The following is a 42,748-nucleotide window of genomic DNA, read 5'->3' on the forward strand; positions in this document are numbered from 1 at the left end:
AGCTATTCAACGAAACCGCATAAACCACGAAGGAAACAGATATGAATAATGATCCTATTGTCATCACCGGCATTGCACGTACCGCCATGGGTGGATTTCAAGGTTCGCTGTCAGGCCTTACCGCTGCAGACTTGGGCGCAGCTGCCATTAAAGCGGCAGTGGAGCGTTCAGGGATTGCCGCGGATGATGTGCAGGAAGTCATTATGGGTTGCGTGCTACCGGCCGGACAAGGTCAGGCACCTGCCAGACAAGCCAGTCTGGGCGCAGACCTTCCGCTTACTGCGGGTTGTACCACGGTTAATAAGATGTGCGGCTCGGGCATGAAAGCCACCATGTTGGCGCATGATTTATTGTTGGCAGGCACGAATCAAGTCATGGTTGCAGGTGGTATGGAGAGTATGAGTAACGCGCCGTACTTACTGCCAAAAGTACGTGATGGTTTACGCATGGGCCACTCAAATGTTCAGGACCATATGTTTTTGGATGGTCTGGAAGATGCTTATGAGAAAGGCAAACTGATGGGCAGCTTTGCGGAGATGTGTGCAGACAAATATGCCTTCACTCGCGAATCACAAGATGAGTTTGCAATTACCTCTCTGCAGCGAGCGCAACAAGCCACCACGGAGGGGGCGTTCAACGCTGAGATCACTCCCGTGACAATTAAGACCCGCAAAGGTGAAACCGTCGTAGACTCTGACGAGCAGCCTTTCAACGCCAATATTGAAAAAATCCCAACGCTACGTCCAGCATTTCGCAAAGACGGCACCGTAACAGCAGCTAACGCCAGTTCTATTTCAGATGGAGCCGCTGCACTTACGCTAATGCGTCGTAGCGAAGCCAAAAAACGTGGTTTGAAGCCCATCGCAGTTATTCATGGTCATAGCACCTTTGCACAAGAGCCAGCCTGGTTTTCCACTGCACCGGTTGATGCGATGAAGGACTTGTTGGCAAAACTGGAGTGGTCTGCTGACGACGTTGATTTGTTTGAAATCAATGAAGCATTCGCCGTGGTCACCATGGCTGCTATGCACGAGCTGGAGCTAGCGCATGACAAAGTCAATGTGAATGGCGGAGCCTGTGCATTAGGTCACCCAATCGGAGCTTCCGGTGCGCGTATCTTAGTCACGCTGATTTCAGCCTTACAACATCGCGGCCTCAAAACAGGCATGGCGTCCTTATGCATTGGTGGCGGTGAAGCAACCGCAATGGCGGTCGAGCTGCTCTAAAACAGAGTCGTTAAGAAGGTGGCGCTACAGTTGTCGCTAAGAGAGAATTTGGAGAGAAAGAATGATTCTTAATAAAGAGCAAATCATGATCCGTGATATGGCTCGTGATTTTGCACAGGAAAGGCTCGCCCCCAAAGCTGCTGACTGGGATAAACATAAAACCTTCCCTGCTGAAGAGCTTAGAGAAATGGGCGGGCTAGGCCTGTTTGGAATGACCATGCCCGAGCAATGGGGCGGCGCTGAGGTTGACTACGTGTCGTTCGCATTAGCGATTGAAGAAATAGCTGCCGGTGATGGAGCTTGCTCAACCATATTAAGCGTAAACAACTCTGTTGTGTGTGGGCCATTACTAAAATATGGCAGCGACTTCCTGAAACAGACTTATCTGAAACCATTGGCATCAGGTGAGATGTTAGGTTGCTTCTGCCTCACAGAACCACAGGCTGGTTCTGATGCCTCTGCCCTGCGCACCCGTGCAGTAAAAGAAGGTGATAGCTATGTCTTAAATGGCGCTAAGCAATTCATTACCAGCGGTCAGAATGCTCAGGTCGCTATTGTGTTTGCAGTGACTGACCCCGAAGCTGGCAAGCGAGGCATTAGTGCATTTGTCGTTCCCACGGACAATCCCGGTTATCAGGTAGCTGGCGTCGAAGACAAAATGGGACAACAAGCCTCAGACACAGCCTCCATCGTTTTTGAAAACTGCAAAATTCCGGCAGATCACCTGATTGGTCAGGAAGGCGAAGGCTATAAAATCGCTTTGAGTAATCTGGAAAGTGGTCGTATTGGTATCGCCGCACAATGTGTCGGTATGGCGCGTGCGGCTTACGATGCAGCCTTGAGTTACGCCAGGGAACGTCAAAGCTTCGGCAAACCGATTGCTGAGCATCAGGCAGTGAGCTTTCGCTTGGCTGATATGGCAACACAGCTGGAGGCAGCCCGACTCATGGTGCTACATGCTGCTGAATTACAAGATGCCGGTCTCCCCTCGTTAAAAGAAGCTTGCATGGCCAAGCTGTTCGCCTCAGAAGCTGCTGAAAAAATTTGCTCTGAAGCGATACAGATTCACGGTGGCTATGGCTATTTAAAAGATTTCCCTGTTGAGCGGATTTTCCGTGATGTGCGTGTCGCACAAATTTATGAGGGAACCAGCGATATACAAAAACTGGTTATTGCACGGCAAATTAGTGCTGAGTAATGGCGAGTAAAGAAAGCAGCACAGGAGGTTGCAACACCGAATGAGTGTGATTAAAAGTAACGTTAACACCCGCTCAGAAGCATTTCTGACCAACCAAAAAGCCATGCAAGCAGTGGTGGCTGATCTTCGTGAGAAGGTCTCAGAAATATCGCTCGGTGGAACCGAACGTGCCAGAGAAAAGCATCTTAGCCGTGGTAAATTACTGGTGCGTGAGCGCATTCGTTTGCTGTTAGATGAGGCCACACCTTTTCTCGAGATATCGCAGTTTGCCGGTTATGAAATGTATGGTGATGACAAAGTACCTGCCGGCGGTGTCGTCGCAGGTATTGGTCGCGTGAGTGGCCAGGAGTGCATGATTGTTGCCAATGATGCGACGGTTAAAGGTGGCACCTATTACCCGATCACAGTGAAGAAACATTTACGGGCACAAGCGATTGCACTGGAAAACAATCTACCTTGCATTTATTTGGTGGACTCGGGTGGTGCGCACCTACCCAGTCAATACGATGTCTTTCCTGACCGCGAACACTTCGGGCGTATTTTTTATAATCAAGCGACGATGTCAGCCAAAGGCATCCCACAAATTGCAGTGGTAATGGGCTCTTGTACCGCGGGTGGCGCATACGTGCCTGCGATGTCTGATCAAAGCATTATCGTGAAGGAGCAAGGTACGATCTTCTTGGGTGGCCCACCGTTAGTGAAAGCTGCTACAGGGGAGGTAGTCACCGCCGAAGAGCTTGGTGGTGCCGATGTACACTCACGTATATCGGGGGTGACCGACCACTATGCCAATGATGATGCACATGCCTTAGGTATGGCGCGTGAAGTAGTTGGAACGTTGAACCGCCTGAAATCACCCAATATCGCGATGCAAAAGCCCATCGAGCCACGCTATCCGGCGGAAGACTTATATGGCATCGTACCGAATGATTTGCGCAAACCGTTTGATATTCGCGAAGTTATCGCCCGTGTCGTCGATGATAGTGAATTCAGTGAGTTTAAGAAGCTATACGGCACAACGTTGATTTGTGGCTTTGCCCATATTCACGGTTATCCGGTTGGCATAGTGGCGAACAATGGAATCTTATTCTCAGAAGCCGCTTTAAAAGGCGCACACTTTGTCGAGCTGTGTGCGCAACGCGGCATTCCACTGGTATTCCTACAAAACATCACCGGCTTTATGGTCGGTAAAAAGTATGAAGAAGGCGGTATCGCCAAAGATGGCGCAAAGATGGTAACAGCAGTAGCTTGCGCTAATGTGCCTAAATTCACCGTGGTGGTGGGCGGAAGCTTTGGTGCTGGCAACTACGCGATGTGTGGCCGTGCTTATGGAGGTCGATTCTTATGGATGTGGCCAAATGCCCGTATCTCCGTGATGGGTGGCGAGCAAGCTGCCAGTGTGTTGGCGCAGGTGAAACGCGACTCAATGGAAGGCCGCGGCCAGCAGTGGTCTGAAGATGAAGAAGCAGCCTTTATGGCGCCGGTGCGAAAGCAATACGAGGAAGAAGGTCACCCCTACTTTGCCAGCGCACGACTGTGGGATGACGGCATCATCGACCCGGCTGATACGCGAACAGTATTAGGCCTGGCAATCTCCGCCTCACTTAATAAACCGATTGAAAAGACCGAATTCGGCATATTCAGGATGTGATCATGAGCGATACGTTGATATTAGAAACAGACTCCCAAGGCATTGCCCGCCTGACCATTAACCGCCCTGATGTGCATAATGCATTTGATGATGTGTTGATCGCAGAACTAACACAGACGTTTAAGGAGATTGACCAGAATCCACAGATCCGTGTGTTGATTCTGCAATCCGAAGGGAAAAACTTTTCTGCCGGGGCTGACCTTCGCTGGATGCGTCGCATGGCAGGCTATTCCACCGAAGAGAATAAAGCAGACTCGTTGAAACTGGCAGCGCTAATGCACACCATGAACATTCTCAGCAAACCGACAATTGTGCGTATACAAGGTGCGGCATTTGGTGGTGGTGTTGGCTTGGTTTCATGCTGTGATATTGCAGTTGCCAGCGATAAATCATTGTTTAGTTTGTCAGAAGTGAGACTTGGCTTAATCCCGGCCGCGATCTCTCCTTATGTCGTAGCAGCCATTGGTGAGCGTGCGGCTCGCCGTTATTTCCTGAGTGCTGAACGCTTTAATGCCGCTGAAGCATTGAGACTGAATTTGGTGCATGAAGTTGTGCCTGAAGATGAGTTAGATGCAACCATTGATACTATCTGCGGGCACTTAATCTCAGGCGGCCCTTCTGCCATCAGTGCTGCTAAAGATCTGATATTTGCGGTTGCTAAGGCTCCGGTGACCGATGCATTGATCGACGATACCGCAGAGCGAATCACCAAAGCGCGTGCCTCAGATGAAGGCAAAGAAGGACTGAATGCATTCCTTGAAAAGCGCAAACCTAACTGGATAGGCACTCGTGATGTTTGACAAAATACTGATTGCCAACCGTGGTGAGATTGCTTGCAGAGTTGCTAAAACAGCACGGCGCATGGGCATTAAAACGGTTGCGGTTTACTCTGAAGCGGATGCCAATGCTGAGCACGTCAAAGCATGTGATGAGGCGTATTTAATCGGTCCGGCTGCCGCTACTGATAGCTATTTACGGGCCGATAAAATTCTTGAGGTTGCTCAACAATCTGGTGCGCAGGCGGTACACCCTGGCTATGGGTTTCTCTCTGAAAATGCCAACTTTGCTAAAGCCTGCAAAGAGAATGACATCGTGTTTGTTGGCCCGCCTGAGTCAGCCATTATTGCGATGGGGTCAAAAAGTGAAGCCAAGATAGTGATGACTGAGGCCGGTGTTCCACTCGTACCTGGTTATCACGGTGATGAGCAATCTGCTGAACATCTGAAACAAGAATCACTCAAGGTTGGCTTTCCACAGCTAATAAAAGCGACCGCTGGCGGCGGTGGTAAAGGCATGCGTGTGGTTGCGAACGCAGATGAGTTCGATGCTGCGCTAGTTTCTTGCCGACGTGAAGCCAAAGCCTCGTTTGGCGACGACAAAGTGCTAATCGAACGCTATCTCACCGCGCCACGGCACATTGAGCTACAAGTGTTTGCAGACACGCACGGCAATGCGGTACATCTGTTTGAACGCGACTGCTCGATACAGCGGCGCCATCAAAAAGTAATAGAGGAAGCCCCGGCACCGGGTATGACGGAGTCATTACGCGAAGCGATGGGTAAGGCAGCCATTGATTCTGCCAAGGCAATCAACTACGAAGGTGCCGGAACGGTTGAGTTCTTGCTGGACACCGACGGCAGTTTTTACTTTATGGAGATGAATACACGTCTTCAGGTTGAGCATCCGGTCAGTGAAATGGTTTCCGGCCAAGACTTGGTGGAGTGGCAGTTATTAGTCGCCTCGGGACAAGCGCTTCCGCTTAGGCAGGATGAGCTGCATATCAATGGTCATGCCTTTGAGGCACGTATTTATGCTGAAGCACCGGATCGTGATTTTTTACCCGCAACCGGTGCGCTGAGTTATTTAAAAACGCCCGAGCAGAATGCACATGTTCGTGTTGATACCGGTGTGACTCAAGGTGATGAAGTCAGTATGTATTACGACCCCATGATCGCTAAGCTGATCACTTGGGACAAAGACCGTGACAGTGCGCTTCGCCAAATGAAATCAGCCCTATGCGACTATGAGATTCTCGGTTTAAGTACCAATATTGAGTTTTTATCGCGCCTGTTCTCAGCGCCTGAATTCGCGAAAGGTGATTTTGATACCGGTTTTATTGAGAAAAATACTGCGCAGCTGTTTCCGGAAAAAGCGCAAGCCCCAAATGATTTGCTGGCACTTACCTGTCTGTATCAGTTGCTAGAAAACCGTCACAGTACGTTAACTAATACTGATGAGAATGACTCCTTCTCTCCTTGGGTAACCCAAGGCGGCTGGCTGATGAATCAACCTAGCTTTTCCAGGGTGCATTTATCAATTGATGGCCTCGATAAACAGCTTTGCGCACGCGATGAAGGCGATCACTATCAGTTGGATATTGAGGATCAGCACTATACCGTGTCTGGTGAAATGCTAGATGAAAACACGCTAAGCGCACAGATTAACAATCATCGACTCACAGCCTCCTTCCTACGGAAGGATCAGGAAATCAATGTGCTGTTTGCGGGTAAGCAGTGGCTATTTGAAGTGCATGACCCGCGACTGGAAAGCTCAGATGGAGATGCCGCAGGCGGTGGTCTGGTAGCTCCAATGCCCGGCGCAGTCGTGGCAGTATTGGTCAAGCCTGACGATGAAGTTAAAGCCGGAGACGCCTTGCTGGTAGTCGAGGCCATGAAAATGGAACATACCATTGTCGCGCCTAAGAACGGAACCGTTTCAGAGATCTTTTATGCTGTGGGTGATCAGGTTGAAGATGGCGATGAACTGCTGAGTTTAACTTAGCACATACGTCAAGTCATCGGCGGGAAACCCATATTGGATTACCCGCCGAGTAGCTGCAAGCCTCTCTCTTAATTACTCATGCGCACCTTTGTGCTTATGCGTGTGTGTATGAGGGTGAGAATGGCGGATAAATCTAGGCTCGCCTTTGTGTTTATGTCCTTTATGCTTCAGATGATGAACATGTTCATGACTATGCGTATGCTCATGGCCCGGTTGGCGACCCTTACCCTTCTTCTTGTGACCACGCTTTTTACCTTTATGCGTCTCTTCAATCTCATCACCCTCGGGGGTGACAAGTTGGCCTGACTCACAAACGGCATTCTCAGCACCACCATGACCATGCGGATGATTCCTGCCATTACGGCCATGATGATCACGTTTGTGGCCTCGATGCGTGCGATAGTTATGTGCTTCAAGGTCACCGTCAGTCATATTAGCTGAGCGATTTGCCAGTTCCTCGAAATAATTAATGGTCGCTGCATCCTGATACAAACTGTTGAGGTCATAGCAGGATTTGGTCTGAAACTCTGACAATCCCACATAACTTTTCCCAGCGATACCACCCCAGTCAAAGACTGCCGCATCCGGATCAGCTGATTGGCCAAAGTACAGATTATTATCGATACTCAGGTTAGATGCAGGCTGCGTTGCAATCAGCTTTAAATCACTGTTTGAGACGAAAATATTATTGTGAACAAACAGACCATCAACTTGCTGAATCGTTAGCTCTCCGCCCCAGCCACCTTTGGTGTAGTTATATTTGAACTCATTCAGCTCAACCGTCGTATCTGTGACCGTCGCTCCGGCATGGATTGTACCGACCACCAACCCTGCATCGACGTTTTCGTAAGCGATATTGCCTCTCAGAATATTGCCATCTGTCGTACCCGGCTGCTCACAGCCCACTGAAAAACCAACCGAATTGTGATGAGAGATATTCCCTTCCACTAACACATTGTGTGCACCATCCAGATAAATACCGGCTGAGTTTGCCACCGGTGAAATCGCATTACTCACTGTATTATTACGAATAATACCGTCACGGGCATGATTCACTTCAGCAGGAATCAACACCCCATTACTGTCTTTCACCCACTGATAATTACCTGCTGCGACGATACCAATATTTGCAACATCGTGGATGTGATTCTCCTCAACCAAAAAGTCAGTGACATTTCCCACGATTTTAATCGCTTCGCTGTAACCCGGTATAATATCGAACAACTCATTACCACGGATCACAACCGAATGTATTGGCTCCTCCGGATTATTACCAATCACCGCAATCGGGTTCAGATTATCAGACGGTGCTGGCGCTAAAGGATCTTCACCTGCTTCATCAACCCATGTCATCCCGTGCAATTTATTATCAATCAACTCAATATGATGCGAGTTTCCTTCCATGTAAATGCCCGATTTAGGGCCACTGAGATTTGTAAATGTTAAGCCTTTGATGCGCACATAAGCCGTTGAGCTAAACGAAACCATGGCGCTAAATGGTGTTTTTAACAAACCACCATCCACGATGACCTCTTCCCCATTGTATGCCTGTACCGTGAAATACTTACCTTCGGAACCTCCCCGTGAGGCATCAAAATACATTGCAGTATCAATCTGGTAACGACCTTCACGAATATTGATCGTCGCATTGTCTTCTGCAAATGGAATGCTAAACAAGGCCTTGTGAATTGTTTTCCAGGGTTGATCGGCGGTACCAATACCAGTGCTGTCATTACCATCCTGGCTGACGTAATACTGCTGGTTCTCAAAAATATCTGCATCGTTATCATGGACTGAATTGTCTGCAACCGTTGCTACTGCCGGAGCCAACACCAGTATTGGCTCGCCGTACCCTGTGATCAAATCATGTATCTCGTTGTTATTGATTGTTATATCCTGACTATCACCGACCACGGCAATACCGTTTAAACGATCAGACAAGCTGGGCGATGTCGCTGCTTGTGCATCGCTTGTCCACTGTGAGTGGTGTATCTCATTGTTGGTAATAGTAATTTTTTCTGAACCAGTGATATAAATGGCGGACTTGCCTGAGCCAGTAATATTACTGATTTCAAACCCAGATAAACTCACATGATTCGCGCCTGATATTGAAATCAGTGCACCATTGTCGGCCACATTGGTTCCGTCCAACTTCACCTCATCTCCCGGAAACGCCAGCAGATTAAATGGGCTATCAGCTTCAAGGCTGCCACCCCGCTCTTCACCGATGTAAAGCACTGATGGTGAGTACACACCGGCTCTCACAACGACGTTGGCGGTATCTTTGGCAAAGGGAATATTATTCATGGCCCATGTGATTGATTGCCAAGGTTGGTCGATCTGACCGCTTCGGTCATAATCATTCACACCGTTTTCAGCATCCACCCAATAGGTGTTTGCAAAAATACCTTCAGCGGTGTGAATGGAGCCGTTTAACTCACTCAGTGTATTGGCAATTACCTCATAATCAGCTTGCTGCTGCTCATTAACATCAGACACTAATGCCAGTGCAAAAGGAGCGTAAAGCATGGCGAATATAAGTAAAGACGCGCGAAGATAGGTCGCGATCGAAAATAGCGATATTATTGTTTTCATGTGTGATCAATCCTTTGGAAACGCACCTCTGATACTGTCGTTTCAGCAAGGTGTAGCACTTCCTTTGTGCATAAACAGTGATATCCAGATTAATATAATTAGATTATTGTTAACCACCGGTATCAACCCGTGAACCGATAAGGCTCACATCTCAGGAAATGTAGCGTTTCGTGATTGGTAGTCCCAGCAAATTACAGACGAACGCGCTGAAATTCAGAACCAATAACACAATTTCTTACATGCTTAAAATACCGCCGGTGACTGGCCTAAGCGGTTGCACTAGCTTATGATGGGCACTGTTTTTACAACCTTTTATCAGACAGAGTTTTTTATGGCCGCCGATACTCCAACCTATAAAAAATCAGAAGCCGGATACCGCGATAAAGCCCTTAAAATGTACCCATGGGTCTGCGGTCGCTGTGCCAGAGAATTTGTGTACTCAACCCTGCGTGAATTGACGGTGCATCACATTGATCATGATCACGACAATAACCCTGAAGACGGCAGTAACTGGGAGCTATTGTGTTTGTATTGTCATGACCATGAGCACCAAAAGTATGGTGAGTTTGTCAAGTATGGCTCAATGGCTGAAAAGAAAGTGGAGCCTGCAACACATAATCCGTTTGCGGACTTGAAGGCGATGATGAAGAAGTAATATTCAGGAGCCTCACAGAAGACATCTCAACCTATGTGATGCACCTCACGTATCAAGTGTTTTTCAGAACGGTTATTTTAAGCGTTACGACGCGTTCAACATCCCTTTACCCTTAATCAAATCCGCCGCCCGCTCTGCCAACATAATCGTCGGGCCATTCAAATTACCATTTGGAATGGTTGGGAAGATGGACGAATCCACCACACGTAATCCGTCAATGCCGTGCACTCGCGTTTCAGGGTCAACCACCGCCATTTCGTCCGTGCCCATTTTGCAGCTACACGATGGGTGGTATGCACTTTCCACTGCCTGACGCACAAAGGCATCAATCTCCTCATCAGACTGCACCGCCTCACCCGGTTGAATTTCGCCATCGCGGTATTCATCAAATGCCGGCTGTTCAATAATGTCACGAGTCAGCCGCACACACTGACGGAAAGCTTCAATATCCTCTGCTGCTTGCAGGTAGTTAAATTGGATATCCGGCTTGTCACTAAAGTCAGCTGATTTAGCACGCACCCAGCCCCGACTGAATGGTTTGTTATGTCCCACATGTACCTGAAATCCATGACCTGCAAACGCAGCATTCCCGTCATACCGCATCGCCGCTGGCAGGAAATGATACTGAATATCCGGAAAGCTCACTTTGTCGTTAGAGCGAATAAAGGCACAGGATTCAAAATGATTCGTCGCCCCAAGCCCTGTTTTAAATAAGATCCAGCGCATACCAATCAGCGCTTTACTAAACAGATTCAGCTTGCCATTGAGCGTAATCGGCTGCTTACACTTGTATTGGAAATAAAACTCCAGATGGTCTTGTAAGTTTTCACCCACGCCAGGTAGCTCGTGCTTCAACTCAATACCGGCATTTTTCAACACATCTGCTGGTCCAATACCAGACACCTGTAATAGCTGTGGCGATCCAATCGGCCCTGCACTGACAATGACATCACGCTTGGCCATCGCTTGCTTAACCGTGCTACCTTGCTGATATTCGATGCCGACCGCCTTTTTGCCTTCCAGTAAAATGCGGCGACTCAGTGCACCTGTTTCTACTGTCAGGTTAGGTCGCTTCATAGCGGGTCGCAGATAAGCATTAGCAGTTGACCAGCGCACGCCATTTTTTACCGTCATATGCATGGGACCGAAGCCTTCCTGACTCTCGCCATTATAATCCGCTGTTTTCATATAACCGGCCTGCTGACCTGCTTCTACAAATGTATCGTACAGAGGGTTCTCACGATTATTGCCGTTATTCACCGCTAACGGGCCACCGACGCTCCGAAACTCATCCGCACCAAATGCCCAGTCTTCCATTTTTTTGAAGTATGGCAGACAGTTTTTATAACCCCAATCTGTGGCGCCCTTCTCTTCCCACTCATCAAAATCACCCGCATTACCACGTACGAAAACCATGCCATTGATAGAAGAAGAACCACCGAGCACTTTACCGCGTGGGCAATGCATCTCACGATTATCCAAGTAGGGTTCGGGTTGAGACTCGTATTGCCAATTGTACTTTTTAGTATTCATCGGAATAGACAGAGCCGTCGGCATTTGGATAAATATACTGCGATCACTGCCGCCATACTCCAGCAACAAAACGGACACATCAGGATCTTCTGTCAGGCGGTTAGCCAATACACAACCTGCTGAACCAGCACCTACGATGATGTAATCAAACTCTTGGTTTTGCATAGTAATCTGGCCTCCGATGACCGCTCATTGCTAAGCACTGTCAGTTTTCCTGATAGCACTAATTGTTGGTGGGTAAAATTGTACCTTATTTATATTGAACAGGTAATTAAAATAAAACCCACAGTCATTAGGCTGAAGTGGGCTTCAGGTAAGCAGCTTCACAACGATTTATTACCGGGTATACTTCACTTAGTCTGCCAATCTATCCAAAAAGGCAAAGGGACAAGTGCCGTCATACCTATTAAACTGGGCTATACACCAACGTGTCTGAGGAGGATACAGTGAGCTTAAACCGCCGAGAATTTTTACAAATGCTGGCCGCGGCAAGTGCTGCAGGTTTTCAACTCAATAATGCTTATGCTGCTGACAGTACAGCAGTGACAAAAGCCCCTAGTAATCCTTATGAGCTTGCTCCTTTTGGCAATGTCTCCCTCATGCATTACACGGACTGCCACGCGCAGTTAAATCCCATCTATTTCCGTGAGCCTAGTATTAACCTTGGCATTGGTGACATGAAAAATGTTCCCCCACATAAAGTAGGCCAACACTACCTGGAGCACTACGGTATTGCACCGGGCACGATGGATGCTCATGCATTCACTTATCTGGACTTTGTTGAAGCGTCCAGAAAGTACGGCAAAGTTGGTGGATTTGCTCACCTAAAAACATTGGTCGACATGGTTCGCGCTCAACGCCCCGGTTCCTTGTTATTAGATGGCGGTGATACATGGCAAGGCTCCTGGACATCATTAAAAACAAATGCGCAAGACATGGTGGACGCTCAACTCGAACTGGGCGTGGATGTGATGACATCACACTGGGAAATGACCTTTGGTGCTGACCGTGCCACTGAAATCATCGAGAATGACTTCGACGGTAAGATCGACTTTGTAGCGCAAAATATTATTACCACAGACTTCGAGGATCTGGTCTTTGATCCTTATGTCATCAAAGAAATCAATGGTGTACCGGTTGCCATTATTGGTCAGGCTTTCCCCTATACGCCTATCGCCAACCCGCGCCACTTCACACCGGACTGGAGCTTTGGTATTCGCGATGACAGCATGCAGGAAGTGGTCGATGAGGCGCGAGACGAAGGTGCGCAGGCTGTTATTCTGCTCTCCCACAATGGCATGGATGTAGATCTTAAATTAGCCAGTCGTGTAACCGGAATTGATGCCATTATGGGCGGGCATACACATGACGGAGTTTACCAGCCGGTGATAGTGGAAAATGCTGGTGGAAAAACACTGGTGACGAATGCCGGCTCCAACGGTAAATTCCTTGGCGTGTTAGATCTGGAAGTGAAAGGCGGCAAAGTTACCGACTACCGTTACAAGTTATTGCCTGTATTCTCAAATTTGCTGGCTGCAGACAAAGGGATGACTGAGTTAATTCAGAAGGTGCGCGCACCTTACCAGAAAGAACTCGCAGAAGAGTTAGCGGTGTGTGATGAGGCTTTGTATCGCCGAGGTAACTTTAACGGTACCTTTGACCAGTTGATTTGTAATGCCTTAATGGAAGAACTGGATGCCCCCATCGCCTTCTCACCAGGTTTCCGCTGGGGAACAAGCGTATTACCGGGGCAACCAATTACCTTTGAACACGTGGCCGATCAGACCGCGATTACCTACGGAACCGTCACTCGTAATATGCTGACTGGTGAGAGTATTAAAGGCATATTGGAAGATGTTGCCGACAATCTGTTTAACCCTGATCCGTATTATCAACAAGGTGGCGACATGGTGCGCGTGGGCGGACTAGAGTTTAGTTTTGACCCGCTGGGCAAGATGGGTGGACGAATCTCTGACCTTGAACTCAATGGAAAGCCACTGGAAGCGGCTAAGGAATACCCCGTAGCTGGCTGGGCCAGCGTTCAGGAAAATGTGCCGGAGAATAAGGACATTTGGGATGTGGTAGCGAGTAACTTGCGGGACAAGAAGACGATTGGGAAGATCGAGTTGAATACGCCAAAGCTGAAGGGAGTGAAGGGGAATATGGGGATTGGGTCTTAGATTTCTAAGTACACCCAGAGCAATCGAGCAGTAAATCAGAGCAAAAAAATCACCCCTGATTTACTGCTGTTACAGCCTATTTTGTTGTGCTAAATCTGCGCACGATAATGGCAGTTAAAAGCAAAATCAATAAGTTCAAGAAGGGTATTGAACCACCTCCGGATTTATTAGAAGCAGCATCCACGCTTGGCTCCTCATCTATTTTCTGCAATGCAAAAGCCCCATCATTCACTGCATAAAACACATTATCCGTGCACCCAATTAGCAAGCGAGCTTGTGTACCCTCGAGACTGCCGACCGTGTAGTCAAACTCACCATCATTTGCCGTACCTGACGCTATCGTCGTTAAAGTATTCACATCACTATTACTCACTAGTGCAATATCCACCTGACTACAGTTGACCGGCGCATCATCTGTCCCGGCCACATCCCAGCGGATTGCTACTTGCTCGCCTTCCAACCATGTGCTGTCACCAGTCGGCTCAGTCACTCTAAACGGCCCGGCAGACGCTTCAACAGTAATAATGGTTTCATCAGTCGCCACACCACCCTCACCATCACGCACGGTCAAACGGAATGTCAAATCACGATCAGTTGTAGGATAGCTCTCACCAACCGTGGTATACCCCTCTTCGGTCAGCACATCCTCTAGTCTAGGAAAATAGCGCTCAGGCGTGTCAGTTAAGTCCCATGAACGGAATAATGGCCGATTACCGTTATCGACCATCTCAGCAAGACTACTTGCTGCCGCACCGGTATCATACTCATCCCACGAATAGCTGAGTGAATCGCCATTAGCGTCTTCCGCAGAGCCTACCAGACGGAACGGTGTATTCGCCGGAATCACATAATCGTCACCAGCATCCACGGTCGGGACTGTATTATCCAGTCCTGTCTTTACGCCGCAAGTTGCAGACTCGAGGTGGCTAAGCATTTCCTCAATCGAGCCAGAATGAAAGAAGTCATCACTATTATTCTGCAAGTCTTGTGGACCGCAAATTCCGGCATAACTCATGATTGTTGAACCACTGCCCGGCTCCCAGGCTGTTGCAGGGTTTCTGTTAAGACCGCCACAATTTTCACTAGTACCGTTAAATGTATGATTAGCCCCTAGCTGATGTCCGATTTCATGCGCAACATAATCGATGTAAAACGAATCTGTTACCGGATAAGAAGTCCCTGTAACACCATAGGCTTTATTTTCCTCACTACAAATACTAGCCAACACTGCGGCCCCACCTCCACCTGTGTTGACGACATGACCGATATCATAATTATTAACACCAATCACTCCGTTCAGTACCGCCGGATTCTCATTGATATCGTTGTCGGTATTACTAAAAGGATCTAAGAATCGGTTGGTGTAAATTACCTCATCATTATTAGCCACTAATACAAAACGCACAGCAAGGTCTCGCCGGAAGACTTCATTCAAACGACTCACTAAAGTCGCAATGGCTGCTAGACCATCACTTACCGTTCCTCCATGAAACGAAGTGTATTCAGCAGATGCACTAATGGCCAGACGGTATGTACGCAACGTATCACCCAATACCGGACGGCTGGAGAAGATGGAGCCAGACTCCTCGCCATCATGATCAGCCAGAGAATGATTTAGAACAGTATCAGCCGTGCGCCCGACAAGTGCCTCAGCGTCTTTTGAAAAGTAGGCAATGTAGCTTCCGGTGTCATTACGCATCTCCGGATCAATAAACACCCACTCACCATTATGCTTAAACATGCCATGAAAGCCGTGAGGGGTTAAATCAAAACTGCCCCTGTTTGCAGGATTATCAATATCCTTAGCGGTGAAGGTTTGAATTTGCGGGTATTTTGCTGCAAGTTCATCCGCCATTACCGACGAACGACTGAATTGATAGGTAGCCGTTGAACCATCCGGTAGCGGCAAGCTAACCAATAAATCGTCACCTACAGCAAACTCTGCGGCGAAGGATTCCAGATCTGCTGAAACGCGATACCCCTGTTTAGCGGACACGTTTCGGGAGTCTGCTGCATCTGATGACTGTCTGGCTGCATAGGCTGAAGTGGCAGCCTGCCATGGATTGATAACCCGATCAGCAGACCATGCAGCTTGCATAATAAAGGCGGAAAGGAGTACGAATGAAATCGTTGTTTTACGCATAGCTAAACCTGTCTGTGTGCGAGTTACTCTAATTATATCAATAAATTAAGTAATCTAATTTTATAATACGGTTCAGCTTAATAAGATTTAACTATTTTTCACACTCCCAACAGGCAATCTCCACATTTCCTACACAGTTGTGCGAAATTTCTTAAAGATCTTCATCGCCTTCATAGTAATCCGGCCAATGCCGTAAGATAACCGGACTCGTTGGCGCGTAGCTGTGACAAGAGTTCAACAGCGCCGGACGCTCTTTAGGCTTGATTCCCATTTCCGCCTTGCCCTCGACCTTGCGACCTTCATTGCGCCCGCTAAACACCGTTTGAAAAGCAGTAGTCGCCATTGGCCCCAGTAACTCAGTCAGGTGTGTGCAGCCCGCGGTACCACGAAACAGAGTACGCACTTGCTTATTCCACCCTAATCCCATGGATAAACCGATGAGCTTTTTATAATCCGGATTAATTTTCGGGCAATGATTGTAAGGTGAGAAATCAATACTCGCCTCGGCATCCTGCACAATCATCCGGTCATTAATCGTCAAACGAATCCACATACCATGCAGTGGTTCTTCCGCTTCGATATGTCCCCCACGGTCAATGTTTTCAAAGCGATACGGCTTAGTATCAACCATGTGCCCCTCAATATCCCACAGGTCATCCTCACGCAGATAACCCTTACAGGTCACGATACGAGTGTGCATTTCTTTGCGTGCAACGGGTGTTGAAAGTGGCATAACTCACCTATTTATTTGTTCTGAACAAGTAATATTAAGCTTATTTATGTTGCAGTGCAAACAAGTGATTTTATTCTCTTTTTCTTAGCCACTAACTGTCGGCATTGATACAGATAAAGGCTTTGGAAAATCAGAGTTGCCGGCAACTTTGGAACGCGCTGAAGGTGGATCACACCCTGTCAATATGATACGGTTCCCCGTCCTTAAAAATATAAATACTGCGACTAAATCGTAGCCACTTTCGATTTAACACAGGCTCTAAAATAAAAGGCTCTCCATGATCACTGGTTTTGACTACGGTACATCTAACTGCGCGATGGGTGCGGTGATGCAAACGTCTGACAATAATGCTTCGATTAATCTACTACCGCTTGATCACGGCAAAGCATTTATGCCTTCAACACTGTATGCACTAGAGCGCGAACTGATCACTGAGTATGTTGGCTTACACATTCATGACAAAGCTCAGCAGGAAGATTACGCCCGTTTACGCGCCTCAGCACTGGAGCAAGCACGACGCGTTCGTTTTGATGAAGGCATCGAACCACATGAGCAAGCACTGTTTTTTGGGCGCGATGCATTCGAGCAATACCTGTCGTTGCCTGAGGAAGGCTACTTCGTCAAATCCCCAAAATCATTTCTGGGCAGCAGTGGTTTCCGGCCAGAGTTTATTCAGTTTTTTGAAGACATCGTCACCGCAATGATGCAGAGCATCAAGCAGCGGGCAGAGTCATCGTTGCAGGATGATATTACGCACACCGTCATTGGTCGTCCGGTCAACTTTCAAGGCTCTTCAGATACTGAAAAAAGCAATCAACAAGCCATAGAAATTCTCACCACGGCAGCCACGCGCGCTGGCTTTAAAACCATTGAGTTTCTGTTTGAACCGATTGCCGCCGGAATGGACTTTGAAGAGCGACTGGATGAGAATAAAACCGTACTAGTTGTCGATGTGGGTGGTGGAACCACTGACTGTGCCATGGTGCGCATGGGGCCGGATTACCGACACAATGAGCAACGCGATCAGGATTTTTTAGCGCATAGTGGTGAGCGAATCGGTGGTAATGATTTAGATATCCAACTCGCTGGTAAGCATTTCATGCCGTTATTTGGTATGAAATCAACGCTGAGAAATGGCTTGGATATGCCCCGGCAGATTTTTCTGGATGCAGTGAAGACCAATGATGTGGGTGCGCAGGCAAAATTTAATAGCTTGCCGGTAAAACTTCAACTGCAGCAATTAGCTATTGAAACGAAACAACCGGAGCTATTAAAACGCTTTATTAAAATGCGCGAAAATGGTCAAAACCAGCAGTTAGTCCGAAGCGCGGAGCAATGCAAAATCGCCCTATCTGAAGCCACTACAAATAACGTTTTACTGGATTATATTGAGGCGGGTCTTCACTGCGATGTCACCCAGGCTCAATTCGCCGAGGCGATTGCACACCCTCTTTCGCGTATTGTGGCGCTGATGCAGGAAGCGATAGCGCAAGCGGGATGCCAACCGGATTTGATTTATGTGACGGGTGGTTCAGCCAAGTCTCCGGCAATTCGTCAGGCGATTGAGGCTACGCTGGGCAATATCGATGTGGTGGATGGAGACCACTTTGGTAGTGTGGCTGCCGGTCTGACAGTTTGGGCGAAGCGGATATTTGCTTGACCCCTACCTTACTCACGACGAGCACAACCTGAATCCAATCTATTCCAGAGACTTCAGAGCAGTGCGGCAAAACAACGAATATCGACTATAGCCGCTACCTTAGAACTTGTCCCGACGTTTACGCGCTTCACTTGGGCTCATGCCATAATAGTCTTTAAAACTATGACTAAAATGAGTAGCGCTGGCAAACCCACATGCCACCGATACATTCACCACTGACGCGTTGCTTTGCCGAAGTAGTTGATGGGCACGAGTTAATCGCAATTCCAGGTAGTAACGCGCGGGCGATGTGTCCATATATTTCATAAACAGTCGCTCCATCTGGCGGCGTGACAAGTTGACAACATCGGCCAATTGCACCGCGGATAACGGTTCATCGATATGCGTTTCCATTAAACTCAGTATCGTTTTGAGTGATTCCGGAAATGTTGGATTACTCGGCAACATCGTCATACTGCCGTCTGCAGATTCTCCCAATACACTGTCCACATTCAGAATCCCCTCAACACTTCGCATGAGATCTTCACCGGATAATTGCCCGATCAGGCTAAGCATTAAGCCCAGAGTACTAGTCGCACCTGCACTGCTGAAACGTTCACGATCTATTACGTAGGGCTTTTTACTGACTTTAACGTCGGGGAATACTTCGCTCATTAATGCGTAGTTTTCCGGGTGGATGGTGCATTCGTAGCCATGCATGATGCCAGCTTGGGCGAGGATATAACTGCCGTTCCAGACGCCGCCGATCCGGCATGGTAACCGGGCGGCCTGTTGTAGAATTGACTGCAATCTTGGCTGGACTTCTAGTTTGGTGCGTAGACCGCCGCAGACTAATAGCACATCTAGTTGTTTTGGGATGATTGATTTTAATGAGCCAGTTACTGCAACATCGATATTTAGATCGCTTTTGACAGACTCGCTGTTTTCGCCGTAGAAGGTGAAACTGAAATGCTCGGAATTGCTTAGGAGGTTGGCGGTGACGAGTGCGTCTACTGCACCGGTGAAGGCCATCATTGAGAAGTTTTCGAGGAGGATGAAGCCTACTCGCCATTTTTTTTCGGCTCTTTCCTGATTGCTAATTATAGGATGACTCACACTTCACACGCTTTTAATCGGTCCAGGATATTGAGCAACCTGCTCTAGCAAGCGGGACAGGTACGTTTTAGCTTCGTGGATGTTGATGGTTTGCATAATAAACACCATTTAAACTAAGTTTAGTCTGGCAATATCAAAAACACAAATCTCTGATTTCTGACTGAGAGCGTTTCAGGTCAACGCAATTACATCTTATGTGGGCGCCCAACATTGACATAGCAACACCTAAACACTATCTTAAAGTTAGAAATTCCAACTTTCCAACGAGGTATCTATAGTGTCTCATGTACAAGTCAAACAAAAATATCAGGTAACCATTCCTCTAGCGATACGAAAAAAAATATCACTGCATGAGGGTGACATGCTTGAAGCAGTAGAAAGAGATGGGCTGATTATTTTAATCCCAAAAAAGCTCACCCAAAAGCTACCTGCAGCTAATGCCAAGCCTTCCTTAATGTCCTTAGTCGGAGCGAATGAAGGCAGCGGCCTCTATGAGTCAAGCAAAGACATTGACCAAACTATTCAAGAGTTGCGAAACGAATGGCAATAGAAACTATCACCAAAAAAGTCTATTTCGATACCAATGTATTGATCTATTTAATTGAAAACCATCCGGATTATCACGACAAAATTGTCTCGCTGATCGCAGAATTGGATGAGTTGGATTGCACGGTCATTACATCCGAACTGACGCTTGCTGAGTGCTTGGTTAAACCTTTTGCTGAAGATGATGAACAGTCACAAGCGGTTTATAAAGATAGTATAAAAAACTCTGATTTTTTGAAGGTTAAGCCGGTCAGCAAAAAGGTATTAATTGAAGCGGCTCGTTTGCGGTCTGTTTTTAAAAACAAACTGCCCGACTCGATTCACCTTGCGACCGCATTAGAATCAGGCTGTGATGTTTTTGTGGGTAATGATAAAAAGATTAAGGCTGGTGATGCTATCGGACTGATTGTTCTGGACTCGTACACGGCCTAGTGACCACAAGGATTAGTATTTATTTGATGCTCCCTACATAGGCTTCAAATATCGCAAAATAAAAACAAAGCGTCGCAAAAAAACAATTCCAACACCTTCCCCAATGCTAACATATCCCCCAATATCATCGCGCAACTAGAGGAGCTCCGCCATGCAGCGATATTCCGGGTTCGGGCTGGTCAAACACGCCCTTAGCTATCATGAAAACTGGCAGCGCGTCTGGCGCAACCCTACCCCAAAAGCCAAATACGACGTGATTATCGTTGGCGGTGGCGGACACGGCTTAGCAACCGCCTACTACCTCGCTAAAGTCCATAACATCACCAATGTGGCAGTGGTTGAAAAAGGCTATCTCGGTGGTGGAAACACAGCTCGAAACACCACCATCGTTCGCTCCAACTATCTATGGGATGAAGCGGCACACCTCTACGAACACGCGATGAAACTTTGGGAAGGCTTATCCCAAGACTTAAACTACAACGTCATGTTTTCCCAACGCGGCGTACTCAACCTCGGCCACACACTACAAGACATGCGCGACATCAACCGCCGCGTGAACGCCAACCGCTTAAACGGCATTGATGGCGAAGTACTGGATGCGCAAGGCGTTAAAGAAATCGAGCCAATGATGGACTGCTCCGACCGTCCACGTTATCCGGTGATGGGCGCATCATGGCAACCTCGCGCCGGTGTTGCACGACACGATGCGGTAGCTTGGGGATATGCCCGTGCCGCAGATGCATTAGGTGTCGATCTGTTTCAGCAATGCGAAGTGACCGGCTTTTTAAAAGAAGACGGCGCAGCAGTAGGCGTTGTCACCAAACAACAAGGTGACATCAAAGCAGATCGCATTGGTTGCGTGGTGGCGGGTAACTCAGGTGTTGTCGCTAATATGGCAGGCTTCCGTTTGCCAGTGGAATCACACCCGCTACAAGCACTAGTCTCCGAACCAATCAAACCGATTTTGAACACTGTCACTATGTCCAATGCCGTGCATGGCTATGTGTCGCAATCCGACAAAGGTGATTTGGTGATCGGCGCGGGGATTGATGGTTATTTGGGTTACGGCCAGCGCGGTTCCTACAGCACTATCGAGCACAATATTCAGGCCATCGTCGAGCTATTCCCATGTTTTAGTCGTGTGCGCATGAATCGTCAATGGGGCGGTATTGTTGACACCACGGCGGATGCTTGCCCGATTATCTCTGCCACACCCATTGAGAATTTATTCTTCAATTGCGGCTGGGGAACTGGCGGATTTAAAGCCACGCCGGGCTCTGGCCACACCTTCGCTGAGACGCTTGCCAAAGGCGAAGCCAGCGACTTGGCGAAGCCATTCTCCATGTTCCGTTTCCACGACGGCGCACTCATTGACGAGCACGGCGCTGCCGGCGTTGCCCACTAAGGTCGAGGTTTATTATGTTTTATATTTATTGTCCTTACTGCGAAGAACACCGTGAGGAAGAAGAGTTTCACGCCGCTGGCGAAGCGCACATTCCACGCCCGTTAGATCCGGATGCCTGCACGGATGAAGAGTGGGGTGAATACTTGTTTTTCCGCACAAATCCACGCGGCCTGCACCATGAGTTGTGGGTACACGGTGTTGGTTGTCGCAAATACTTTAATATCACTCGCGACACGCAGACGTATGAGATTAAAGAAACCTACAAAATTGGTACCAAACCCCAGTTCACTCGTGCGGAGGAGAACGCCTGATGACACAGATAAATCGCCTCCCTTCCGGCGGTCGCATTGACCGTGCGCAAAGCATCAGCTTTAGTTACAACGGCAAAACCTACACCGGCATGCAGGGTGACACCGTTGCTTCTGCCCTACTCGCTAATGGCGTGGATATTGTTGGCCGCAGCTTTAAATACAGTCGCCCACGTGGAATTATGGCTGCGGGTGCTGAAGAGCCCAATGCCCTATTACAGCTAGGTGCAACCGAAGCCACCCAAACGCCAAATGTGCGTGCTACACAGCAAGATCTGTTTGAAGGCTTGGTCGCCAGTGCCACCAACGGCTGGCCAAATGCTGACAACGATATGATGAGCTTAGTCGGCAAATTGGGCGGTCGCGCAATGCCGCCGGGTTTTTACTACAAGACTTTTATGTATCCGCAATCGATGTGGGAAACCTACGAAAAATTCATTCGTAAAGCCGCTGGTTTTGGACGTAGCTCGCTAGAGTCCGACGTTGATATTTACGACAACATCAACCAACACGCCGATGTATTAATCGTTGGTGGTGGCCCTGCGGGTTTAAGCGCTGCATTGGCTGCTGCGCAAAGTGGCGCACGTGTGATACTGGCTGATGAGCAATCTGAATTTGGTGGCTCACTGCTTCACAGCTCGGCACAAATCAATATGCTTCCTGCTGCGGATTGGGTAAAAGATACCGTTGCCGAACTAAGCACTTACGACAACGTTATTTTGCTGCCTCGCTCAACCGTCAATGGTTATCACGACCACAACTTCCTAACGATTCATGAACGTTGTTCTGATCATTTAGGTGACCGCTCGCCACTCGGTAAAGTCCGCCAGCGGATGCATCGGATACGTGCGAAGTGGGTGGTTTTGGCTACCGGTGCGCATGAACGTCCTTTGGTATTTGCGAACAATGATTTACCAGGTGTGATGCTTGCTTCGGCGGTTTCAACCTATGTACGACGCTACGCAGTCGCACCCGGCTCGAAACTCGTGTTAATGACGACCAACGATTATGCCTACCAAAGCGCATTTGACTGGGCAGATGCAGGCCGTGAAGTGGTTGCGATTGTCGATACGCGTACCAATCCTGATAGCGAATGCGTATTTGTCGCAAAGTCGCGTGGCATTAAAGTCATTACTGGCACTGCTGTTATCGAAGCCAAAGGCAGCAAACGCGTCACCGGCGCAATGATTGCACCGCTCAATGAAACCGGTGATCAACTCACGGGCGATGCGCAGTTACTGGAGTGCGACTTAATCGCTAGTTCCGGCGGTTGGAGCCCTGCGATTCATTTGTCTTGCCACACTGGCAGCCGTCCGGTTTGGAGTGACGAGGCAGTTGGCTTCCTACCCGGCGACACCATTCAAAAACAACTCACCGCTGGCGCAGTCAATGGCAGCTACTCGCTGGATGCCTGTTTAAAAGAAGGCACTGAGCAAGGCTTAGCCGCTGCGCGTAATGCAGGTTTTGAGGTTGAAGACGTTGTCATGCCGGTCTCCGCGCCTGTCAGTGAAGGCAAGCCAATGGCTCTCTTCCACATCCCTCACAGCAAAGCCACCAGCCGGGCGCCAAAGCAATTTGTGGATTTCCAAAATGATGTGACAGCTGCAGCGATTGAACTGGCCACCCGCGAAGGTTTTGAATCCATTGAGCACGTCAAGCGATACACTGCGATGGGTTTTGGAACGGATCAGGGTAAAACCGGAAACATCAATGGCATGGCGATTGCCGCCAAGTCGATGGATAAAAGCATTCCGGAAACCGGCACCACCATCTTCCGCCCTAACTACACGCCTGTGACCTTCGGCGCGATTGTCGGACGTAATTGCGGTGATTTATTTGATCCGGAGCGTTACACCGCAATCCATCGCTGGCATATCGAGAACGGCGCAAAGTTTGAGGATGTCGGCCAATGGAAACGCCCGTGGTATTACCCAAAATCGGGCGAAAGTATGCAGGACACGTTAAACCGCGAATGCAAAGCGACTCGCGAAAGTGTTGGTCTTCTGGACGCTTCCACGCTGGGTAAAATTGATATTCAAGGTAAAGACGCGCGTGAATTTTTAGGACGTGTTTACACCAATGCCTGGGCGAAATTAGCCGTTGGTAAATGTCGCTACGGCTTGATGTGTGGCGAAGATGGCATGGTGTTTGATGACGGTGTCACCGCTTGTTTGGGTGAGAATCATTTCTTAATGACCACCACTACTGGTGGCGCGGCTCGTGTTTTGTCTTGGTTGGAAATTTACCATCAAACCGAATGGCCAGAGATGGAAGTGTATTTCAACTCTGTCACGGATCATTGGTCAACCGCCACGATCTCAGGACCAAATGCGCGCAAGGTCATGGAAAAACTCACCAGTGATATTGATCTGGATGGTGAAGCGTTTAAGTTTATGGACTGGCGCTCTGGCACAGTTGCAGGTGTTCCGGCGCGGGTGTTCCGCATTTCCTTTACCGGCGAATTGTCATACGAGGTCAACGTGCAAGCCAACTACGGCATGGCCGTTTGGGAAGCAATTATGGAAGCCGGTGCAGAGTTTAATATCACCCCTTACGGCACCGAAACCATGCACGTATTGCGCGCGGAGAAAGGCTTTATCATTGTAGGACAAGACACCGATGGCTCAGTGCACCCTTATGACTTGGATCACGGCTGGGCGGTCGCCAATCAGAAGCCATTTAGCTTTATCGGCAAACGCGGCATGGCACGAGCAGACTGTGTTCGCCCGAACCGCAAGCAACTGGTCGGCCTGAAACCTAAAGATCCAGAGGCAGTCATTCCGGAAGGAGCACAGGCGGTTAACGATCCTGAACAAGCCATTCCAATGGAAATGCTGGGGCATGTCACCTCCAGTTATTACAGTGCCAACCTCGGCCACTCGATTGCCATGGGTATGATTAAAAACGGTCTGAATCGCATGGGTGAGTCAGTGTTTTACCCGCTAGCCGATGGCCGTGTGATTGAAGCGGAAATCTGCAGCCCTGTATTCTACGATCCTAAAGGAGAACGCCAACGTGTCTAATACCACTACACAAACGGATGCGACGGATACCTCGCAAAACATCGTTCAGATGAATCAAATTCCGGCAGATGCTAGCGTCCGTGCGGAAAGCCCTCTGTATCACGCAGACCTGAAAACAGTTGCCGAGCAAGGTACTCAGGATGCTGGCATTGTATTGCAGGAGCTGGCCTTACTGGATCATTTAGTGCTGCGTGGCAGCGTGGATAATGCGGCGTTTACCACAGGTGTCGAGTCGGCACTGGGTATGGTATTACCTGCCAACCTGCAAAGTGCCGAGCATGAAGGCCGCGTAATTCGCTGGATCTCGCCGGATGAATGGCTGGTGACAACGGCTGGCGGCATGGGCTTTGAGCTGGAGCAGCAACTACGCGAGGCTATGGGTGAGACGCATTTTGCGATAGTGAATGTGTCTGGTGGTCAGACGGTGATTACTGTGGAAGGCGCGGATGCTGAGGAAATGCTGAAGAAGTGTACGCCTTATGATATTCATATCAGTCATATGCCGGTGGGTAAGGTGGTGACGTCGCTGTTTGGGAAATCTCAGGCGGTGATTCGCCGGACGGGTGAGCAGGGATTTGAGCTGGTGATTCGGCGGAGTTTTGCGGATTATTGCTGGCTTTGGTTGCAGGATGCTTCGGGGGAGTTTGGGTTTTCGGTTAAAGAGAGCTAAGCCAAGCCCCTCTTTATGAGTAGAAGCTGAAACTGAAATGCTATGGTTGAGTGCACAAAATCGCATTATTTCGCTCATCAGCTTCTACTACTATCCTGAACCCTCGAGATGTATAAAAATCTACTAACGTTGGTTTACAAGCAAGCCAAAAAGGAAGCTTGCTTTTGTCAATATATCTCAACACCTTAGAGGCAAAGCCGAGTTTTCTTCGACTTGCTTTGATACAGAAATAGCTGAAATTACCGTATCCATTTTCCTGGAGCAAGTCAGCCTGCTCCAAATGCTTATAAGATTGGAACTGATTAAAAATCAGATCACTAGAAATAACCGCACCACCAATTAACTCATAGTTTTCTACAACTATCATCAATTGAATACAATCCACTCTAGGGTGGCTCATAAAAGAGTCGCCATGGAAGTCCGAAAGAAAATCATTGTATACCCAGCTTTTAAGTAATATCTCAAAGTCTTTAGCATATCGACTTCTTATTCCAACTATCGAGACCCCACTTTTTGTCATTAATCAAACATGCCATTTAACAAGCTAAAACTGGTAACGCTAACCAACTTACCTTTCTCAAGAATCCCAGTGGCTTCAACCTCCAACCATTTATCATGAGCCTCAGTTGCTTTTCTATATTCCACACTTTCAAGATATATGGTGATTTTTCTATTTTTCCCTGAGATGGTTGTAGCCAGAGTAATGTCACCATCGCCAACTTTTGATTCTTTATGTAATTTAATAACATAGCCTATGATTGACACCTCTTCTGGCTCAATTCGACGAAACTGTTCGGCTGCTTCACGGATATACTGATAACTATTAGCGGAGAAGTAAACCCGCTCTGTTAAGTCACTTGAAATATCTATCTTAAAGGCAGGGGACCATGCGACAGAGAAATTAAGTGGTAGTTGTTCATGCTCTTTTTTGCCAATAATTGCCTCACATAAATCAGCATTTACCCCATCAATCACTCTCTCGAGAAAAGGGTCAAAATAAAACTTTCCCTTTTTTTCAATCTCAGCCACCACATCGTTTAGGGCAATCATTCCCCGGAATGTACTTTCAACGGCAAGACGCTCAAAGGGTGTTTTTTCAGGAATTGAGGGCAAAGTTAGATTCTTATCTTCAAGCTCCAGAGGAAGTGGTGAAATTACTTTTACAATATAGCTACCTCTCTCTGTCTGGCCCAACCTAACATTTTTTATAAACTCTTGAGCTCGAGCAGGCTTCCTTGAGCCAAAAAATGCCCTTGGCTTACTAGCGGTAGCAACAGAAGACCCCGCCAAAAGTATTTGCTTTGCTTTGTTAATTAAATCCACTCCAACATCAAATGAGACAGACGAACTATGCCTATCAAACGGGTCCTCAGATCCGACCCTGACTACATCACCGACAGAAAAAACGTCAAGTCTTCCAGAATATCTAACTGCGACCTTGCTTCATAACTGGATAAAGTTCGAATTAATTTTCCCATAGATAAAACATAATCTTCCTGAGTACCGCCTTCCAATGGAACCCACAAACGCACTTTTACTTTAGTTGGGCTATCGAAAATCACCACCCCGGCAGCTTCGGCAACCTTTACCCATTTATGTTTGATTAAATAAAAACAGATGTCTCTGGAGGATAAACGACCTAAAGCTGAAAAGTCTGTGATGTCGGCTAATATACTCATATCTATGCGTCTATAACCTGATTATCAAATGAAAGGAACTTCCCTTCCCCTAAAAGGTTCATTAACCTCGATAGTTGCATGCTATCAAATCTTTGTACCAAAGGAATTTTTAGTTCAACACTCCCTTTTTCCAGATCGGCGAGTCCTCTCAATGAATACCAATAACAGTTGTTTTTCAACTCTGTAGAACCAAGGTTGTACTTCACCCAGTCGGAGCTATCTCTAGGAACATTAGCGACTACTAGTATGTGGGGATTACGGTTATTTTTTATCTCATTAAAATTCTTTTTCTTAATTGTAAAAGGTAAATAATCACCTTTCGGCTGGTGGTAGTAAGTGCATTTAGCTTGTACTTTTAGGTCTTGTATTATCGGATAACCTTGCTGAGTTATCGTCAAATCAATACTTCTTCTATCAGGATTTAAGCAACTCATATTAGGCTCAACACCATACCCTGTAGCTGTTGCGATAGAACTAATATAGGAAATACTGAAGGGCTCTTGCCTATCACCCTTACATAGCAGGAATCCACTTTCATCAACAGCTTCTTTAACGGACATATGAGAATTTAAGTTAATATATTGAAGGGAACATCTAAACGAAAAACAGATACATCGAGAGTCTTAGCTTTTGACCAACAATTACACGCCCTAACCATATCAAGCCAACAGTATAAAATATAGGATAAATCCGGATAGCAACTATAAAAAACCTTTGCTTAACTGCCAACATCGTAAAACAGCAGAATTAATACGCCTTCGCAACTCTGAAACCACTATGAGCTATCAATTCATACCTCACAATCAAATATCTCTCGGTAAATCCTTATCACGCGCCATATCTAGCTCAACCTCACCAAGCGGTGATTCCTGAAGAAACGCAACCAAGTCCAACTTCTCCCAAACCACCCCAGCCAAATTCCGAGTCTGCTTAGAAAAAGTCAGCCCAACACAATAAACCTCACCCGCCCCTTGATATTTCTGCGCATACTGACGAGATTGTATTTGCGCCAGCGCCTTGTCACCGCTCGCTTCCTGAGTCGCTTTATCCGTTACCTTCACCTCAAACAGATAAACCTTCCCCTCAATCTTCAACGTAATATCAATGCGCCCACGATTCGTGCAATCTTCAGAAATGATTTCAAAGCCCAGGCTCGCAAGGTAAGCATAGATCACGCTAGTGTAATAACCTTCATAGTCCTGTAGTTTGTTATTCGTGAAGGTTTGATAAGGAATAGAGGCAAACAGTCGTGTAAATATTCCCTCAAGCGCATCAACATCACCCTTTACCAGCACCTCATAAAGTGACTTCTGGTAACTCAACACCTCACCGGTTTGAGTAGTCAGGTAGTTGATAAACAGGCGATTCAGAGACAAGCGGATTTCTCGGTTCGGCAAGGCTAAGTGATATACCGACCCAAAAGGCGTCTTTTCCTCATGATCAATCGTGAGATAGCCGGTTTGCCACAGCAAAGCCACTAAGTCGATATGATCGACATCAAAACTATCCAACACCACGCTGTCAGCCTGATAATGCGATAGTTCAGGTATGAAATAGGTCTTACTTTTCAGTAACTCCACCAAAAAACCGGGATTGCCCGTACTCCACCAGTAACTATTGAAACGATCCACGCCATTTGAAATAAACAGCAGAATATCAAAGGGGTTGTAAACTTTTTCTCCCAGATAATTGTAGCCGTTATACCAGTCCTTAACCTCTACCATATCCGCACCCTGCAAGTGCGCTTTAAACGTGGTTTGCAGATCGAGATGGGTGTAACCGCAGATGGTGGCGTAGTGAGGGTTTAGCGTAATATCTTCTAAATTATTAAGGCCGCTGAACAGGTTTACTTTGCTAAACTTGCTGACACCTGTAATGAAGACAAACTTGATAAAGGCATCGCTGTCTTTAATGACAGAGTAGAAGTTTTTCAACCGATCCCGCATGGCGCGAGCGGTTTCTTCATCGCTGATATTATCTAGAATCGGTTTGTCGTATTCATCAACCAGAATCACGACTTTTCCGTGTTTCTCGCAGGCAGCTTCGAGTAATTGAGCGAATTGATATTTAACATCACCCGTATCATGACAAGTTAAACCGAGGCGCTTTGCGTTACCCTTTAGTATCTGTTGAATAGTGGTATCTAGTGCATCAACGTTGTCATGTACGCCAGCCCCAAAACTGACTCGTATCACTGGTGACGTGACACTCCAATCCCATTGATCATGAATAGCAAGGCCTTCAAATAAGTTTTTCTTACCTTCGAATAGGTCTTTTAAAGTATCGAGGAACAGAGATTTACCAAAGCGACGCGGGCGCGAAAGAAAATAATAGTCCCCTTCACTGGCTAGCTTCAGAGCAACCTCAGTCTTATCAATATACGCATAATTACCTTCACGTATTTTCTCGAATGTCTGTATACCGATAGGGAGCTTCTTCATTTCGACCAACTCTATGACAGTTACCCTAAGTATAAAGCATTAAAACAAATAGTCCCTAAAGTTAGATGCTGGAATAAATCCCCACTCAAAGTACAATACGCACCTAAATAAAAACTCACTACTCCAATCTCAGGACAAACAACCTATGTACCCAATCATCCGCCTAATCAACGTCATGATTCAGGCTCGCAAAGCACCAAAAATTGCCTATACAAGCCCAAGCACAATACAGTTTCGCTGCCACCCTTGGGATCTGGATATGTTTAATGAAATGAACAACGGCAGAGTGTTAACGCTATACGACTTGGGTCGTTTCAACTTAGGGGTTCGCTGCAACCTACTGAAAGTATTAGGTGAAAACAAATGGGCTTTGGTCGTCGCGGGAAGCTCGGTTCGCTACCGTAAACGCATCAAAATGTTTGATAAAATCACCATGCATACACAGTGCGTCGGCATCGATGAGAAATGGTTTTACATCGAACAGTCCATGTGGGTAAAGGATAAGCCCTGTTCGTCGGTACTAATACGTGGCGGTATCAGCTCCAAAAATGGACTGATTAATCCCGCTGAAGTACTCAAGTTAATGGGCGATGAGCCGGGTAATTGCGAGTTATCCGAGTGGGTACAGGAGTGGATTGAGTCAGAGCAACACAGACCTTGGCCGCCAACACTGGAAGCGTCTTGAGCGCTCAGTAAATATAACAATATCAGCGGTGCTTTTAGGCTTGCTGAACCAGCACTTGCATGCCATATTCACCTTGTGAAATACGCTTCTCCATAAGCGATTCAGCCCACCCAACAAGGAGAGATCATGAGCGCCACGAGCAGTCTTACAGAGGTCGAACTATCCGATAAGTACGAGCAAACGGACGGGCGAATCTTCATTAGCGGCACTCAGGCTTTAGTACGTCTGGCACTGCTGCAACGTGAGCTGGACAAACAGCGAGGCTTGAATACACGAGGCTTTATCAGCGGTTATCGTGGCTCTCCTTTGGGCGGTTTAGACAGCACATTATGGCGTGAGAAAAAGCGCATTGAAAAAGCTGGTATCGTGTTTCAGCCGGGCGTTAATGAGGACCTTGCCGCCACTGCCATTTGGGGTACGCAGCAATTAGATTTTTTCCCCAAGCCAGAGGTCGATGGCGTCTATTCCATGTGGTACGGTAAAGCGCCGGGGGTTGATCGCTCCGCAGATCCAATGCGTCATGGGAACCAGTTTGGAACGCACAAAAACGGCGGGGTACTGGTTGTTGCTGGCGATGATCATCCCGGTAAATCCTCAACCGTAGTCAACCAAAGTGAACCATTATTGCGCGCACTGGATATCCCCGTTCTATACCCGTCGGATGTGCAGGAAATTATTGAGTTCGGTTTGTTAGGCTGGGAACTCTCCCGCTACTCCGGCTTGTGGGTCGGCTTGAAAACTACCAATGAAACCATAGAACAAACCCAAACTGTCACGCTGAATACCAAGGACTTTGTCGTCAATCGTCCGGAGCGCGATATTGATGACAGCGAAGTCAATATCAGGAATGCGGGCTTCAACCCTCAAGGTTTAGAAGTCACCGTCAAACGTATTCGTCTGCCACAGGTTCACAGCTTTGTGCGCGCCAATGGCATTGATAAAACACGCTTAGAAGGTCAAGGTGGCTTAGGTATTGTCACCTCCGGCAAGAGTTATTCTGACGTGGTGCAAGCGCTAAACTTGTTAGGGATTGATGCTGAAACTGCAATAGCTTTGGGTCTGTCTATTTACAAAGTTGGCTGTATCTGGCCGTTGGAGCCGGAGGGGTTAAAGTCGTTTGCTAAAGGTCGACCAGAGCTGTTGTTGGTCGAAGAAAAAAGCCCGATGATCGAGGCTCAGGCCGCGCAAGTTCTGATTAACCAAACCCAGCGAATTCGTTTGGTGGGTAAGCAGGACGAACACAGGCAAACGCTACTCCCCAGTGATGTGCAGCTGGAACCTTCCCTAATTGCTGATGTGATTATGGCAAGACTGGATTTCCTCAATACCGAACTCGCCGAGCACAAAACCCAACCAGCGATTCAAGCCAGACACAAAGCTTTACGTCAACAACTCGCGGCGAATCAACAGTTACGCAATGCCTCACCACTCAGCACACCACGCACGCCCTATTTCTGTGCCGGTTGTCCACACAACACCTCAACTAAATTACCCGACGGCAGTATGGCGATGGCGGGGATTGGTTGTCATACCATTGCTGTTTTCACACGAACAGATACATTACTGCCCGTACACATGGGTGGTGAGGGTATGAACTGGGCTGGCGTGTCACACTTTAGTGGTGCGGATCATATGTTTCAGAATTTAGGTGATGGCACTTATTTTCACTCCGGTCTGCTGGCGATACGTGGCGCGGTGTCCTCTGGCGTCAATATTACTTACAAGATTCTGTATAACGATGCGGTCGCTATGACCGGTGGCCAACCGATTGACGGGCCAATTTCCGTTTACGATATGGTGCGACAAGTCGCCGCTGAGGGTGTCAAACAGGTGGTTGTGGTATCGGATGATCCCGATAAATTTAAAGGAAAACTCCCACTGGATACCGGACTCTACCCACGCATTGAGCTGGATAAAGTTCAGAAGCAATTACGGGAAGTCACCGGTACAACCGTGCTGATATATGAGCAAACCTGTGCTACTGAAAAACGCCGTCGCCGCAAGCGTGGAACGTATCCGAACCCCGCTAAACGCTTGTTTATTAATGATGCGGTGTGTGAAGGTTGTGGCGATTGTTCCGTGCAGTCGACCTGTGTTTCCATCCAGCCCAAGGAAACCGCTTTTGGCACCAAACGTCAGATCGACCAATCCAGCTGCAATAAAGACTATAGCTGTATCAATGGATTTTGCCCGTCTTTTGTGACCGTACTGGGGGCTGAGCCGAAAAAGCCTGAGGGTATAGCGCTTAGCAAAGACCTCTTTGATGATCTACCTGCACCAGTTATTAGCGATTACTCCAACGATGGCAGTAATAGCAGCACTGGCAGCACTGGCAGCACTGGCAGCATCAATATTATGATCGCGGGTATCGGGGGAACAGGAGTGATTACCGTCGGCGCCATTATCGGCATGGCAGCACATATCGAGGGTAAAACCTGCTCGATTTATGATATGACCGGCCTTAGCCAAAAAAATGGTGCGGTTTATTCACATCTCCGTATCGCTGATGACGCCGACGCTTTAACCGCACAACGCATCGGTGCCGGTGAAGCTGACCTTATTCTGGCTTTTGATTTACTCGCCAGCCTTGCCGGTGACTCTGCTCAAACATTTAATAGAGGACGTACCCGTTTACTGGGCAACTCCATCATTCAACCCACCGCTGCTTTTCAGTTTAACCGCGATATGAAAGTAGATGAGCATCAAGTCGAATCCAGTATTGTAGCCAGAACCGGCAAGGAAATGGCTTGGTTTGTGGATGCCACAACGCTAGCACTAAAACTCTTAGGCGATACCATTGCCAGTAATATGTTTATGCTGGGTTACGCCATTCAGCAAGGGTTGTTGCCGGTATCACTGCCCGCATTGGAAAGAGCCATTACTCTGAACGGCATTTCGGTAGACACCAATCTCACCGCGCTATCACTCGGCAGATTGTTTTCACATTCACCTGAAACAGTTAAGGCATTACTGCCTGAAAATACTCAAGCCAGTGCACGCGAACAAACACTCGATGAGTTAATCGCACATCGCATTGAGCACCTTACAAACTACCAAAGTACGTCCTGGGCTAAACGCTATGCCAGAACTGTGCAAAAAGTCAGGGAAGCTGAGACTGCGCTAAACAATCAACCAGCAAAGCAAACGAGTAGCGACTCATCAGCTGATGCTAAGCTGGAAGCATTAACCCGCGCAGTTGCGCATAATCTTGCAAAACTAATGTCCTATAAAGATGAGTATGAAGTCGCACGATTATTCGCCGACCCTGAATTTAAAGAAAAACTGGATGCACAGTTCGAGCCGGGCTATACCTTAAAATTCAACCTTGCCCCGCCCCTACTCAGTCGTAAACACCCCTCAACGGGACTCCCCATGAAGCGGGAGTTTGGTAGTTGGATGATGACTGGCTTTGAAACACTCGCAAAATTTAAGAAGCTGCGTGGCACTCCTCTGGATATCTTTGGTTACAGTGCGGAGCGTCGTCATGAGCGTGCGTTGATCAAACGTTACAACCACATGCTGGATGAGCTGCTGAATCATTTATCCCATGACAATTACGACGACGCACTCAGGCAAGCTCGTTTACCGGAGGAAATCCGCGGCTATGGGCATGTAAAGGAGCAATCCATGCAGGCAATCAACTGGATGAATAAGCCAGCTGAACCATAAACAGCTGGCAAGCCCCTAAAGACCGAATCATTGGCAAAATACACGCCATCATAATAGTTTTACCTCCGTTGCAACTCTTAGGGTAAAATACCTGCAATCTAACTTAAGCAATAAACCACTATGATCTCACTGCTGATTATCTTCTTTTTGATCGCACTACTTTTTTCCTTCCTTTGTTCCTTATGGGAGGCGGTATTGCTCAGCATTACACCTTCGTATGCACAAATTAAACTGCAAGAAGGCACCAAGGTTGGACTGCAGCTACAACAGTTTAAAGAAAATATTGACCAGCCACTGGCGGCGATACTGACACTTAACACCATCGCTCATACGGTTGGTGCTTTAGGGGTTGGTAATCAGGCAGCACTGATCTGGGCGGACTCAAATCCAATCATTACCGGCTTTATCGTACCTGCAGGGATGACCATGGCGATTCTGGTCTTCTCAGAACTGATCCCAAAAACACTGGGCGCAAACTACTGGAAAAGTTTGTCTAACTTTACAGTCACGTCTCTGAACCTGTTAATCAAAGCCTTGTATCCACTGGTCTGGTTCAGCCAGCAACTCACAAAAGTGCTGAAAAAGGATAAAGGCGGCGCAGTATTTACCCGCTCTGATTTCGTAGCGATGACCGAATTAGGTACTCAGGAAGGTGTGTTTGAGAAAACAGAATCACACCTGATTAATAATCTGCTGCAGTTTAATACCGTGCAAACCAGTGATGTAATGACACCACGCACCGTGGTTGTTCGTGTGGCTGCTAATCAGACTATCTCTGAGTTTTATGAGGCGAATCCTAATCTACGCGTTTCCCGAATTCCGGTTTATGAAACGGATAATCCAGACCATATACAAGGCTTTATTCTGAAGAATGAAATGCTGCAAAAACTGCTGTCTAATGAAGGTGATCTGGCAGTTTCTGAAATCCAGCGCCCTGTGATGATGGTCAGAGAAAACTACCCTATTCCGGACCTGTTTAATGAGTTCCTTGAGAAGCGAGAACATATCGCGATTGTAGTGGATGAGTTTGGCGGCATGGCCGGTATTGTTTCTATGGAAGATGTGATCGAGACCATGTTAGGTCGTGAGATCATTGACGAACTGGATCACACGGATGATATGCGTGAACACGCTCGTAAGAAGTGGAAACAACGCGCCGATAAAATGGGTCTGACTGAGAATACGCCTAACCCGTAATTATACTCTGCTAGCAATTATGCTTTCAGGTGAGGAGGTCAGTGCTTTTGATCTCCTCACCTTAAGTGACACGCCGACTGCTCAATACTCAATACTCAATACTCAATACTCAATACTCAATACTCAATACTCAATACTCAATACTCAATACTCAATACTCAATACTCAATACTCAATACTCAATACTCAATACTCAATACTCAATACTGCGCTAAAAACCCGCGTATATCATTATAACTGCCACTCAAGCGACGCAGCGGTGCAGCCAAACTAGCAACAATTCTCACATGCTCGATGCCCGGATAAAAACGTGTAGTCACAGGGTTACCCGCATTTTGCAATCGCTCACTGAAACGCTGTGTATGAAACGGCAATACCCGCTTATCAGCCTGTCCGTGTAATAGCAATGTAGGCGGCATTCCGGCATACACATTCACCGTTGGCTTGGCTTGTTGCGCGTTAGCACCGGCAAAGATCGGCTTCACTTCCGCATCATTTAACGGCAGATCATAAGGCCCCGCCATACCAATCAACCCCACCGAACGCGCTCGCACACCACGTTGATAAAAATAGCTGCGGTCAGTCGCCAATAATGCTGCCGTGTGCGCACCCGCTGAGTGTCCCATCAAAATAAATGAATTCATTGGCTTGCCAAGCAGAGATGGCGCATTTAACTCGGTATAACGAATAGCATCAGCGACATCATTCACAAACGCAGGGAAACGCACGGCAGGATACAGGCGATAATTAGGAATAATCACGGTGTGTCCAAGCCCGGTAAGCGCATGCGCGACAAACTCAAAGTCTCGCTTATCACCCTGCTTCCACGCCCCACCATATACAAAAACAATCGGTGGTTTATTGCTAACTTGCTTGGGACGGTATACATCAAGGGTGCGTCGCTGACCGTTGCCATAGCTGTGTTGACTGAGATCGTAACTGCCCGATGGAATGACCGAATTAAGCACCGCAGCAGGCTTTAAACTGCTGCAGCCAACCGCAAACACCAGCATGATGATCGGCAGTAAAATCCATAGTAGTTTATTCATATCATTCCCCTGTCTGTATTGCTTTGTAAAAACACTTCAGTCGGGTTCTACCAGATAGAAGCTCGTATGACTCGTCCATACTTGTAGAGTTTACGCAGTCACCCACATTGTCAGATTCACTACCTGACTAAACCTTAATGTCTGGCTAAGACAAAGTCCGCAAAGTAACCCTGACTATCGGTTAGCGTGTCGGCAATAGTGAAGTCGGTATCTTTCAGAATCGATGCCAACACCTGATGATTGTACTTGCGGGATATTTCGACATGAATTTTCTCTCCCGCAGCAAATGAATACGTTTTATTCAAACTATCAATCGTCACCTGTTGGTCAACTTTGCTGATAATGGCGCTTTTTGCGATCCCCTCTTCTTCGGTGTATTCAGGGAAATGGTCGAATTGATCCACCACAAAATTCGCCCCTAACTCTCTGTTCATGCGGTGCAGCAGATTCATATTAAACGCCTTTGTCACACCCTGCGCGTCATTGTAGGCAGGCAATACAATATCAACAGGCTTGATCAAATCCGCTCCCAATAACAGCTTGTCACCCTCAGATAAATTCGCTCCCAGACTGTAAATAAACTGCGCGGCCTGCTCATCGCTCATATTGCCAATGTTTGATCCCAGAAACAGCACGACCTTTGAAGAATCGCGATCTTTAAGATCCTGCAGAATCTCGAAGTAATCACCCTGCTGGCCTCTTAACGACAAAGCAGGCAACTCAGTCAAAATGCTTTCGCTGAGTAGCTCCAACACATGACCGGAAATATCAATGGGCAGGTAATCGAACTGATAGCCCTGAGACAGCAACGCTTTCAGCAAATGCTTGGTTTTACTGCCATCCCCGGCACCTAATTCAATTAGCTCAAAGTGCTTATCTTTACTCACTCCCAAGGCTTCAATAAGTGCCTGCGTTTGCTGCGTAAAAATCTCATGTTCCGCACGTGTCAAATAGTACTCAGGCAAAGCCATAATCTGCCTAAACAGTTCATCGCCTTTTTGGTCATAAAAGTACTTAGACGGAAGTGATTTTGTCGGCTGACTTAGTCCTGCATCAACATCCATTGCAAATTGCGTATTCATTTAACTAAGCGAATCCCTGAAAATTGCCACCGCATTTGAGGGTGGAAAAAGTTGCGGTAAGTCGGACGACTGTGCCCGGCAGGCGTGACACTGGCACCCCCACGCAACACCATTTGATTAATCATGAATTTGCCGTTGTATTCGCCAACAGCTCCCTCACTAATGCAAAAGCCCGGGTAGGCTTGATAAGGTGAGCTGGTACATTCCCAACGCGTCCCCCAGTCCAGCGCACCAGAGGCAGCTTCCCACTCAAACTCAGTCGGCAAGCGACAGCCTTTCCACGCAGCATAAGCATTGGCTTCATAGTACGAAACATGACAAACAATGGATTCAGGATCGAGTTTCTTGAGTCCGGCTAAGGTGTAATAAAACCATTCGCCATCGATCTTATGCCAATACAAGGGCGCACGAATCTCATTGGCTTGCACCCATGACCAGCCCTCATCCAACCAATGATTAAACTGCTGGTAACCACCGGCTTCGATGAATTCAAGGTATTCGCCATTCGTGACTAATGACTTGGAAATTTCAAAGTCCTGTAAGTAGACCTTGTGAGGTGAGACTTCATTATCAAAACAGAATCCATCACCCTGATAGCCGATGGTATAGAGATCTTCGCCGAACGATAGCCAGCCTTGCTGCGTATTGTGATCAGCAACCAGGTTTTTATCGGCATCATAGACGGGGAATAATGGATTGAGTGAGAACACATATTTCAAATCCATCAGCAGCAATTCCTGGTGTTGCTGTTCATGGTTTAACCCCAGCGTGACCAGAGCAGACACTTCATCGGTCAACGGCTGAGACAAAAACGCTATCATGTGTTGGTCTACATAATGGCGATATTGGTAGACCTCATCCACCGTCGGGCGCGTCATCACGCCACGCTGAGCCCTGACCGCGCGCTCACCGGCACTTTGATAATAACTGTTAAACAGGAAGTTAAAGTCTTCATGAAAAACCTGATAGTCCGGCTGATACTTCTGCAAAATCATGGTTTCAAAAAACCACGTCACATGTGCCAGATGCCACCTCGGCGGGCTAGCAAACTCAACCGCCTGAGGGATATAGTCTTCTATATTGAGAGGGCTGCATAATGCTTCAGTGCGCTGTCGCACTGCCTCAAAAGATGCCGCAAGTGACTCTGCCATAAATTGCCTTTCTGCTCGTCTAGAGTGGAGTTGAAAGGCAATATGTTATCAGGCTGTCATTAAGATAATATTTCCATGGGCTTTTGTTGGGTTAATCGAAACTTTTAGAAAGTGCCTCGATATGCTCTGGTCCAATTCCGCAACAGCCTCCGATAAGATTAACACCCGACTGTTGCCACTGCTTCGCCCATCCCAAATAATCCTCAGGATTTAAATCATCTCTAATGCTACTGACATCCGAGTTAGCCGCCGCATCTTTTCGCTGTGGTTGGAAAGCATTAGCATATGCACCCAGTGGAAAATCTGGTTGTTCCAGCGCAGTAAGGGTTTCTCGGGCTGCGAGGAGTGCCTTTTCAATGACTTCCGGCTGGCAGCAATTGAACAAAACCGCATTAACACCAATCTCATGCATCTTTTTGATAGCTTCCACAACCGTTTCACCCGATCGCAATACCGGCTCATCAATCGCTAGTGAATCCTCCAAGGTGAAGGCAACCCAGTACGGCTTGGCCTCCTGGCTCAGACTATCAACGACGGCCTTTACCGCGACCGCTTCCCCAATCAGGCTTTGTGTTTCTGATAGCCATAAGTCTACATTGGGGCTAAGTGCTTCAATCAGCGGTGTCGCCAGAGCCTCTACCTTCTCTGCCTGAAATAAATCAGCACGGTATGACCCGAATAATGGCGGAAGTGAGCCTGCGACCTGAACCTCGTGATCACTCTCATCTGCCGCTTGTCTTGCCACTTCACCGGACAGTTTCGCTAACTCAAAGCCTCGCTCTTCAAACAGAGTGTCACCAATATGAAACGGCACCAGCGCATAGCTGTTTGTGGTGATGACCTTCGCGCCACTTTTTATATAATCATCATGGACTTCACGCACGATTTCCGGAGTTTCCATCATTGCCAGTGCCGACCACTCAGGCTGACGAAATGGCGCACCACGGCGCTTTAGTTCACGGCCCAGACCACCGTCTAAAATCATCACAGATGAGTTGTTCATATTGCTTACTCAGAGGTTTATCAGAAATGTCAATCAGCCATTATCGCTGATCAAAAACGGCTCGACAATAGAAAGTGAGTGCGCGGTGAATTCATCTTTCTCACCCACTGGCGCAACATACCATAAAGCCTCTTTTACTGGCTCGATTCCGGCTTTTTTGGCAATCGTCCATGCGGCTAAATATTGCGAAGACATACAGCCACCAGACGTGGCAAGATTGCCCCTGGCAACGAAAGGTTGATCCAATACATCAACACCCGCTTCAATCACCCACGGCTTGGTGGTCAAGTCAGTACAGGCTGGTAAATCTCCCAATAAGCCTAACTGCGCCATTAGCAAGGTACCAGAGCACTGCGCTCCGATCACTTGCCTGTTTGGATCTAACTCGAGACGATCTAATATTTGCGGGTCTTTCGCAATATCACGTGTATAGATGCCACTACCAAATAGCACGACATCCGCAGTATTGGCGTACTCCAAAGGCTGCTGAGCCTGAATAGTCACGCCATTCATTGATGTGACTTGTTCAGCCGGACACGTGATCTGAACATTCCAGCCCGCCCCTTTCATACGATTCAAAATGCCCAGAGCAATAAATGAATCGAGTTCATTAAATCCTTCGAAGGTCAGGATGGCTATATTCATAATTTCTTCCTTTTATTTTTTCAACAGACCCACCGGGACTATTTGCACGGGAGTTATCTCGGATACTCCGTCTCAAACTGCTCACGCGTCACATCCTCCGGCAGCCTGTCTTTCACATGCTGATCCAGCTCCAAACCCCACGTATTAATCATGCAACCCAAAGTCACATACATGCCGTGAATGGCGATGATATCCATGATCTGTGCCACACTAAAATGCTCACGCAATTGCGCATGTGTCTGAGGGCTTAAGCCATGCGATGTGATTAATTCATCGATGCCATTTAACAGTGCCCGCTCACCTTCACTCCAGCTAACGGCAGCACCACCCGTCTTTACCCGCTCGATTTCCTCACGACTCAGACCACAAGCCAAACCACGCTCAACATGTGACCCCCACTCGTACCAAGCCTTCATGTGTGTCGCCACCCGCAAAATCACCAACTCACCATAACGCTTACCGAGCGCACCTCCTTTTACGGAGTAATTACGGAAGTTCCACCATGCTTTTAACAACTCAGGATTGTGTGCCATCAAACTATGCACATTGATCGGACGGCCATTCATGTCTTGTTTGATGAAATCCAGCGAGTCATCCCACTCGTCTAATGGAAGTGGTGCTACCTCAGGGACATTAATCATTGAGCATTCCTTTTTCCAATCCTTTCACTACTGTGCTTAGTGTGGGAGCTGTTCTTTGGTACTAGTACTGATCTCATGGTGCTGGTCTCTTGTCACTGCTCTATTCAAGATAATCAACACATCCATACTAGCAACCGACCACAACTCACGCATGATGCAGTGGATCATTTAGTCTGCAATCACCGGAATCACATCGCGCAGCACTGACACGATGGTATCAATTTCCTGCTTCTCGATAATCAGTGGCGGCGACATACAAATTGCATCACCCACACCGCGCACCATAACGCCTTTTTCCCAAGCGGTCGTCAGTGCTTTTGGCCCGATGGTTCCTGCCTGACCTTTCGGTGCACGAATTTCCACCGCGCCCATCAACCCATAGTTACGCACATCAATCACCTGATCCAAATCCGCTAAGCTATGCAGACCTTCCTGCCAATAACTACCGATTTCACCAGTGGTCTTAGCGCGAGTCAACAAGCCTTCTTTCTCGTAAATATCCAAGGTCGCCATGCCTGCCGCACACGCTACTGGATGACAGGAATAAGTATAACCATGGAAAAACTCGACCGGTGCCTTGGCATGCTCCATGCACGTGTCATAAATTTTATTAGACACAAACACCGCAGACAGCGGCAAAGCAGCGTTAGTAATGCCCTTGGCAGAGGTAATAATATCAGGTGTTACCCCAAACTCAGTCGAGGCAAAGGCTTCTCCGGTACGTCCCCAGCCGGTAATCACCTCATCAAAAATCAACAGAATATCGTGCTTATCACAGATCTGACGCAGGCGTTGCAGATAACCTTCCGGTGGCAACACAACCCCACCAGCTCCCGCAATTGGCTCGACGATAACCGCTGCAATGGTGCTGGCATCGTGGAATGTGACCAACTCTTCCAGTTCGTCCGCCCACTCAACACCCTGCGTCGGCAAGCCTTTGCTGAATGCATTACGCTCAATATCCAGCGTATGGCGCATATGATCCACCATCAACCATTGACCGAAGGTTTTGAAATTCGGTGTCAGACCAGCCATGGCAACCCCACCAAAATTCACCCCGTGATAGCCTTTTTGTCGACTGATAAAACGCTTCTTCTGACCTTGCCCGCGCACATCCCAATACTGCATGGCAACTTTTAACGCAGTATCCACTGCTTCCGACCCAGAGTTACCAAAAAACACGTGGTCTATGCCGTCCGGTGTGTACTTGACCAAACGCTCGGAATACTCAAAACCCAACTCGTGACCGAAGTTAAAGATAGAAGTGAAGTCGAGTTTGCGCAGTTGAGCACTCACCGCATCCGCTATTTCCGTGCGACTATGTCCTGCATTCGAACACCATAATCCAGCCGTGGCATCTACCACCTGTCGGCCATCCGGCGTTGTCAAAAAGACGCCCTGAGCAGACTCCACCATGCGCGGTGATTCTTTAAATGCCCGGTTGGCAGTGAATGGCATCCAAAATGCATTTTGATCTTTAATCGACATAAGTGACTCTCTATGTTTGATTTATCAGTGTGGTTAACAGGGCTTGATTTGTTGATTATAAAGGGGATCACAGGAATAAAAATTAGGATTTATCGATACTAAATTTGATAATATCGACATTAGTATTTCGCAAAACCATAAACCTCTGTACACGACAAAAAACTAAACGACCGAATATAGTTCA

General features: G+C 47.6%; 35 protein-coding genes (1 of these 35 running past the window's edge). 18 read left to right on the plus strand and 17 right to left on the minus strand.

The window, feature by feature from the left end:
• The 6 genes from DKW60_RS05610 to DKW60_RS05635 form a co-directional block, all read left to right on the plus strand.
• Positions 1-23, plus strand: the 3' portion of a protein-coding gene (locus tag DKW60_RS05610) for an isovaleryl-CoA dehydrogenase (protein WP_109836685.1). The gene continues 1,141 nt to the left of window position 1, outside the view; 23 of the gene's 1,164 nt are visible here — the last part of the coding sequence; its start codon lies off the left edge, out of view; the stop codon is at positions 21-23.
• Positions 24-41: 18 nt separating this feature from the next.
• Positions 42-1,226 (plus strand): acetyl-CoA C-acyltransferase, encoded by a 1,185-nt coding sequence (locus tag DKW60_RS05615; protein WP_109836686.1) that lies wholly within the window; start codon positions 42-44, stop codon positions 1,224-1,226.
• Positions 1,227-1,287: 61 nt separating this feature from the next.
• Positions 1,288-2,424, plus strand: a complete 1,137-nt coding sequence (locus tag DKW60_RS05620) for an acyl-CoA dehydrogenase family protein (RefSeq protein WP_109836687.1) — start codon at positions 1,288-1,290, stop codon at positions 2,422-2,424.
• 40 nt (positions 2,425-2,464) lie between these two features.
• Positions 2,465-4,075: a carboxyl transferase domain-containing protein gene (locus DKW60_RS05625; RefSeq protein WP_109836688.1), complete on the plus strand. Its 1,611-nt coding sequence runs from the start codon at positions 2,465-2,467 to the stop codon at positions 4,073-4,075.
• Between the two features lie 2 nt (positions 4,076-4,077).
• On the plus strand, positions 4,078-4,875 hold the full coding sequence (locus DKW60_RS05630) for an enoyl-CoA hydratase/isomerase family protein (protein WP_109836689.1): 798 nt from the start codon (positions 4,078-4,080) through the stop codon (positions 4,873-4,875).
• Entirely contained in the window at positions 4,868-6,856 is a 1,989-nt protein-coding gene (locus tag DKW60_RS05635; protein WP_109836690.1) for an acetyl/propionyl/methylcrotonyl-CoA carboxylase subunit alpha, read from the plus strand. Before DKW60_RS05630 ends, DKW60_RS05635 begins: the two co-directional genes overlap by 8 nt.
• A gap of 72 nt (positions 6,857-6,928) precedes the next feature.
• On the opposite strand, the gene DKW60_RS05640 is transcribed toward DKW60_RS05635, so the two are convergent.
• Positions 6,929-9,451: a right-handed parallel beta-helix repeat-containing protein gene (locus DKW60_RS05640; protein ID WP_109836691.1), complete on the minus strand. Its 2,523-nt coding sequence runs from the start codon at positions 9,449-9,451 to the stop codon at positions 6,929-6,931.
• Positions 9,452-9,782: 331 nt separating this feature from the next.
• On the opposite strand from DKW60_RS05640, the gene DKW60_RS05645 reads away from it, so the two are divergent.
• Entirely contained in the window at positions 9,783-10,106 is a 324-nt protein-coding gene (locus tag DKW60_RS05645) for a YajD family HNH nuclease (protein ID WP_109836725.1), read from the plus strand.
• 84 nt (positions 10,107-10,190) lie between these two features.
• On the opposite strand, the gene betA is transcribed toward DKW60_RS05645, so the two are convergent.
• On the minus strand, positions 10,191-11,804 hold the full coding sequence (gene betA, locus DKW60_RS05650; protein WP_109836692.1) for a choline dehydrogenase: 1,614 nt from the start codon (positions 11,802-11,804) through the stop codon (positions 10,191-10,193).
• A 281-nt stretch (positions 11,805-12,085) separates the two neighbouring features.
• On the opposite strand from betA, the gene soxB reads away from it, so the two are divergent.
• The gene (soxB, locus tag DKW60_RS05655) at positions 12,086-13,819 is read left to right on the plus strand and encodes a thiosulfohydrolase SoxB (protein ID WP_109836693.1); all 1,734 of its coding nucleotides are present in this window, start codon (positions 12,086-12,088) and stop codon (positions 13,817-13,819) included.
• 76 nt (positions 13,820-13,895) lie between these two features.
• On the opposite strand, the gene DKW60_RS05660 is transcribed toward soxB, so the two are convergent.
• A complete protein-coding gene (locus DKW60_RS05660; RefSeq protein WP_109836694.1) occupies positions 13,896-15,962 on the minus strand; it encodes a reprolysin-like metallopeptidase in 2,067 nt (688 codons plus the stop codon).
• 151 nt (positions 15,963-16,113) lie between these two features.
• Entirely contained in the window at positions 16,114-16,695 is a 582-nt protein-coding gene (locus DKW60_RS05665) for a DUF2889 domain-containing protein (protein WP_109836695.1), read from the minus strand.
• Positions 16,696-16,972: 277 nt separating this feature from the next.
• Here DKW60_RS05665 and yegD point away from each other — a divergent pair, with 277 nt between their 5' ends.
• Positions 16,973-18,355, plus strand: a complete 1,383-nt coding sequence (yegD, locus tag DKW60_RS05670) for a molecular chaperone (protein ID WP_109836696.1) — start codon at positions 16,973-16,975, stop codon at positions 18,353-18,355.
• A gap of 99 nt (positions 18,356-18,454) precedes the next feature.
• On the opposite strand, the gene DKW60_RS05675 is transcribed toward yegD, so the two are convergent.
• Entirely contained in the window at positions 18,455-19,450 is a 996-nt protein-coding gene (locus DKW60_RS05675; protein WP_146203435.1) for a GlxA family transcriptional regulator, read from the minus strand.
• A gap of 277 nt (positions 19,451-19,727) precedes the next feature.
• On the opposite strand from DKW60_RS05675, the gene DKW60_RS05680 reads away from it, so the two are divergent.
• From DKW60_RS05680 to DKW60_RS05705, 6 genes are all read left to right on the plus strand, one after another.
• A complete protein-coding gene (locus tag DKW60_RS05680) occupies positions 19,728-20,000 on the plus strand; it encodes an AbrB/MazE/SpoVT family DNA-binding domain-containing protein (RefSeq protein WP_109836698.1) in 273 nt (90 codons plus the stop codon).
• Positions 19,991-20,428, plus strand: a complete 438-nt coding sequence (locus DKW60_RS05685) for a type II toxin-antitoxin system VapC family toxin (RefSeq protein ID WP_109836699.1) — start codon at positions 19,991-19,993, stop codon at positions 20,426-20,428. Before DKW60_RS05680 ends, DKW60_RS05685 begins: the two co-directional genes overlap by 10 nt.
• Before the next feature lie 151 nt (positions 20,429-20,579).
• A complete protein-coding gene (locus DKW60_RS05690) occupies positions 20,580-21,833 on the plus strand; it encodes a sarcosine oxidase subunit beta family protein (protein ID WP_109836700.1) in 1,254 nt (417 codons plus the stop codon).
• A 14-nt stretch (positions 21,834-21,847) separates the two neighbouring features.
• Positions 21,848-22,144, plus strand: coding sequence for a sarcosine oxidase subunit delta (locus tag DKW60_RS05695; protein WP_109836701.1), 297 nt, complete (start codon positions 21,848-21,850; stop codon positions 22,142-22,144).
• The gene (locus DKW60_RS05700) at positions 22,144-25,164 is read left to right on the plus strand and encodes a sarcosine oxidase subunit alpha (protein ID WP_109836702.1); all 3,021 of its coding nucleotides are present in this window, start codon (positions 22,144-22,146) and stop codon (positions 25,162-25,164) included. Before DKW60_RS05695 ends, DKW60_RS05700 begins: the two co-directional genes overlap by 1 nt.
• The gene (locus DKW60_RS05705) at positions 25,157-25,834 is read left to right on the plus strand and encodes a sarcosine oxidase subunit gamma (protein WP_219988647.1); all 678 of its coding nucleotides are present in this window, start codon (positions 25,157-25,159) and stop codon (positions 25,832-25,834) included. The genes DKW60_RS05700 and DKW60_RS05705 overlap by 8 nt, the downstream gene beginning before the upstream one ends.
• A gap of 40 nt (positions 25,835-25,874) precedes the next feature.
• Here the strand turns inward: DKW60_RS05705 and DKW60_RS05710 are convergent, their stop codons facing one another.
• The 5 genes from DKW60_RS05710 to DKW60_RS05730 form a co-directional block, all read right to left on the minus strand.
• Positions 25,875-26,234 (minus strand): hypothetical protein, encoded by a 360-nt coding sequence (locus DKW60_RS05710; protein ID WP_146203436.1) that lies wholly within the window; start codon positions 26,232-26,234, stop codon positions 25,875-25,877.
• A gap of 119 nt (positions 26,235-26,353) precedes the next feature.
• Positions 26,354-27,157: a hypothetical protein gene (locus DKW60_RS05715; RefSeq protein ID WP_109836704.1), complete on the minus strand. Its 804-nt coding sequence runs from the start codon at positions 27,155-27,157 to the stop codon at positions 26,354-26,356.
• Positions 27,158-27,219: 62 nt separating this feature from the next.
• Positions 27,220-27,513 carry a hypothetical protein gene (locus DKW60_RS05720; RefSeq protein ID WP_109836705.1) on the minus strand — a complete coding sequence of 98 codons (294 nt, stop codon included), beginning with the start codon at positions 27,511-27,513 and terminating at the stop codon, positions 27,220-27,222.
• A 2-nt stretch (positions 27,514-27,515) separates the two neighbouring features.
• A complete protein-coding gene (locus DKW60_RS05725) occupies positions 27,516-28,073 on the minus strand; it encodes a DUF4365 domain-containing protein (protein ID WP_109836706.1) in 558 nt (185 codons plus the stop codon).
• Positions 28,074-28,316: 243 nt separating this feature from the next.
• On the minus strand, positions 28,317-29,954 hold the full coding sequence (locus DKW60_RS05730) for an ATP-binding protein (protein WP_109836707.1): 1,638 nt from the start codon (positions 29,952-29,954) through the stop codon (positions 28,317-28,319).
• 145 nt (positions 29,955-30,099) lie between these two features.
• Between DKW60_RS05730 and DKW60_RS05735 the strand changes: the two genes are divergently transcribed.
• The 3 genes from DKW60_RS05735 (at position 30,100) to DKW60_RS05745 (ending at position 35,505) form a co-directional block, all read left to right on the plus strand.
• Positions 30,100-30,639 (plus strand): acyl-CoA thioesterase, encoded by a 540-nt coding sequence (locus tag DKW60_RS05735; protein WP_109836708.1) that lies wholly within the window; start codon positions 30,100-30,102, stop codon positions 30,637-30,639.
• Positions 30,640-30,765: 126 nt separating this feature from the next.
• Complete coding sequence (locus DKW60_RS05740; protein WP_109836709.1) at positions 30,766-34,308, plus strand: indolepyruvate ferredoxin oxidoreductase family protein; 3,543 nt, start codon at positions 30,766-30,768, stop codon at positions 34,306-34,308.
• 120 nt (positions 34,309-34,428) lie between these two features.
• A complete protein-coding gene (locus DKW60_RS05745) occupies positions 34,429-35,505 on the plus strand; it encodes a CNNM domain-containing protein (RefSeq protein WP_109836710.1) in 1,077 nt (358 codons plus the stop codon).
• A gap of 200 nt (positions 35,506-35,705) precedes the next feature.
• Here the strand turns inward: DKW60_RS05745 and DKW60_RS05750 are convergent, their stop codons facing one another.
• The 7 genes from DKW60_RS05750 to aptA form a co-directional block, all read right to left on the minus strand.
• Positions 35,706-36,554: an alpha/beta hydrolase gene (locus DKW60_RS05750; RefSeq protein ID WP_109836711.1), complete on the minus strand. Its 849-nt coding sequence runs from the start codon at positions 36,552-36,554 to the stop codon at positions 35,706-35,708.
• A gap of 134 nt (positions 36,555-36,688) precedes the next feature.
• Positions 36,689-37,636, minus strand: coding sequence for an L-histidine N(alpha)-methyltransferase (locus DKW60_RS05755; protein WP_109836712.1), 948 nt, complete (start codon positions 37,634-37,636; stop codon positions 36,689-36,691).
• Complete coding sequence (gene egtB / locus DKW60_RS05760; protein ID WP_109836713.1) at positions 37,633-38,787, minus strand: ergothioneine biosynthesis protein EgtB; 1,155 nt, start codon at positions 38,785-38,787, stop codon at positions 37,633-37,635. Before egtB ends, DKW60_RS05755 begins: the two co-directional genes overlap by 4 nt.
• Positions 38,788-38,878: 91 nt before the next feature.
• The gene (locus tag DKW60_RS05765) at positions 38,879-39,790 is read right to left on the minus strand and encodes a homocysteine S-methyltransferase family protein (RefSeq protein ID WP_109836714.1); all 912 of its coding nucleotides are present in this window, start codon (positions 39,788-39,790) and stop codon (positions 38,879-38,881) included.
• Positions 39,791-39,823: 33 nt separating this feature from the next.
• Positions 39,824-40,435, minus strand: coding sequence for a DJ-1/PfpI family protein (locus DKW60_RS05770; RefSeq protein ID WP_109836715.1), 612 nt, complete (start codon positions 40,433-40,435; stop codon positions 39,824-39,826).
• A gap of 53 nt (positions 40,436-40,488) precedes the next feature.
• Positions 40,489-41,076 carry a carboxymuconolactone decarboxylase family protein gene (locus DKW60_RS05775; RefSeq protein ID WP_109836716.1) on the minus strand — a complete coding sequence of 196 codons (588 nt, stop codon included), beginning with the start codon at positions 41,074-41,076 and terminating at the stop codon, positions 40,489-40,491.
• A gap of 168 nt (positions 41,077-41,244) precedes the next feature.
• Entirely contained in the window at positions 41,245-42,564 is a 1,320-nt protein-coding gene (aptA, locus tag DKW60_RS05780) for an omega-aminotransferase AptA (RefSeq protein ID WP_109836717.1), read from the minus strand.
• Positions 42,565-42,748: the final 184 nt, after the last annotated feature.

Source organism: Leucothrix pacifica, from assembly GCF_003172875.1.
Classification (GTDB): Bacteria; Pseudomonadota; Gammaproteobacteria; order Thiotrichales; family Thiotrichaceae; genus Leucothrix; species Leucothrix pacifica.

Bases quoted from the DNA above. Each gene is read 5' to 3' on its own strand.
- DKW60_RS05615 (WP_109836686.1), top strand. From the start codon at position 42: ATGAATAATGATCCTATTGTCATCACCGGCATTGCACGTACCGCCATG.
- DKW60_RS05620 (WP_109836687.1), top strand. From the start codon at position 1,288: ATGATTCTTAATAAAGAGCAAATCATGATCCGTGATATGGCTCGTGAT.
- DKW60_RS05625 (WP_109836688.1), top strand. From the start codon at position 2,465: ATGAGTGTGATTAAAAGTAACGTTAACACCCGCTCAGAAGCATTTCTG.
- DKW60_RS05630 (WP_109836689.1), top strand. From the start codon at position 4,078: ATGAGCGATACGTTGATATTAGAAACAGACTCCCAAGGCATTGCCCGC.
- DKW60_RS05635 (WP_109836690.1), top strand. From the start codon at position 4,868: ATGTTTGACAAAATACTGATTGCCAACCGTGGTGAGATTGCTTGCAGA.
- DKW60_RS05640 (WP_109836691.1), bottom strand. From the start codon at position 9,451: ATGAAAACAATAATATCGCTATTTTCGATCGCGACCTATCTTCGCGCG.
- DKW60_RS05645 (WP_109836725.1), top strand. From the start codon at position 9,783: ATGGCCGCCGATACTCCAACCTATAAAAAATCAGAAGCCGGATACCGC.
- betA (WP_109836692.1), bottom strand. From the start codon at position 11,804: ATGCAAAACCAAGAGTTTGATTACATCATCGTAGGTGCTGGTTCAGCA.
- DKW60_RS05660 (WP_109836694.1), bottom strand. From the start codon at position 15,962: ATGCGTAAAACAACGATTTCATTCGTACTCCTTTCCGCCTTTATTATG.
- DKW60_RS05665 (WP_109836695.1), bottom strand. From the start codon at position 16,695: ATGCCACTTTCAACACCCGTTGCACGCAAAGAAATGCACACTCGTATC.
- yegD (WP_109836696.1), top strand. From the start codon at position 16,973: ATGATCACTGGTTTTGACTACGGTACATCTAACTGCGCGATGGGTGCG.
- DKW60_RS05685 (WP_109836699.1), top strand. From the start codon at position 19,991: ATGGCAATAGAAACTATCACCAAAAAAGTCTATTTCGATACCAATGTA.
- DKW60_RS05690 (WP_109836700.1), top strand. From the start codon at position 20,580: ATGCAGCGATATTCCGGGTTCGGGCTGGTCAAACACGCCCTTAGCTAT.
- DKW60_RS05695 (WP_109836701.1), top strand. From the start codon at position 21,848: ATGTTTTATATTTATTGTCCTTACTGCGAAGAACACCGTGAGGAAGAA.
- DKW60_RS05700 (WP_109836702.1), top strand. From the start codon at position 22,144: ATGACACAGATAAATCGCCTCCCTTCCGGCGGTCGCATTGACCGTGCG.
- DKW60_RS05710 (WP_146203436.1), bottom strand. From the start codon at position 26,234: ATGAGCCACCCTAGAGTGGATTGTATTCAATTGATGATAGTTGTAGAA.
- DKW60_RS05720 (WP_109836705.1), bottom strand. From the start codon at position 27,513: ATGAGTATATTAGCCGACATCACAGACTTTTCAGCTTTAGGTCGTTTA.
- DKW60_RS05725 (WP_109836706.1), bottom strand. From the start codon at position 28,073: ATGTCCGTTAAAGAAGCTGTTGATGAAAGTGGATTCCTGCTATGTAAG.
- DKW60_RS05730 (WP_109836707.1), bottom strand. From the start codon at position 29,954: ATGAAGAAGCTCCCTATCGGTATACAGACATTCGAGAAAATACGTGAA.
- DKW60_RS05735 (WP_109836708.1), top strand. From the start codon at position 30,100: ATGTACCCAATCATCCGCCTAATCAACGTCATGATTCAGGCTCGCAAA.
- DKW60_RS05740 (WP_109836709.1), top strand. From the start codon at position 30,766: ATGAGCGCCACGAGCAGTCTTACAGAGGTCGAACTATCCGATAAGTAC.
- DKW60_RS05745 (WP_109836710.1), top strand. From the start codon at position 34,429: ATGATCTCACTGCTGATTATCTTCTTTTTGATCGCACTACTTTTTTCC.
- DKW60_RS05750 (WP_109836711.1), bottom strand. From the start codon at position 36,554: ATGAATAAACTACTATGGATTTTACTGCCGATCATCATGCTGGTGTTT.
- DKW60_RS05755 (WP_109836712.1), bottom strand. From the start codon at position 37,636: ATGAATACGCAATTTGCAATGGATGTTGATGCAGGACTAAGTCAGCCG.
- egtB (WP_109836713.1), bottom strand. From the start codon at position 38,787: ATGGCAGAGTCACTTGCGGCATCTTTTGAGGCAGTGCGACAGCGCACT.
- DKW60_RS05765 (WP_109836714.1), bottom strand. From the start codon at position 39,790: ATGAACAACTCATCTGTGATGATTTTAGACGGTGGTCTGGGCCGTGAA.
- DKW60_RS05770 (WP_109836715.1), bottom strand. From the start codon at position 40,435: ATGAATATAGCCATCCTGACCTTCGAAGGATTTAATGAACTCGATTCA.
- DKW60_RS05775 (WP_109836716.1), bottom strand. From the start codon at position 41,076: ATGATTAATGTCCCTGAGGTAGCACCACTTCCATTAGACGAGTGGGAT.
- aptA (WP_109836717.1), bottom strand. From the start codon at position 42,564: ATGTCGATTAAAGATCAAAATGCATTTTGGATGCCATTCACTGCCAAC.